This window comes from Sphingopyxis sp. CR5 (assembly GCF_059693785.1).
The window spans coordinates 1-55,834 of sequence record NZ_JCATIE010000008.1 but is presented as its reverse complement, the minus strand read 5'-3'; the positions used below and the strand labels follow the sequence as shown (position 1 = coordinate 55,834).

55 protein-coding genes, 2 tRNA genes and 1 pseudogene (1 of these 58 cut by a window edge) are annotated in these 55,834 nt (G+C 63.0%); 27 read left to right on the top strand and 31 right to left on the bottom strand.

Features of this window, described 5'->3' with window-relative positions:
* On the top strand, positions 1-199 hold the 3' end of the coding sequence (locus AC58D2_RS13390; protein WP_497391124.1) for a LysR substrate-binding domain-containing protein. 743 nt of this gene lie to the left of the window's left edge; the window shows 199 of its 942 coding nt (coding positions 744-942); its start codon lies beyond the left edge, outside the window; the stop codon is at positions 197-199.
* On the opposite strand, the gene AC58D2_RS13385 is transcribed toward AC58D2_RS13390, so the two are convergent.
* The 9 genes from AC58D2_RS13385 to AC58D2_RS13345 all read right to left on the bottom strand — a co-directional run bounded on the left by AC58D2_RS13385 (position 196) and on the right by AC58D2_RS13345 (position 12,397).
* Positions 196-663, bottom strand: a complete 468-nt coding sequence (locus AC58D2_RS13385; protein ID WP_497391122.1) for a RidA family protein — start codon at positions 661-663, stop codon at positions 196-198. The genes AC58D2_RS13390 and AC58D2_RS13385 overlap by 4 nt on opposite strands.
* Positions 664-738: 75 nt before the next feature.
* On the bottom strand, positions 739-3,237 hold the full coding sequence (locus AC58D2_RS13380; protein ID WP_497391120.1) for a TonB-dependent receptor plug domain-containing protein: 2,499 nt from the start codon (positions 3,235-3,237) through the stop codon (positions 739-741).
* A 442-nt stretch (positions 3,238-3,679) separates the two neighbouring features.
* Positions 3,680-4,138 carry a YqaA family protein gene (locus AC58D2_RS13375; RefSeq protein ID WP_286748780.1) on the bottom strand — a complete coding sequence of 153 codons (459 nt, stop codon included), beginning with the start codon at positions 4,136-4,138 and terminating at the stop codon, positions 3,680-3,682.
* A 55-nt stretch (positions 4,139-4,193) separates the two neighbouring features.
* Positions 4,194-4,718 (bottom strand): GNAT family N-acetyltransferase, encoded by a 525-nt coding sequence (locus tag AC58D2_RS13370; RefSeq protein WP_497391118.1) that lies wholly within the window; start codon positions 4,716-4,718, stop codon positions 4,194-4,196.
* Complete coding sequence (locus AC58D2_RS13365) at positions 4,715-5,584, bottom strand: class I SAM-dependent methyltransferase (RefSeq protein WP_497391116.1); 870 nt, start codon at positions 5,582-5,584, stop codon at positions 4,715-4,717. Before AC58D2_RS13365 ends, AC58D2_RS13370 begins: the two co-directional genes overlap by 4 nt.
* A gap of 169 nt (positions 5,585-5,753) precedes the next feature.
* Positions 5,754-8,996, bottom strand: coding sequence for an efflux RND transporter permease subunit (locus AC58D2_RS13360; RefSeq protein WP_497391114.1), 3,243 nt, complete (start codon positions 8,994-8,996; stop codon positions 5,754-5,756).
* On the bottom strand, positions 8,986-10,227 hold the full coding sequence (locus AC58D2_RS13355; RefSeq protein ID WP_497391112.1) for an efflux RND transporter periplasmic adaptor subunit: 1,242 nt from the start codon (positions 10,225-10,227) through the stop codon (positions 8,986-8,988). The genes AC58D2_RS13360 and AC58D2_RS13355 overlap by 11 nt, the downstream gene beginning before the upstream one ends.
* On the bottom strand, positions 10,224-11,306 hold the full coding sequence (locus AC58D2_RS13350) for a TolC family protein (protein ID WP_497391110.1): 1,083 nt from the start codon (positions 11,304-11,306) through the stop codon (positions 10,224-10,226). Before AC58D2_RS13350 ends, AC58D2_RS13355 begins: the two co-directional genes overlap by 4 nt.
* A gap of 263 nt (positions 11,307-11,569) precedes the next feature.
* Positions 11,570-12,397 carry a hypothetical protein gene (locus AC58D2_RS13345; protein ID WP_497391108.1) on the bottom strand — a complete coding sequence of 276 codons (828 nt, stop codon included), beginning with the start codon at positions 12,395-12,397 and terminating at the stop codon, positions 11,570-11,572.
* Between the two features lie 302 nt (positions 12,398-12,699).
* On the opposite strand from AC58D2_RS13345, the gene AC58D2_RS13340 reads away from it, so the two are divergent.
* From AC58D2_RS13340 to AC58D2_RS13330, 3 genes are read left to right on the top strand one after another with little or no spacing between them, the layout of a single operon-like run.
* Positions 12,700-13,554, top strand: a complete 855-nt coding sequence (locus tag AC58D2_RS13340) for a chromate resistance protein ChrB domain-containing protein (RefSeq protein ID WP_497391106.1) — start codon at positions 12,700-12,702, stop codon at positions 13,552-13,554.
* Positions 13,555-13,562: 8 nt separating this feature from the next.
* Complete coding sequence (chrA, locus tag AC58D2_RS13335; protein WP_497391104.1) at positions 13,563-14,954, top strand: chromate efflux transporter; 1,392 nt, start codon at positions 13,563-13,565, stop codon at positions 14,952-14,954.
* 15 nt (positions 14,955-14,969) lie between these two features.
* Positions 14,970-15,872: a DUF1259 domain-containing protein gene (locus AC58D2_RS13330; protein WP_497391102.1), complete on the top strand. Its 903-nt coding sequence runs from the start codon at positions 14,970-14,972 to the stop codon at positions 15,870-15,872.
* 141 nt (positions 15,873-16,013) lie between these two features.
* On the opposite strand, the gene AC58D2_RS13325 is transcribed toward AC58D2_RS13330, so the two are convergent.
* The 5 genes and pseudogenes from AC58D2_RS13325 to AC58D2_RS13305 all read right to left on the bottom strand — a co-directional run.
* A complete protein-coding gene (locus tag AC58D2_RS13325; protein ID WP_497391100.1) occupies positions 16,014-16,187 on the bottom strand; it encodes a DUF1289 domain-containing protein in 174 nt (57 codons plus the stop codon).
* 3 nt (positions 16,188-16,190) lie between these two features.
* A complete protein-coding gene (gene dmeF / locus AC58D2_RS13320) occupies positions 16,191-17,129 on the bottom strand; it encodes a CDF family Co(II)/Ni(II) efflux transporter DmeF (protein ID WP_497391098.1) in 939 nt (312 codons plus the stop codon).
* Between the two features lie 9 nt (positions 17,130-17,138).
* Positions 17,139-17,414 (bottom strand): metal/formaldehyde-sensitive transcriptional repressor, encoded by a 276-nt coding sequence (locus tag AC58D2_RS13315; protein ID WP_497391096.1) that lies wholly within the window; start codon positions 17,412-17,414, stop codon positions 17,139-17,141.
* A gap of 162 nt (positions 17,415-17,576) precedes the next feature.
* Positions 17,577-18,455 carry a c-type cytochrome gene (locus tag AC58D2_RS13310; RefSeq protein ID WP_497391404.1) on the bottom strand — a complete coding sequence of 293 codons (879 nt, stop codon included), beginning with the start codon at positions 18,453-18,455 and terminating at the stop codon, positions 17,577-17,579.
* Positions 18,456-18,822: 367 nt separating this feature from the next.
* Positions 18,823-19,307, bottom strand: a pseudogene (locus tag AC58D2_RS13305) (oxidoreductase C-terminal domain-containing protein); the annotation flags it as partial.
* A 246-nt stretch (positions 19,308-19,553) separates the two neighbouring features.
* Between AC58D2_RS13305 and AC58D2_RS13300 the strand changes: the two are divergent.
* Both AC58D2_RS13300 and AC58D2_RS13295 read left to right on the top strand, forming a co-directional pair.
* Positions 19,554-19,928 (top strand): antitoxin Xre/MbcA/ParS toxin-binding domain-containing protein, encoded by a 375-nt coding sequence (locus AC58D2_RS13300; RefSeq protein ID WP_497391094.1) that lies wholly within the window; start codon positions 19,554-19,556, stop codon positions 19,926-19,928.
* Positions 19,906-20,640, top strand: coding sequence for an RES family NAD+ phosphorylase (locus AC58D2_RS13295; RefSeq protein ID WP_497391092.1), 735 nt, complete (start codon positions 19,906-19,908; stop codon positions 20,638-20,640). Before AC58D2_RS13300 ends, AC58D2_RS13295 begins: the two co-directional genes overlap by 23 nt.
* Before the next feature lie 118 nt (positions 20,641-20,758).
* On the opposite strand, the gene AC58D2_RS13290 is transcribed toward AC58D2_RS13295, so the two are convergent.
* Together AC58D2_RS13290 and AC58D2_RS13285 are read right to left on the bottom strand one after the other, a co-directional pair.
* Positions 20,759-22,117, bottom strand: a complete 1,359-nt coding sequence (locus tag AC58D2_RS13290) for an amidohydrolase (RefSeq protein WP_497391090.1) — start codon at positions 22,115-22,117, stop codon at positions 20,759-20,761.
* 71 nt (positions 22,118-22,188) lie between these two features.
* Positions 22,189-22,773 (bottom strand): TetR/AcrR family transcriptional regulator, encoded by a 585-nt coding sequence (locus AC58D2_RS13285; protein ID WP_497391088.1) that lies wholly within the window; start codon positions 22,771-22,773, stop codon positions 22,189-22,191.
* A 296-nt stretch (positions 22,774-23,069) separates the two neighbouring features.
* Here AC58D2_RS13285 and AC58D2_RS13280 point away from each other — a divergent pair, with 296 nt between their 5' ends.
* From AC58D2_RS13280 to AC58D2_RS13270, 3 genes are all read left to right on the top strand, one after another.
* Positions 23,070-25,970: a TonB-dependent receptor domain-containing protein gene (locus AC58D2_RS13280; protein WP_497391086.1), complete on the top strand. Its 2,901-nt coding sequence runs from the start codon at positions 23,070-23,072 to the stop codon at positions 25,968-25,970.
* A 23-nt stretch (positions 25,971-25,993) separates the two neighbouring features.
* Complete coding sequence (locus AC58D2_RS13275; RefSeq protein ID WP_497391084.1) at positions 25,994-27,193, top strand: lipase family protein; 1,200 nt, start codon at positions 25,994-25,996, stop codon at positions 27,191-27,193.
* A gap of 71 nt (positions 27,194-27,264) precedes the next feature.
* Positions 27,265-27,537 (top strand): hypothetical protein, encoded by a 273-nt coding sequence (locus AC58D2_RS13270; RefSeq protein ID WP_497391082.1) that lies wholly within the window; start codon positions 27,265-27,267, stop codon positions 27,535-27,537.
* A 327-nt stretch (positions 27,538-27,864) separates the two neighbouring features.
* Here AC58D2_RS13270 and AC58D2_RS13265 read toward each other — a convergent pair whose 3' ends face one another.
* A complete protein-coding gene (locus tag AC58D2_RS13265) occupies positions 27,865-28,659 on the bottom strand; it encodes a helix-turn-helix domain-containing protein (protein WP_497391080.1) in 795 nt (264 codons plus the stop codon).
* 464 nt (positions 28,660-29,123) lie between these two features.
* Between AC58D2_RS13265 and AC58D2_RS13260 the strand changes: the two genes are divergently transcribed.
* The 6 genes from AC58D2_RS13260 (at position 29,124) to AC58D2_RS13235 (ending at position 35,571) form a co-directional block, all read left to right on the top strand.
* Entirely contained in the window at positions 29,124-29,648 is a 525-nt protein-coding gene (locus tag AC58D2_RS13260) for a hypothetical protein (RefSeq protein WP_497391078.1), read from the top strand.
* A gap of 138 nt (positions 29,649-29,786) precedes the next feature.
* On the top strand, positions 29,787-30,542 hold the full coding sequence (locus AC58D2_RS13255; protein ID WP_497391076.1) for a hypothetical protein: 756 nt from the start codon (positions 29,787-29,789) through the stop codon (positions 30,540-30,542).
* A gap of 101 nt (positions 30,543-30,643) precedes the next feature.
* Entirely contained in the window at positions 30,644-31,447 is an 804-nt protein-coding gene (locus tag AC58D2_RS13250; RefSeq protein WP_497391074.1) for a fimbrial biogenesis chaperone, read from the top strand.
* Between the two features lie 23 nt (positions 31,448-31,470).
* Positions 31,471-34,101, top strand: a complete 2,631-nt coding sequence (locus AC58D2_RS13245; RefSeq protein ID WP_497391072.1) for a fimbria/pilus outer membrane usher protein — start codon at positions 31,471-31,473, stop codon at positions 34,099-34,101.
* A 9-nt stretch (positions 34,102-34,110) separates the two neighbouring features.
* Entirely contained in the window at positions 34,111-35,022 is a 912-nt protein-coding gene (locus tag AC58D2_RS13240; RefSeq protein ID WP_497391071.1) for a hypothetical protein, read from the top strand.
* 135 nt (positions 35,023-35,157) lie between these two features.
* A complete protein-coding gene (locus tag AC58D2_RS13235) occupies positions 35,158-35,571 on the top strand; it encodes a hypothetical protein (RefSeq protein WP_497391069.1) in 414 nt (137 codons plus the stop codon).
* 195 nt (positions 35,572-35,766) lie between these two features.
* On the opposite strand, the gene AC58D2_RS13230 is transcribed toward AC58D2_RS13235, so the two are convergent.
* The 3 genes from AC58D2_RS13230 to AC58D2_RS13220 form a co-directional block, all read right to left on the bottom strand.
* Positions 35,767-36,189 carry a DUF4112 domain-containing protein gene (locus AC58D2_RS13230; protein ID WP_497391067.1) on the bottom strand — a complete coding sequence of 141 codons (423 nt, stop codon included), beginning with the start codon at positions 36,187-36,189 and terminating at the stop codon, positions 35,767-35,769.
* Positions 36,190-36,231: 42 nt separating this feature from the next.
* Positions 36,232-37,725 carry an ABC transporter substrate-binding protein gene (locus AC58D2_RS13225; protein WP_497391065.1) on the bottom strand — a complete coding sequence of 498 codons (1,494 nt, stop codon included), beginning with the start codon at positions 37,723-37,725 and terminating at the stop codon, positions 36,232-36,234.
* A gap of 20 nt (positions 37,726-37,745) precedes the next feature.
* Positions 37,746-37,832, bottom strand: a tRNA-Leu gene (locus AC58D2_RS13220).
* 91 nt (positions 37,833-37,923) lie between these two features.
* Between AC58D2_RS13220 and AC58D2_RS13215 the strand changes: the two genes are divergently transcribed.
* Both AC58D2_RS13215 and AC58D2_RS13210 read left to right on the top strand, forming a co-directional pair.
* Entirely contained in the window at positions 37,924-38,868 is a 945-nt protein-coding gene (locus AC58D2_RS13215) for an ABC transporter ATP-binding protein (RefSeq protein ID WP_497391063.1), read from the top strand.
* The gene (locus AC58D2_RS13210) at positions 38,865-39,632 is read left to right on the top strand and encodes an ABC transporter permease (RefSeq protein ID WP_497391061.1); all 768 of its coding nucleotides are present in this window, start codon (positions 38,865-38,867) and stop codon (positions 39,630-39,632) included. Before AC58D2_RS13215 ends, AC58D2_RS13210 begins: the two co-directional genes overlap by 4 nt.
* Positions 39,633-39,684: 52 nt before the next feature.
* Here AC58D2_RS13210 and AC58D2_RS13205 read toward each other — a convergent pair whose 3' ends face one another.
* The 5 genes from AC58D2_RS13205 to aroA form a co-directional block, all read right to left on the bottom strand.
* Complete coding sequence (locus AC58D2_RS13205; RefSeq protein ID WP_497391059.1) at positions 39,685-39,963, bottom strand: integration host factor subunit beta; 279 nt, start codon at positions 39,961-39,963, stop codon at positions 39,685-39,687.
* A gap of 198 nt (positions 39,964-40,161) precedes the next feature.
* The gene (rpsA, locus tag AC58D2_RS13200; protein ID WP_497391057.1) at positions 40,162-41,871 is read right to left on the bottom strand and encodes a 30S ribosomal protein S1; all 1,710 of its coding nucleotides are present in this window, start codon (positions 41,869-41,871) and stop codon (positions 40,162-40,164) included.
* A 175-nt stretch (positions 41,872-42,046) separates the two neighbouring features.
* On the bottom strand, positions 42,047-42,679 hold the full coding sequence (locus AC58D2_RS13195) for a (d)CMP kinase (protein WP_497391055.1): 633 nt from the start codon (positions 42,677-42,679) through the stop codon (positions 42,047-42,049).
* Positions 42,676-42,948 carry a CBU_0592 family membrane protein gene (locus AC58D2_RS13190; protein WP_497391053.1) on the bottom strand — a complete coding sequence of 91 codons (273 nt, stop codon included), beginning with the start codon at positions 42,946-42,948 and terminating at the stop codon, positions 42,676-42,678. Before AC58D2_RS13190 ends, AC58D2_RS13195 begins: the two co-directional genes overlap by 4 nt.
* Complete coding sequence (aroA, locus tag AC58D2_RS13185) at positions 42,945-44,273, bottom strand: 3-phosphoshikimate 1-carboxyvinyltransferase (RefSeq protein ID WP_497391051.1); 1,329 nt, start codon at positions 44,271-44,273, stop codon at positions 42,945-42,947. The genes AC58D2_RS13190 and aroA overlap by 4 nt, the downstream gene beginning before the upstream one ends.
* A 125-nt stretch (positions 44,274-44,398) precedes the next feature.
* Between aroA and AC58D2_RS13180 the strand changes: the two genes are divergently transcribed.
* Both AC58D2_RS13180 and AC58D2_RS13175 read left to right on the top strand, forming a co-directional pair.
* The gene (locus AC58D2_RS13180; RefSeq protein WP_497391049.1) at positions 44,399-44,719 is read left to right on the top strand and encodes a TIGR02300 family protein; all 321 of its coding nucleotides are present in this window, start codon (positions 44,399-44,401) and stop codon (positions 44,717-44,719) included.
* Positions 44,720-44,839: 120 nt separating this feature from the next.
* Positions 44,840-44,915, top strand: a tRNA-Ala gene (locus tag AC58D2_RS13175).
* Positions 44,916-45,087: 172 nt separating this feature from the next.
* Here the strand turns inward: AC58D2_RS13175 and AC58D2_RS13170 are convergent.
* Entirely contained in the window at positions 45,088-45,534 is a 447-nt protein-coding gene (locus AC58D2_RS13170; RefSeq protein WP_497391047.1) for an RrF2 family transcriptional regulator, read from the bottom strand.
* Between the two features lie 186 nt (positions 45,535-45,720).
* On the opposite strand from AC58D2_RS13170, the gene AC58D2_RS13165 reads away from it, so the two are divergent.
* From AC58D2_RS13165 to AC58D2_RS13155, 3 genes are all read left to right on the top strand, one after another.
* The gene (locus tag AC58D2_RS13165) at positions 45,721-46,236 is read left to right on the top strand and encodes a hypothetical protein (RefSeq protein ID WP_497391045.1); all 516 of its coding nucleotides are present in this window, start codon (positions 45,721-45,723) and stop codon (positions 46,234-46,236) included.
* Between the two features lie 62 nt (positions 46,237-46,298).
* Positions 46,299-46,949 (top strand): COG3904 family protein, encoded by a 651-nt coding sequence (locus AC58D2_RS13160; protein ID WP_497391043.1) that lies wholly within the window; start codon positions 46,299-46,301, stop codon positions 46,947-46,949.
* Between the two features lie 69 nt (positions 46,950-47,018).
* Positions 47,019-47,621 carry an HD domain-containing protein gene (locus AC58D2_RS13155; RefSeq protein WP_497391041.1) on the top strand — a complete coding sequence of 201 codons (603 nt, stop codon included), beginning with the start codon at positions 47,019-47,021 and terminating at the stop codon, positions 47,619-47,621.
* An 86-nt stretch (positions 47,622-47,707) separates the two neighbouring features.
* On the opposite strand, the gene AC58D2_RS13150 is transcribed toward AC58D2_RS13155, so the two are convergent.
* The gene (locus tag AC58D2_RS13150; protein ID WP_497391039.1) at positions 47,708-48,511 is read right to left on the bottom strand and encodes an enoyl-CoA hydratase-related protein; all 804 of its coding nucleotides are present in this window, start codon (positions 48,509-48,511) and stop codon (positions 47,708-47,710) included.
* Positions 48,512-48,770: 259 nt separating this feature from the next.
* Here AC58D2_RS13150 and AC58D2_RS13145 point away from each other — a divergent pair, with 259 nt between their 5' ends.
* Positions 48,771-49,775: a hypothetical protein gene (locus AC58D2_RS13145; RefSeq protein WP_497391037.1), complete on the top strand. Its 1,005-nt coding sequence runs from the start codon at positions 48,771-48,773 to the stop codon at positions 49,773-49,775.
* 60 nt (positions 49,776-49,835) lie between these two features.
* Here AC58D2_RS13145 and AC58D2_RS13140 read toward each other — a convergent pair whose 3' ends face one another.
* On the bottom strand, positions 49,836-50,486 hold the full coding sequence (locus AC58D2_RS13140) for a hypothetical protein (RefSeq protein ID WP_497391035.1): 651 nt from the start codon (positions 50,484-50,486) through the stop codon (positions 49,836-49,838).
* Positions 50,487-50,895: 409 nt separating this feature from the next.
* Here AC58D2_RS13140 and AC58D2_RS13135 point away from each other — a divergent pair, with 409 nt between their 5' ends.
* Positions 50,896-51,018, top strand: a complete 123-nt coding sequence (locus tag AC58D2_RS13135; protein WP_497391033.1) for a hypothetical protein — start codon at positions 50,896-50,898, stop codon at positions 51,016-51,018.
* A gap of 97 nt (positions 51,019-51,115) precedes the next feature.
* Here AC58D2_RS13135 and AC58D2_RS13130 read toward each other — a convergent pair whose 3' ends face one another.
* Together AC58D2_RS13130 and sciP are read right to left on the bottom strand one after the other, a co-directional pair.
* On the bottom strand, positions 51,116-51,466 hold the full coding sequence (locus AC58D2_RS13130) for a hypothetical protein (protein WP_497391031.1): 351 nt from the start codon (positions 51,464-51,466) through the stop codon (positions 51,116-51,118).
* A 346-nt stretch (positions 51,467-51,812) separates the two neighbouring features.
* Positions 51,813-52,115, bottom strand: coding sequence for a CtrA inhibitor SciP (gene sciP / locus AC58D2_RS13125; protein ID WP_497391029.1), 303 nt, complete (start codon positions 52,113-52,115; stop codon positions 51,813-51,815).
* Between the two features lie 659 nt (positions 52,116-52,774).
* Here sciP and AC58D2_RS13120 point away from each other — a divergent pair.
* From AC58D2_RS13120 to AC58D2_RS13110, 3 genes are all read left to right on the top strand, one after another.
* The gene (locus AC58D2_RS13120) at positions 52,775-53,209 is read left to right on the top strand and encodes a sensor histidine kinase (protein WP_497391027.1); all 435 of its coding nucleotides are present in this window, start codon (positions 52,775-52,777) and stop codon (positions 53,207-53,209) included.
* Positions 53,210-54,196: 987 nt separating this feature from the next.
* Complete coding sequence (locus tag AC58D2_RS13115) at positions 54,197-54,331, top strand: hypothetical protein (protein ID WP_497391025.1); 135 nt, start codon at positions 54,197-54,199, stop codon at positions 54,329-54,331.
* 206 nt (positions 54,332-54,537) lie between these two features.
* On the top strand, positions 54,538-55,008 hold the full coding sequence (locus AC58D2_RS13110) for a lasso peptide biosynthesis B2 protein (RefSeq protein WP_497391023.1): 471 nt from the start codon (positions 54,538-54,540) through the stop codon (positions 55,006-55,008).
* Here the strand turns inward: AC58D2_RS13110 and AC58D2_RS13105 are convergent.
* Positions 54,953-55,657 (bottom strand): FecR/PupR family sigma factor regulator, encoded by a 705-nt coding sequence (locus AC58D2_RS13105; RefSeq protein WP_497391021.1) that lies wholly within the window; start codon positions 55,655-55,657, stop codon positions 54,953-54,955. The two genes, AC58D2_RS13110 and AC58D2_RS13105, sit on opposite strands and share 56 nt — an antisense overlap.
* Positions 55,658-55,834 lie beyond the last annotated feature (177 nt).

The window sequence follows — 55,834 nt, the reverse complement described above, 5'->3', positions numbered from 1 at the left end:
CGAATTCGAAGCAAGCGGTCTGGTCGCGCGAAAATTCGAACCCGCTATTTGCTTCAGGACATTGCTTATTCTGCCGCCTCAGCGATCGCGTTCACGTCTTCTCGACGACTTGATCGTCATTTTGAAACGGGAGCGCGATGAAGTAGCGCGAATTTGCGAGGACCGCTTCGGCATCATCCAGGCCGTCGTACCCGGCTAGTTTTTGATCCGGAAATTGGCGGCGACCTCGACTGCCGCGCCTAAGGGGAGGCTTGCCACGCCCACGGCTACCCGCGCATGGCGTCCCCGGTCGCCGAATATTTCCACCATGAGATCGGATGCGCCGTTGATCACGGTGGAATGGTCTTGAAAATCGGGGCGGCAGGCTACGTAACCGTCGATCCGGATACAGGCTTCGACGCGATCGAGATTGCCTTCCAATGCGTCGCGCAACGCGGCGAGCAAGGCAAGACCGCATTGACGTGCCGCTCCAGCGGCCATGCTGACGTCGAGCGTCTCTCCGGCCAGACCGGCGATGATGCCACTATTTCCCCGAGCTAATTGCCCCGACAGATGGACGACGTTTCCGACAATAATATGGGGGAGGTAGTTGGCGACAGGAAGGGCGAGGACGGGAAGCTTGATGCCCAGCGCGTCGAGCCGGGAATCTACGAGGCCAGACATCATATTCTCCATTGATGAAGGACAGCCTTGCCCATCCGGTCGTGCCGGACGGGCAAGGCTTCAGGGAGACCGAACTCAGAACTTCATCGTGCCGCGGACGTACCAGAAGCCGCCACTGAAGCCGAAAGGCGAGAACTGCGGGTAAACAATGCCGTTGAGCGTCTGCCCCGGACGCAGGTCCTTGTCGGGATAGACGTCGAAGAGATTGTCGGCGCCGACCGCCAAGCGGAAATTTTCGGTGAGGTCGTAGCTCACTTCCAGATCGACGAGCCACTGGGCATCGAAGGTCTGATCGAAAGCATTGGGCGTAGGCACCGCGTTCGGGACGGCATCGGTCCATTTGCCATAATAGCTGGCGCGAAGCTGCGCGGAAAAGGGACCGCTTTCGGCGCTGGCCGTTATGTTGCCGCGCCATTTGGGGTTGAAGGCGCTGATCTCGATCCGGCGTTCGCGATCGACGGCCCGCGGATCGCGGACATTGGTTATCCGGTTCTTCGTGTAGTTCAGTGAGGCCGTCAGCCCGAGATTGAGGCCGCTGTCGAGCCGCCAGTTCTTGGAAAAAACAGCGTCCACACCTTCGGTCTTGGTATCGAAGAAATTGCCGAAAAAGCGAACGCTTTGTACATCGCCCGGATCGATCCCCTGCGACAGCATCGCAGCCCGATCCGCTGCAGTGATCGGAATGCGCGAGGTCAGGGCAATGCGATCTTCGACCTTGATATTGAAATAATCGACCGTGAACACCCATCCACCGGGCAGGTCGAACACAACGCCGGCCGCTATATTCTTCGATTTTTCCCGATCGAGTGGTCGAGCGCCATAGAATTGGGCGACCGGGTCGGTCGGAGGACGAGTAGCGGTCAGCAGAAGGCCGCCGGAATTGAGATCGACGTTCGTGGCGACATCGGAGATATTCGATTGGCCGGGCGTGGGAGCCCGGAATCCCGTGCTCACCGAGCCTCGCAATGCGAACCAGTCGGTAATCTCGTATCGCCCCGATGCTTTCCAGTTGAAGGTGCTCCCAAAGTCCGAGAAATCCTCGAACCGGCCGGCCAGGCCCAAGGTCAAGCCTCGCGCAACATCGCCTTCGAGGTCGACATAGGCGGCCCAATTGCTCCGTGAAAAGGTGCCGGCGGTCGATGGATCGTAACCGGGAAAGCCCGACGAACCGACGGCTAATCCGATGGGCTGGCCCGTGTCGGGATCGATAACGCGGGCATAGGGTCCGGCTACATAGGATGCGACGTCACCGGCGGTGATTTCGAAGGTTTCGCGGCGAAATTCGGCGCCGAAGGCAATGTTAAGCGGTTCGGCAAAAACTCCGGTTTCCCAGGGGTAGGAGAAATCCGCGTGAAATTGCGTTTCGCGCTGCGCCACCTTGCCCGGCCGGAAACTGGTCGGCGAATCGGGACCGAGCGACGGGTTTATCGTATTCGAGAGCTTATACTGGATTGAGTTCTGCGCAATGATGGCGCTGAAGTCATAGTTCAGTCCGCGCGTTTCGCCCTTCAGTCCGCCGGCGAGGCTGAGATCTTTGATCTCTGTTCCGAACACGGGCGTAAAGCCGCCCGGGAACTGCGTTGCGAAGGAGAAGCGTGGACCTCCCGGCACATTGGTAAGCGGAACACTTCCGAAGACGTCGGGTCGTGCCGCGGGATTGCGATAGAAAAATTCAGTATCGCCGGTGCTCCAGCTATAATTCCCGAACAAATAGGCCGTGGCATCATCGCCGGTTGCGACTTCGGCATTGATGAAAAGTCGCGCGGCTTCGCTGTTCACATTGCCCCACCGCTGCGCAGGAACCGGAACTGCTGTATTGCCGGCATCGATCAGCGCCTGGGCATCCGGCCGCTGGGCTCCCCGGGAGGTGGGTTTCGAGCGAACATATTCTCCGCTGATGTTGAAGAAGCCGTCGGCAGTCAGTGGCAGTCCCGCGTTGGCCTGTACGGTGTAATCCTCCCCGTCCCCCTCATAATATTGGCCGTAGCGAGCGACGAGTTCGAGACCTTCGCTCGCATCCTTGAGGCGGAAATTGATCACCCCGGCGATGGCATCCGATCCGTATTGCGCTGCGGCGCCGTCGCGCAACACCTCGATGCTCTTGATAGCGATCGATGGAATGACGGACAGATCTGCTCCCTGTGCGCCAGCAGCGAGCGGCTGGTTGGTGATCTGGACGAGAGCCGACCGGTGCCGTCGCTTGTTGTTGACGAGGACGAGTGTCTGGTCGGGCGGCAATCCGCGCAGGCTGAAGGGGCGAACAAAGGCTGACCCATCCTGCGCGACGAATTTTTGTACGTTGAGTGAAGGTACCGCGGTTTTCAACGCATCGTTGATGTTCGAAGACCCCTGCCTGGAAAGCGTGTCGGAGGAAACGATATCGACGGGTCTCGCTGATTCGACAGCTGTGATGCCTGCGCGGCGCGTACCGGTGACAATGATTTCAGCCTGATTGTCCCTGGCTCCGTCTTCACTCGCCTCTTGCGCGCTGGCCGTTCCACCGAGCAGCATGAACGTGAAGGCGCCCATCGACACGCCGCACAGGCATCTGCGTCCCAACTGGAATAAACCCATCGCCGTTCCCCTAGAAATATCTCGAGCCAACAAGCGCCGATACTTCGGCACTCCACCATGGAACGGCGATTTGCGGAGCCGACCCTTTTGGTGACACCTTGATGAAAGCGGTTCATTCTAACTTCAAATGCGAGTTTGGCCCGGTATCATGCACATTGGTAATAATAAGTCAGAAGATCAGGACATGCCGGGAGGCGGGAAATCATCAGGAATTCATGCAGTTGGTTGGATCATCTTTGCGCGCAGCGACTGGGGCTTGGCGACAAATCCATGGAGTGCGTTATTGGCGCGTGTCACCGAACCCCATGGCAACGGACTGCACTTTCATTTCGCGTCTCGACTCACGAGCAATCGGAGATGGTCCGGCCGTCGCTGCAGGCGACTCTGGGCCACGTCGAACCGGCATCCAGGGACAGGCGGCTCGAATCGTCGCCGCCTTGAGCTAGTTCGAGAAATGTCCGTAGAGGATCAGAAGGGCCAGATACCGACCGGCTTTGGCGATTGTCACCAGAAGGAGGAAACGCGCGAGCGAGGTGCGCAGAACCCCGGCGACAAAAGTCAGAGGATCCCCGACAACAGGCAGCCACGACAATAGAAGCGAGGCGACCCCAAAGCGCTGATACCAGGTCTCGGCGCGGGCCATCGCGGGCTCGGACACCGGGAACCATCGGGCGCCGCGATGGTGCGCAAGATGGCGTCCTATCGCCCAGTTGATCGTCGATCCCGTGATGTTGCCGGCAGAGGCGACGATGAGAAGCAGGGCCGGATCGAAGCGGCCCGTCCCGAGCATGGCGACGAAGACGAGTTCGGACTGCGCCGGAAGCAGCGTCGCGGCAACCAGCGCGATGAGGAACATCCCGGGATAACCCGCCGCCGCGAGCGATGCGTCGATTGCGTCCACCCTCTATTCTTTCACATTCCTTGTCCAGCTGTGGCGCGCCGCCGGCGCGGTATTGCTATCCCGGCTGCTTTGGATCGCGGCGGAGCGCCATCAGGACGATATCGATCCACTGGCCGTCGATGAATTGGGCCTCGCGCAAGATGCCTTCTTCCTGAAAACCCAGCGCTTCATACATGCGCCGCGCGGCATGATTATGTGCGAACACTTCGAGGCTGAGACGGCGCAGATTGAGCTGGCGCCAGCAATAATCGATCGCGAGCCTGAGGGAGTCGCGTCCATAGCCGCGCCCGCGGTCGCCGGCTTCGCCGAGCCAGATGCCGATCTTCGCCGATCGATGCACCGGGGCGATATCTCGAATTTGCACATAGCCCGCGATTTCCGGGCTTGGCTGGATACGGATCGCGAAGAAGATGCTGGCCGGATCCTCGGTTCGCAGCCAGAAATTCTCCTGGCTCTCCCAATTGGGTGGCCGATAGGTGCCGTTGAGGTGCGCATCTTCCGCGCTGTCGGTCCACTGGAACAGGCGACCAAGATCCGATGGGATGATCGGGCCGATCGTCACCCGCGTGCCGAAGATCATGGTCGTTTCTTTCGTTCGAACTGCGGGACGTTCGCGGGCGCGCGCAGCTGTGGTTCGGCATTCCCGCGGCTGAAGCGGGGCGGGTTCGTGGCGCCTCCACGCTTCGGTCCGGTTGCCCCCAATGGTTTGCCCCACGCGGCACTGAAGCTGGCTCCCGCCATGCCGATCGACAGCCCGAAGGGCCTGAGCAGGCGTCCGAGCATCTGCGCGACCCTGAGTTTCGCCGCCGATTGACCCATCGCCGCCCGCGCGGCGCACCAGCGCACGCCGCGATCGGCGAGATCGAGATTTGCATAGCCGCGAAATGCACGGAGAATTGGAAGCGGGTTGACGCCGCGCTGTAGCGGCTTCGCCAGCCCCAACAGCGACCGGTCGAGCGCGCGCGGCCAATAGTTGACGAGCCAGCGCCCGGAATGGACTTCGCGCGGCGCGAGGCGGCTTGCGGTCCCCGACACGATCACCAGCCCGCCAGGCTTCAGGACGCGATCGATTTCCGCGAGGACGGCGGGCAGATGGTCGGGCTCGACATATTCGAGAACGCTGATGCACAGGATGATGTCGAACGACGCATCCTCATAAGGGAGTGTGCGGGTATCGGTCACGAGCGCGAGCCTGATCCGGTCCGCAATGCCGTGCCGTTCCGCATTGAGCTGGGCGAGCGCGATTGCAGCCGGATCGACGTCGACGCCAGTTACGCGCGCGCCGAGCGTGGCGGCGACGATCGAGCTTGCCGCATAGTTACAGCCGAATTCGAGCAATGCCTTGCCCTCAATGTTCCCGGCATAAGCCGAGAGAAGATAGCGCACGCCTTCCCATTCGACCGCCACATATCCGCCGACCCATTGATCGTCGGGGTCGAGTCCCATGGCCTCTGCAGCCGAACGGAACCTGCGATTCGTCTCCCAGTCGACGATCATGGGTTGGGCTGTGGGGGGATGAGCTGGCTTCGGATCGGTCATCACAAACACATGGTCTGATTTGGAGGCGGATAGGCTCCCACGCGCCGTGGCGGAGACGGCGCGTGGGAGTGGGGCGTCAGGCCGGTAAGGGGGAGGCCTGGGCGCCCGAAGGCGGGGTTTCGTCCTTGGCCTTCCTGCCATGAACCATGCGGTAGAGTGCCGGCAGCACGAGCAAGGTCAGGATCGTCGACGAGACGATCCCGCCGATGACCACTGTCGCCAGCGGACGCTGGACTTCGGCGCCGGCGCCGACGTTGAACGCCATCGGCACGAACCCGAGGCTCGCGACGAGCGCGGTCATCAGCACCGGACGAAGACGCGTGAGGGCGCCTTCACGGATCGCTTCTTCCAGATCGCTGCCGCTTTCGCGCAGCTGCTTGATGAAGCTCAGCATCACGACGCCGTTAAGCACCGCGACCCCGGAAAGGGCGATGAACCCCACCCCGGCCGAGATCGACAGCGGCATCCCGCGGATGAGGAGCGCTGCGACGCCCCCGGTGAGCGCCAGCGGCACGCCGGAGAAGACGACCGCCGCATCCTTGCCCGAGCGGAACAGCATATAGAGCAGCCCGAAGATCAGCAGCAGCGCCGCGGGCACCACGAGCTGGAGCCGCTTCGCCGCCGAGATCAGCTGCTCGAACGTGCCGCCATAGGTGATCCAGTAGCCATCGGGCACCTCGACTTCCGTCCCGACCTTGGCCTGCAACTCCTCGATGAAGGAGCCGAGGTCACGGCCGCGGACGTTAGCAGTCACCACGACGCGGCGCTTGCCATCCTCGCGGCTGATCTGGTTCGGACCGATTGCGACTTCGACCTTCGCCACGTCAGCGAGGGGAACGAACCCGCGCAGGCCCGTGTCCATCGCCATGCCCGTCGCCGGATCGACCGAGGGACCGCTTCCCGGAAGCGGGATGCGGAGGCGTCCGATCTCGTCGACCCGTTCGCGGATAGTCTCGGGCAGGCGGACGATGATCGGGAAGCGGCGATCGCCCTCGAACATCTGCCCCGCCTGCACGCCGCCGATCGAGACGGCGACAGCCTGCTGGACGTCGTTCACATTGAGACCGAAGCGTGCGAGCGCGCCGCGGTCGGGGGTGATCTGTAGCATCGGCAGGCCGGTGACCTGTTCGACGCTGACGTCCTGCGCCCCTTCGATCCCGGCGGCGATGCCCTCGATCGACTTGCCCACTTCGAGCAAGGTATCGAGATCGTCGCCGAATACTTTCACCGCCACATCGGCGCGAACCCCCGAGAGGAGCTCGTTGAACCGCATCTGGATCGGCTGGGTGAACTCGTAATTGTTCCCCGGAATCTGCGCGACCGCAGCCTGCATTTCCTTGACGAGCTCGGTCTTGGGTTTGCGTGGATCGGGCCAGTCCTTCCGATCCTTCAAGATGATGAAGGTATCGGCGACCGAAGGCGGCATCGGATCGGTCGCGACTTCGGCCGTACCGATCTTCGCGACCACCCGGTCGACCTCGGGGAACTGCTTGATCCGTGCTTCGAGCGCGGTCTGCATGCTCACCGCTTGGCTGAGACTCGTGCCGGGAATGCGCAGCGCATGGAGCGCAATGTCCCCTTCGTCGAGGTTGGGCACGAACTCCGAACCCATCCGCGTCGCGGCGAGCCCCGCGATCGCGACCAGCGCGACCGCGCCGGCCACGAACCCGACGCGCATCTTGAGCGCCGCCGCAAGCGCCGGGGCATAGGCGCGGCGCGCCCAGCCCATCAGCCGGCTTTCCTTCTCCTCGACCTTGCCCTTCACGAACAGCGCCATGGCGGCGGGGACGAAGGTCAGCGACAGGATGAGCGCCGCCGTCAGCGCCATCACCACGGTGATCGCCATCGGGTGGAACATCTTACCCTCGACGCCTGTGAGCGCGAAGATCGGCACATAGACGAGCGCGATGATCAAAACTCCGAACAGCGACGGACGGATGACCTCCGAACTTGCCGAAGCGGCGAGCGCGAAGCGTTCGTCGCGGGTGAGCAGGCGCCCGAGTTTGTGCTGCGCTTCGCCGAACCGGCGGAGACAGTTTTCGACGATGATGACAGCGCCATCGACGATCAGGCCGAAGTCGAGCGCGCCGAGGCTCATCAAATTCCCCGATACCCCGGCTCGCACCATGCCGGTGATTGTCATGAGCATCGAGATCGGGATGACCGCCGCGGTGATCAGCGCCGCCCTGATATTGCCGAGCAGCAGGAACAGCACCGCGATGACGAGAAGCGCGCCCTCGAGAAGGTTCTTCTCGACCGTCCAGATCGCGCGCTCGACCAGATTGGTGCGGTCGTAGATCGGGACCGCTTTCACCCCTGCCGGCAAAGCCTTCGCGGCGACCTCGAGCCGTTCGGCCGCCGCGCGTGCGACGATCCGGCTATTCTCGCCGGCGAGCATGAAGACGGTGCCGAGCACGACCTCCTTGCCATTTTCGGTCGCGGCACCCGTGCGCAGTTCCTCGCCGAGGCTGATATCGGCGACGTCGGCGACGCGGATCGGAATGCCGTTCCGGTTGCTAACGATGATGGCCTTGAGATCGTCGATGCCATTGGCCTGGCCGGGCGTGCGGACGAGATATTGCTCACCGTATCGCTCGACATAGCCCGCACCGACATTGTCGTTGTTGAGTTCGAGCGCTTGCACGACATCGCTGAGGGTCAGCCCATAGGCCGAGAGACGGGCAGGGATCGGGGTCACATGATATTGGCGCTCGTAACCGCCGATGCTGTTGACCTCGGTAACCCCCGGTGTGTTGCGTAGCTGCGGGCGGATGACCCAGTCCTGCAGCGTGCGCAAATCCTCGGGAGTGTAGGCGCTCCCATCGGGCTTCCTGGCACCCGGACTGGCTTCGAGCGTGTACATGAAGATTTCGCCGAGGCCCGTCGCGATCGGCCCCATTTCCGGGGCGACGCCTGCGGGGAGTTGCTCGCGGGCCGATTGCAGCCGTTCGTTGACGAGCTGACGCGCGAAGTAGATGTCGGTCCCGTCTTCGAACACGGCGGTGACCTGGCTCAGGCCATAGCGCGAGATCGAGCGCGTATATTGAAGGCCCGGCAGACCGGCGATGGCCGTCTCGACCGGAAAGGTCACCCGTTGTTCGGCTTCAAGCGGCGAGAAGCCCGGCGCTTCGCTGTTGATCTGGACCTGGACGTTGGTGATGTCCGGGGTGGCATCGATCGGCAGCTTCTGGAAGCTCCAGACGCCGATGGCGCACAGGAGCAGGACGACGCCGAGGACGGCCCAACGAAAGCGGATCGAGCCGGCGATCAGGCGTTCGAGAATTGGCCGATGTTTGTGAGTGGAAGCCTCAGTGGTCATGGCTCGCTCCCGACTTGTCGATGTCGGCCCGGATCAGGAACGCGCCATCGGTGACATATTGGGTGCCGGGTTCGAGCCCGCCGAGGACCTCGGTCCATTCGGGCGTGCGCCGGCCGATCTCGAGCATGCGGACCTCATAGGTGTTGCCGACCTTGGCGAAGACCACTTCGAAATCGCGGAAGCGCTGGATCGCCTTGGTTCGGACCGCCAGCGGCACATTGGCCTGCGCGACCGCGAAGCTCCCTTCGACCGCCATTCCGGGGCGGAAGTCGTTTGCGGCCGATGTCGGCAGATGGACATGCGCGAGAAGCGTCTGGCTGGCGACATCGGCGGTCGGGACGACGGCTTCGACGACGCTCTGGATCGTGCCTTCGCCCGACAAGCTCTTGAGCGTGACCGGCTGACCGACACGCACGCGTTCGGCGTCGCGCGGATAGACGAAGAACTCGGCGTGCAGGTTCGTCGGATCGGCGATAGCGAACAGTGCGCGATCGCCCGTCGTGTCGCCGACATTTACATTCTTCTCGACGATGGTGCCGCTGATCGGCGCGGTGATCGTGTAGGTCTGAAGCGAGTGGCTGGACTCGACGCGGGCCAACACCTGACCGCGGGTAACCCGCTGACCGATCTTGCCATTGAGCGACACGATCAATCCGGGCAGGCGAGCGCGGACTTCGGCACGGCCTTCGGGGGTGACCTCGACGCGGCCGCCCATGTCGATGAGGTCGCTGACCGTGGCCGCGCCTGCGGTCTCGACCTTCAGCCCGCCGGCCCTCGCAGCCTCGGGGGTGATCGTCGTGCGGCCTTCGTAGGACTGATAGGCCCATTTATGATTGCGGCCGCCTTCGGAGGCCTGGACGCGGACGTCGAAGCTATGCGGCTCGGTGACGACGCCATTGCCGCGCAGGAAATCTTCCTGCGGTGCGAAAGCGAACTTGTCGATCTTGTTGCCCAGCCGGACAAGTTCCATCGACAACTGAACTTCGCCGGGCTTGATCGGCTTGTCGTCGCGATAGACATAGACGCGGAACTCGGGCTCGACACCATCCTCGAAGATGGTGATTTCGAGTGCGAAATTGCCGTCGCGCAGCATCCGGCCGCGGTGCGGCCCGCGCTCATATTCGCCAGCGGCGGCCTTCGCGCCTTCCTTTTCAGGTGTAGCGGTGTCGCCGCAGGCGGCGAGCAGGGTGAGGGCAATGACCGATGCCGCCCCCAGCAGATATTTGGTCATCGGATCGTCTCCATCGTAGCAAGAAGGGGCGCGTGGCGGCCGGTCAACCGGTCAAGCCTGACGCCAAGCAAGTGGAAGCGCCGCAGCAGCTCGACGCGGCGCGTCTGCGCTTCGTTCACGGCGGTCTGCGCCTGCGCATATTCGAGGAAGGTGAAGGCGGTGCCGCCGCGGGCAAGCCCGTCGCGGATCAGGCGCGTCGCGCGGTTGGCGCTAGGCAGCACCTCGGCATCGATGCGCTTGACCTCGGCAGCGATCAGCCGGCGATCGGCGATGAGCTTGTCGATCTCGCGTTCGATCTCGATCCGGGCGATCGCCACATCGGCCTCGATGGCGCGCTGATCGGCCTCGGCGCGGATCACATTGCCGCGGTTCGCCGCCTTTGTTCCCAGCGGGATCGAGCCGCCGACCATGACCGCGAAGTCGTTGCCTTCGCCGAAATGACGAAGACCGACGCGCCCGCTCGGATCGGCGATATTGCCGCTCTCCGCGAGTTTCACCTTCGCACCGGCCGCCGCGAGCTCGGCATTGAGCACCGCGACATCGACCGACTCGCCTCCTGCAGGAACGGTGACCTCGACATTCTGAAAGAGCGTGGGATCGAGCTTGAATTCTCCCGTTCCACCCCACCAGGCCGCCAATGCGGAGCGGGCGATACGGGCATTTTCGCGTGCCTGCTCGACCGCGATCTCCGCCTGCGTGACGTTGGTCCGCGCGCGTTCGGCGGCGAACCACGGGTCGAGCGCCCCGGTGACGCGCTTCACGACGTCGAGCTCGACGCGCTTCAGGTCGGCGAGCCTGGCTTCCGCGACCGGGATAGCCGCCTCGGCGGCGAGCGCTTCGACCCACGCCGCCTGCACACGCGCGAGCCGGTCGAGCAGGCGCACCCGGTTCTGCGCGCCGACGACGGCGACATCGGCGCGCGCCGCGCCGATGCGCGCTTCGCGCTTGCCGCCGCGTTCCCATGTCCGCTCATACCAGCCGGTGGTTTGCGAGCGATTGAGCGGAGAATAGGGACCGGTGCCTGCAAAATCCTCGAAGTCGACCCCGACGACATCGCGTGGCCGGACGTCGGCCTGCAATATGGCGGCGTCCGCGGCCTCGAGGCGCGCGGCGTTTGCGGCAATGGCGGGATCGCTTGTCGCGACGCGCGATAACGCGTCGTCGAGATCTAGATTTTGCGCCCAAACAGGTTGCGCGCTTGCAGCCAGCAGGACGCCTCCGCAGAGCAGGGCCCTGCGGATAGCATGCGCGCCAAGGCGCGCTCGAGATAAGGAAAACATGAGATAACGGCCTCGCTGAAAGGCAGGGAAACATCCCGCGCGCGTTCAGGCGGCGCGGGAACTCAGGCGTTCAGCGAAAAGGGCCGGGGAGGGCGTTCCGGCCCGATAGACCGAAGACCCGCAATCTGACGGTCCGGCCCCATATTATGGGCGTCGGCCGGCAGGATGATCGCGGCTGCGGCCATTGTCTCAGGAACGAGAAGGTTGGAACTCGTATCGCCATGATGATGATGGCCGGGCTCGAGCGGGGTGTCAGGCTGGTCGCCGCCGCTCGGGATATTGTCATGATGCGTGACATGGTCACGGTCGTCATGATGAACGGCATCGAAGGAAAAACTGCCGTCGTTGCCATGTTCGTGGAAGGCGATGAGGGCAGGTGCGTGCTGAAGCTGGTCGGACGCTTTCACTGGCGTCGCAGCCGCATGAAACGCCATAAGCGCGACACATAATGTCGCGACAAGGCGTCTATAGTAGCGGGCGATCAGCATAGGCACGGTCATGCGTGTAAGTCTGACGTTCGCGATTGACAAGCATCGGCGCTGAAATTCAATTCGGGGATCCTGTCTTTGGGAACCCGCGGGCAGCGAGCGCGTATGATGCCCGAGCTTCAAAACAACAATGGATTGAACGCTTTCCACCGGGCCGCGCACGCGCGCGGCCCGGACTATTCGGGCATGATTGCCTGCTTGGCGAGCCGGATCAAAAGCTGATCGTCGCATTAAACTATTGTAGATCGTATCACCCCCTGCTGGCGCATTGGGCGCGTCGTGCAAGAAACGACCCTTGGCGAGCAGCAGTCCGTTCCATTCGAGCCGGAGACGCTTCGGGAACAGCCAATAGCGAACGCGGGCCTCGACCTGATGTCCGGCGAAGCGGAGCGGTTCGTGCAACGGCCAGTTTCGTGGTGGCTGCGCGCCATCTTCCGATGGTTTGGTATATGTCGGCGAGAATGGGCACAGGAAATGGGCTACTCTGTCCGGTAACGCTTCCGTTGCGACGACCGTTGAAGTCCATGGCAACGGAGCAATTTCAGCGGCGTGGCTCGGTAAATTATCGGCAACAAGGGCTGCGATGGCACGATCGGGAGTTGACCCGCGCCAACGCGAGGGGCATGATCGTGCAATGGGGAACGCGATCTCCCCACGAGGCGACAGGCTGAAGAATCGCGTCCTGCTTTTTGAATGGACGCATCATGCCTGTATTGAACACGATTTCATCAGATAAGCTCGTTCGTCTGGTCGGTATTCCGACCGGACCCGTTATCATCGACGTCCGGCCCGACGGAGAGTTCGCAACTGAGCCGCTCCTGATCCCCGGAACACTGCGGCGCCAGGCCGCGGCGATCGGCATTTGGGCCGCGGCGCTGCAGGGCCGGTCTGCCGTGGTCGCCTGCCGCGATGGCGGTTCGCTCAGTCAGGGCATCGCCGCCCGGCTGCGACATGAAGGCGTAGCCGCCGAAGCCCTTGAAGGCGGTGTCGCAGGTTGGGCAGCCGCCGGTCTGCCCATGGTGGCCGATACCGTGCTACCGCCTCGCGACGGCGAGGGGCGGACGATCTGGGTGACCCGCGGCCGTCCGAAGGTCGACCGGATCGCCTGTCCGTGGCTGATCCGCCGTTTCGTCGATCCGGACGCAATCTTCCTGTTCGTCGCGCCCTCGGAGGTGCAGGGGGTGGCCGCGCGCTTCGACGCCGCACCTTTCGACATCGAGGGCGAAGGGGTCATCTGGAGCCACAGGGGCGAGCTTTGTACCTTCGACGTGATGGTCGAGGCGTTCGGACTGGGCGAGCATGGCCCGCTGAAGCGTCTCGCGCCGATCGTGCGCGGCGCCGATACCGGGCGGCCCGGCCTCGTACCCGAAGCCGCCGGCCTGCTCGCCGCATCGCTCGGCCTGTCGCGCATGTATGCCGACGATCTCGAACAGCTAGAGGCGGGGATGCTGCTTTACGACGCCTTCTATCGCTGGTGCCGCGATGCCACGGACGAAACGCATAATTGGGTGTCGCATCAGCCCGCCGGTAGCCGGACCAAAGCCAAGGTGCGGACATGAGCGGGGCAATGACGGACGTGCCTGCGGGCCGCGAAGCGGCTTCGCCGAGGCATGGCATCGCGTTCGGCGATGCCGTTCGCGTCTGGGCGCGCATCGCGGCGCTAAGCTTCGGCGGTCCCGCCGGCCAGATTGCGGTGATGCATCGCATCCTTGTCGACGAGAAGCGCTGGATCGGGGAGGAACGATTTCTCCACGCGCTCAACTATTGCATGCTGCTGCCGGGGCCGGAGGCACAACAGCTTGCGGCCTATATCGGCTGGTTGCTCCACAAGACCAGGGGCGGGCTCGTAGCCGGTGCGCTGTTCGTGCTGCCCGGCTTCGTCGCCATCCTCTGCCTCAGCTACATCTATGTGCTGCTCGGCCATGCCCCGCTGATTGCGGGATTGTTTTTCGGGCTGAAGGCGGCGGTGCTTGCCGTCGTCATCGATGCGGTCGTACGGATCGGCAAGCGCGCGCTCAAGAATAATGTCATGCGCGGCATGGCGGCTGCTGCCTTCGTGGCGATCTTCTTTCTCGATGCGCCCTTTCCGCTGATCGTGCTGGTCGCGGCGCTCGCCGGATTCCTTGGCGGCCGCGCCGGCTTGCCCGCTTTCCAGGTCGGTGGCGGGCATGGATCGACGGCGACCGATATCGTCCACGACCGCGATACCGCGCTTGGGGAGGGGCTGCCGGACCATGCGCGGCCCAATCTTGGCTGGTCGCTCAAGATATCGGGCGCCTTTCTCATCCTCTGGCTGGCGCCGGTCGTATTGTTGTTCGCCTTTCTGGGGCCAGACGATGTGTTCACGCGCATCTCCACCTTCTTCAGCCAGATGGCGATGGTGACCTTTGGCGGTGCCTATTCGGTTCTCGCCTATGTCGCGCAGGAAGCCGTCGGCACCTATGGCTGGCTGAAGCCCGGCGAGATGCTAGACGGGCTCGGGCTTGCGGAAACCACGCCCGGCCCCCTGATCATGGTGACACAGTTCGTCGGCTTTCTTGCCGCCTTTCGCGAAGCGACCGGCCTGCCGCCGCTCGTCGCCGCGACATTGGGCGCGATCCTGACGACTTGGGTGACCTTCATGCCCTGCTTCCTCTGGATATTCGCCGGCGCCCCCTTCATCGAGCGGATGCGCGGCAACCGCGCGCTTTCGGCGACGCTTGGTGCGATCACCGCCGCGGTCGTAGGGGTCATTCTGAACCTCGCGCTCTGGTTTGCCATTCACACGCTTTTTGGCGAGGTCCGGAGGGTGACCATCGTCGGAAGCGGGTTCGATGTGCCGGTCCTGGCTTCGCTGAACCTGCCTGCGCTAGTGCTTGCCGTGGGAGCGGCGGTGGCGGTCTTCCGCTTCAAGATCGGCATGATCCCGGTACTCGCCAGCTCTGCCGCACTCGGTATCGCCTATACGCTGATCGCATAATTCGGGAGACACATCATGATAAAGGCTACCGTAGCATTTCTTTCGGGCGCTCTGGCGCTGACGTCGCCGACGCAGGCCGCACAGCCCTGGGAGCAGGCAATCGCCACCGCAATCGGCAAGGCAGGTACTGAAATGCCTGGTGGGGTCTATCGCATCGGCCTGCCGCGCAGCGACCTGCATGTGGCACTCGACGGCGTGCCGCTGAAACCGGCCTTCGCGCTCGGCTCCTGGCTTGCTTTCGTGCCGCACGGCGAAGGGCAGGTGATGGTCATGGGCGATCTCGTTCTGACCGACACCGAGGTCAACCCGGTGATGGCGAAGCTGGTCGCGAACGGGATCGAGGTCACCGCGCTTCACAATCATCTGCTGCGGAACAATCCGCACACCATGTATATGCATATTGCGGGACATGGCGATCCGGCGCGTCTCGCGAAAACCTTGCACGATGCGCTGGCGCTGAGCGGCACGCCGCTTTCGGCGCCGTCCGCTGCGAGTTCGGCAGCGCCCGAGAAGCTCGATCTCGATATCGGGCGGATCGAAGAATATCTGCCCTATACCGGTAAGGTCGCAGGCGGCGTTTACGCGCTCAGCATAGCGCGCGCCGAGACGCCGCGTGACGGCGGCATGGAACTGCCGCCGGCCATGGGTGCGGCAATTGCGATCAACTTTCAGCCGACCGGTGGCGGCAAGGCGGCGATAACCGGGGATTTCGTACTGACGGCGGCGGAGGTGAACCCGGTGCTGCGGGAGCTTCGCGCAAGCGGTATCGAAGTGACAGCGCTCCATAATCATATGCTCGACGACGAACCGCGTCTGTTCTTCATGCATTTCTGGGCGAACGACGATGCGGCCAAGCTTGCGCAGGGCCTCGCGCTGGCGCTCGGGCATGTCGCGATAAAGCCTGAAGGCGGACGGTAGGCCGGGCGCAGGTGCGGCTATCTGAGCTTCCAAAAGCTGTGTTCAGCGAACCGCGGACGAGCCCCCCACGATCCTATGAAGAAGGCGCTGACCTGGAACCCGCCAGCTGGCGGCGCGATCAGAACCCGCCTTCGGGGGCTCTCATTTCTGCTTGCCGAGTTTCGCCAAGCGACGCGGAAGCTCCGCGGCGAGCTTGCGCTGCTGGAACGGCGAAGCCTTTTTCCATGTCCGGCACTCAGGCTGAGTGCGCCCACAGCCCAGGCACCAGCCGGTTCTGCCATCGAACGCGCATAATTCGATACAGGGAGACCGCATGGCTCAACTGCACTCGACGGTGAGATGGCGCAGTTCGTGCACAGGCGCGAGGCGCTCCCTGATTGCCCCGCCGGTGAGCCCAGCGGGCGACACGACGCTTACGATCGCGGCATGTGCGTCCGGGCCGAGCCGCCAGACGTGCAGGTCAACGATGCGGGCGTCGCCGGGCGCTTCGACCAGTTCGCGAACCTCTTCGGCCACATGATCGTCGTTCCGGTCGAGCAGCACTGCAGCGGTGTCGCGCATCAGGCTCCATGACCAGCGCGCGATCACGATTGCGCCGACGATCCCCATAACGGGATCCATCCAAACCCACCCGAGGTAGCGCCCAGCGAGGAGGGCGGCAATCGCAAGCACCGAGGTCAGGGCGTCGGCGAGAACGTGGACATAGGCCGATCGAAGATTGTTGTCGCCGCTGTGCGCCATCGGGCCGTGGTTGTGATGATCGTCATGATGATGGTGATGGCCGTGACTGTGATGGTGGCCACCTGAAAGGAGCAGGGCGCTCGCGATATTCACCAGCAGCCCGATCGCGGCGACGACGGTCGCCTGCATGAAAGCGACATCGGTCGGGTTCAGAAGCCGCGATACGGCCTCGACGCCAATGCCCAGGGAGACGAGCCCGAGTGCCATGGCCGATGCGAAACCGGCGAGGTCTCCGACCTTTCCGGTCCCGAAACTGAAAGCGGCATTGTGCGCGTTGCGCTTGGCGTAGGCATAGGCGATGGCCGCGACGCCCAATGCTCCGGCGTGGGTCGCCATATGGAAGCCATCGGCCAGCAGTGCCATCGAACCCGTGATATAGCCGGCGATTATTTCGCCGACCATCATGAGGGCAGTCAGGACAACGACAAGCATGGTGCGCCGGGCGTTCTCGTCATGTGACGCGCCCAGAAACATATGATCATGGACGCGGGCGTCCGCGGCGGAGTTCGAGGCCATTGTCGGGTCCTATTTGCTGTAGCGGCGAATTACGGTGAGCAGTTCCTCGGCACCGGCTGCCCGCTCGGCGTCGGTCAGGCCTGCGCGCGAGACATGCGCTTCGAGATGCTCGCACATCACCTCCTCGATGAGCCCGGCAACCGCGCCGCGAACTGCCGCGACGAGGTGAAGGACTTCGGCGCACGGCGCGTCAGCCTGTAGTGCGCGCTCGATGGCACCAACTTGCCCGCCAATACGGCGGACGCGCGCGATAAGTTCGGAATTGTGGCCGGAGAGATGTGACATAGGGATACCCCCTATCCCTATAGGGTCGCGATGACAAGCGGAACCGCGTGATCGGACGGTTCGCAGATGGAAGGAGGAGCCATCGTGGGCCAGCAGAGGCGGGACTAGCCGTCCGCCGGGTTGGGAAGCGTGAACATCCATCGCGCAGCGGCATGGACGGGATCAATGTGCTCGCGACCGCGCGATCAGATATGCGTGGAGTGCGTCAATCTCGCCATCGGTGAACACCGTGAGGTCCTCTCGCGCAGTTTCCGCCATAAGCCCAAGGTCGCGCCCGCCTGGCGGAACGCCGGTACGCATAAGGCGCCGGAAGTCTTCGAGATCATAGGCCCCGGCGATTATCAGGTCGGTACCGCCCTCGACGGCATCGCCGCCCAGATTGCTGCCATGGCACTCGGAACACACGGTTGCCGCGATGTGCCGACCTTTTGCATGTGCCGGGCCGAGATCGAGAGGCGGCCTCACTTTGGCCGCTGCGATCAGAGCCGGTGCCGAACGTTGAATATTGTCGTCATCGTTGAACCATCCGCGCAGCAGGGCGATGCGCGCTCGGATTGTTGGGGACCCGCCTTTCATCGGTGAACCACCGACGGGCACCGATCGCAGATGGGCGAGCACAGCCGCCAATTCGGCGTCGGAGATCGTACTGAAGGTAGCCGACGGCATACCCCACAGGGCGCGCCCGTCTCGCGCACTCACACCTTGTCGGATTGCCTGGGCTAGTCCTGCGTCCGAAGTTTTGGCGGCGATGAGGGTGAGGTTCGGGGCGTAATTGCGCACCAAGTTAGGATCGTCATTGTATCGCAGACCGCGATAATCGCTTCCGTGACAACTCGTGCAACCATAAAGCTTGGCCAGCCGCCGACCCTCGGCGATATCCGAAGGGCCGCCTGCCCGTATAATCTCCGGCGTCGCGGGATGCGTCTGTCGAAGGATGAATTCTGATGTCGTGTATATCGCTAGCGTCCCGGCCGCCGCGATAGCTAGTAGAATGATCCCTGCTCGCACGGGCCAAGGTAAATTTATACGGGCAGCTGACATTGCCGACTGAGCGGAGCGGCCTGTAGTTGAATCACGATCACCGGGATCGATCATGCTTCCACGAGGCGCGGGCGAACGCATCGCTCCGGGAATCGATTCCGAGGCTCAGTCATCGTCAGCATCTCCCCATCTCGAGCAGCGGCCAGCAACCAGTTGAGCAATCCCTACATCAATGTCAGACCCAATTCGACACACAAGAGCCGCAGCCCGGATTCGCCGGTCGTATCCCGCGTGCGGCCGTCCGCTTTCTCTGTCTTGCGTTCCGAAAGCAGCAGGCCGGGAATCGGAGAAAGACGACAGTCGGCGACCGCCCAAATGGCTCGCCTAAAACTCGATTTCGGCGACCTCTCGGTTAATCGAACTATCGTTAGATCATCAAAAATGTGGGGATAAGTGTGGGGGGATAAAAATCATACTGACAAATAAACATAATTATATCAGTGGTTAATCGATTGGTTCGATACAAGCCCTGCCACCACCCTCTGGTCGGCTGTTCCGGCGTGGCGGTCACGCCCGCGGTAACGATCATGCGGCCCTGCACATAATCTTTGGTCGCATTGACGCAGTCGAGCGCGATGACCTTGCCGCCCTTGAGGTACACGACCGAGAAGCTGCGCGCCGCCGGGTCGTCGCGCAGCACCGTCCGGTCGTGCCCGGTCGACAGCCCGCCGTCTGGAGTTTCAGGTCATACTGGTTCGACCAGAACCACGGGATCGCGTGATAGGGCGCCTCGGCGCCGCAAATGCCCTTCGCCACGACATTGGCCTGGTCATTGGCGTTCTGCACCGACTCGAGGCGGATGCACCCGCCCTCGGCAAAGGCGTTCTCGTGCGCGGCGCAATCGCCGTCCGCAAGCCGGACGCCGGTGACATTGTCGCTGCCTTCGATCGCCGCCTTCGATCGCCGCGACCGCCACGCCGAGCCGGACGTCGACCCCATGCTTTGCGCTCGACTTCGACTTCGTCGCTGCGCTGCTTCATCTGCGCATTCGGCAGAGGCGCATATGCGAGGGCAGGTCGACGGTGAGGCATCCGCCCTTGCCAAAACCTTGTTCTGTTCTTATGAATGATGTAGGGATATTTTATTCAGGAGAATGAAGTGGCTACGCAATATGCCTCCGCCGCCGATCAGGGCCGGGTCCTTTCGGCGGCTGTCGCCCGCGTGGCCGCCTGCTGGAAGCTGACCAATGAACAGCTTGGTCTCGTACTCGGCATTTCGGCCGCTACGGCTTCGCGGCTTCGCTCGGGCAGCTACCAGCTTCAAAGGCCCGACAAGGCTTTCGAACTCGGTCAGTGTCTGGTCCGGCTGTTCCGCAGCCTCGACGCATTGATGGGCAGCGACGATGCGGCGGCCTTGTCCTGGCTGAAGGCGGAGAATCTCGATCTCGGCGGCCGGCCGATCGATCTCATCCGTACGATCCGCGGCCTCGGCGACGTCGCCGACTATGTCGATGACTACCGCGCCCGGGTCTGAGCGCACGCCCCGGGCCGAGGCGTTTCGTGAATATCGCGGCGAGCTCTGGCGGATCGTCGAGGCGCAGCACCGGATATCGACGAACCGTCTCGCGTCGGGCGCCGACGATCAGCTATTGCTCGAACAACTCGTCGAAGAGGTTAAGCCGACGCTGCCCGCAGCGGCACGGCGCCTCCACTATTTGCTCGCGACGCCGTTTCGCTATGGACACAAGAGCGGCTCGCGCTTTCGCAGGGCCGGGGAGAAGCCGGGGATCTTCTATGCGGCCGAAACGGTCGCGACCGCGCTCGCCGAGACCGCTTATTGGCGGCTGCGTTTTTATTCGCGCTCGCCGGGCTTTCGGCCTCCGGCGGCAATCGTCGAGCATACGGCGATCAGCGTGGGCGTTGCGGCGGACCGGGTGCTCGATCTTTGCGCGCCGCCCTATGATGCGGCGACGGCGCTGTGGATGGACCCCGACGATTATTCGGCCTGCCAGATCTTTGCGGCCGCGGCCCGGGCCATCGATACGCAGGCGATCCGTTACGCATCGGTGCGCGATCCTCGTCACCGCGCCAATGTCGCGCTCTTCGATCCATCGGTTTTTCAAGGCCCGGTGCCCAAAACTGCCCAGACGTGGCATTTCCGCTTCGAGCGCGGTGAAATGACGGCCTATGCGGCCTTTCCGTCGAGCGAACGCATTGCGTTCCGGAACGAGGACTTCGGGCTGTAGCGGAAAGCCGCAGCCATCCCGGCGTCGGGACCGACGCCAATCGCTTCGGTACAAGGTGTACCAGATTCTCTCCGACTATCGGGCGGCGGGCTTCCTCCGAAGCCCGCCGGCGGTCCGGCTATTGTTCTTGCTCCCCGCCTGCCATCGCCATCAGGACCGACAGCGCCAGCGTTTCGGCGCCGCGTTTGATCGTCGGTTCGGGCACTGGGGCGAAATAGGGCGAGTGATTGACCGGCAGCGGCTTTCCGTCCGCCTTGTAGCGGGCGATCATCGCCGGATCATAGCCGCCGATCGCGTAGAAGACCGACGGCACGCCCGCGTCGATGAATTCGGAGAAATCCTCGCTGGCGTTGCCGCCGGCTTCGCTCGCAGGCACGAACAGAACGTCCTTGCCGAACGCGGTCTTGAGGACCGCTGCCGACCGCGCCGAGAGCGCTGCGTCATTGTGGACCGCGTTGGTGCCGTTGGGATGCTCGATCGTCGGGGCAGGAGCGTGCGCCATCTCGGCGACCGCGCGCGCGGTGCGTTCGACGCCCTCGACGAGCAATTTTCGCGTCGCATCGTCGTGCGAGCGCAGCGTCAGCTTCAGGTCGGCATGATCGGGGATGATGTTGTTCACCGTCCCGGCGACGAAGCTGCCGACGGTTATCACGCCAAATGCCTTGGGGTCTTTTTCGCGGCTGATGATCGATTGAACGTCGGTGACGAAGCGGCCGCCCATCATCACGGGGTCGATGCTCTTGTCGGGCATCGATCCATGCGCACCGACGCCGTGAAAGGTGATGTGGATGGCGTCGGACGCCGAACTGACGACGCCGTCCTTCACCAGCACCGTGCCGACCGGCATCGGGGCGACATGCGCGGCAAAGCCGAAATCGGGCTTGGGCCAGCGCGTGAAGAGACCGTCGGCGATCATCGCCTCGGCGCCGCTCACTGTCTCTTCGGAGGGCTGGCCGATGAACATCAGCGTGCCGTGCCACTGATCCTTCATCGCGACGAGCGCGGCGGCGGTGCCGACCCACCAGGCCATATGGCTGTCATGGCCGCAACTGTGCGCGACATAGCTGAGTTCGCCGTTCACCTCCTGCTGCGCGCGGCTGGCATAGGGCAGGCCAGTCTTTTCCTCCATCGGCAGCGCGTCGAGTTCGGTGCGCACGAGCACGGTCGGGCCTTCGCCATTCTTGTAGATCGCCACGATGCCGGTCTTCCCGACCTTTTCGGTGACGGTGAAGCCGAGCTTGCGCATCTCGCCCGCCAGCAGTGCGGCGGTGCGCGTTTCCTGAAAGCCGACCTCGGGATGCGCGTGCAAGTCCTTGTAGAGCGCGTCGAGGTGCGGATATTGCCGGTCGAGCGTCGCGTCGATCCGGGCTTTCGCCGCGGCGACGTCGAAGGCGGCGGGCGGCGCGCCCACCGGCGCCTGGGCGAGCACCGGCAGCGTGATCAGGGTAGTGGTCAGCGTCATCAGCATCCTGTGCATCGTTCATGTCCTTGCTTGCTGGAAAAGGGGCGCCGGCTCGGAAGTCCGTCGGGCGCGGGTCGGTCGCCGGGTTAACGCAGCACTGCGGTGACGAGGCGGTCGAGGAAATCGTCGGCGAGCGGCCGCCCGGCTAGATAGCCCTGGTCGATCGCAGCGGTCAGCGTGAAGAGGATCTCGAACGGGCCGAGCACGGGCTCGATCCCCTGTTCCTGCAAAGCGCGCTCGAGCGTCGCGACGTTGGACCGGCGGCGGGCTCGCTGCGCTTCCATGATCGGTGCGATGAGCTCGGGTTCGTGACGCCGCGCTTCATAGATGGCGGGCAGGCAGACGCTCACGACGGGATCGTCGTACCGGTTGCGCACGCTCGTCGCGAACGCCAGCAAATCGGCTTTCGCATCGCCGGTGTCGACAAGCAACGCGTCGTGAAAGCGGTCGTTGAAGGCATCGACCAGCGCCGCGACGGCAGACGGCCAGCGGCGATAGAAGGTCGGGCGGGGCACTCCGGCGCGCCGGCAAATGCGATTGACCGACAGCCCGGCAAAGCCCTCCTCGCCCAGCAGCGCGACCGCGCTGTGCTTGATGCGTTCGTCGAGATCGGCCTGCCTCGGCCGCCCGACCGTCGGTTCCTTTTCATCGCCCAAGGTAATGACGTCCATTTTCCCCCGTTCCTCATGCCCCAACGGGTCGCCGTATGCGACAGCAAATAAATACGATACAAATATGTATCGAAATATGATGCGGGGTCAAGAACTTCTGCCTCGATCGGTTTACCCCGCGCCTCGCAGAGCCTCTCGGCGGCGATTGACAGACGAACCCGTTTTGCGCCAAGAGCCTATTTCGATGCATCATTGTATCGTAATTTGACAGGGCGGCGATAGATAATGAGGCGGCGCTTCGGACCGACCGCCGATATCGCCGCTGCGCCAGGGCAAAAAGGGGAAGGTTCTTGAGAATGTTGGACAACCGCAAGCTGACGCTCGCCATTTCGGCCTCGGTCATTTCGCTTTTGAGTGCGCCCGCATCGGCGCAGGACGAATCGGAAGGCGAAGCCGCCGCCGCAGCGCCCGCGCAGGAGATCGTCGTCACCGGATCGCGCATTTCGCGGCGCGACTTCGAGGCATCGAGCCCGATCGTCACGCTCGGCAGCGATGCGGTGTCGTCGACCGGCAGCGTTACGCTCGAAGGCGCGCTCAACCAGCTTCCGCAGTTCACGCCGGATTCGACCGCCTTTTCGAACGATCTCAATTCGACGGGACAGGCGACGCTCAACCTGCGCGGACTCGGCGCCCAGCGCAACCTCGTGCTGCTCGACGGGCGGCGCCTGCAGCCTTCCAATTCGAGTCAGGTCATCGACATCAACACGCTGCCGGCGATCCTGATCGGCGGCACCGAGATCATCAGTGGCGGCGCTTCGGCGGTATACGGGTCGGACGCGATTTCGGGCGTGGTCAATTTCAAATTGCGCCAGATCGACGGCGTCGAAATTTCGGGCCAGAACACAATCACCAGCCGCGGCGACGGCGGCATCCGCGAAATCTCGCTCGGCGCGGGCACGCGCTTCGCCGACGGTCGTGGGCGGGTGACGGTGGGCGCTTCCTACACCGATCGCGACGCGATCAACATCAATTCGCGCGCCTTTTTCCGGGAGAACCGCGGCGTATCGAGCACGATCCCGCTCGGCCTGTTCACGCCGGGCGCCAACGCCCCCGACCAAGCGGCGGTCGATGCAGCCTTTGCCGCCTATGGGGTCGCGCCGGGCTCGGTTCCGGCGAGTTCGTCGATCGGCATCAATCCCGACGGCACGCTCTTTTCGACCGGGCGCGGCGTCTATAATTATCGCGATGATGTCCCCTATGTACTGAACACCGGGACCGCGCTGCTCGCAACGCCGCAGCTCACCTATTCGCAAATCCCGCTCGAGCGCATTTCGACCTTCGGCCGCGTGACCTTCGAAGCGTCGGACAGCCTGAAACTGTTCGTGCAGGGCCTTTATACCGACTATACCTCGACGACGATCGCCGACGCGGCGCCCAATGCCGGACTGTGGACGATGCGCGTGCCCGTCACAAGCCCCTTCATCCCCGACGCGTTGCGCGCGCTGATCGACGCGCGCGCCAATCCCGCAGCGCCGGTCGTCGTGACCAAGCGCTACAGCGAAGTGGGGCCGCGCCACACCGACCATGAAGCGACGACCTGGCAGCTGCTCGGAGGCGCGTCGGGCAAGTTCGGCGACAGCGGCATCAGCTGGGAGCTTTACGGTTCGACCGGCAAGAGCGTCGTCGACGATATTGCGAACGGATCGGTCTTTACCGACCGCGTGCAAACGCTCGTGTCGGCGGCCGACGGCGGCGCGTCGATCTGCGAGGGTGGCTATGATCCGTTCAGCACGACCAATTCGCCCGAATGCGTCGCCTATATCAGCGGCGTGACGCGCAACCGCACCGAAACGAAGCAGGACGTCGTCGAGCTCAATATCCAGGGCGGGCTCGCGCAGCTTCCCGCAGGCGAAATGCGCTTCGCGGTGGGCGCGGGCTATCGCCGCAATGAGTTCAGCTTCGATCCCGACGCGCAGCAAGTGACGGGTAATGTCGTCGCGATCGCGCGCACGTCGCCGACCGCGGGTTCGACCCGCGCGATCGAGGGCTATGCCGAACTGCTCGTTCCGGTGCTGCACGACATCTTCGCAGTGCAGGACCTGACGCTCGACTTCGCCTATCGTTATTCGGACTATAAGCAGAGCGGCGGGGTCTCGACCTACAAGGTCGACGTCGACTGGACCGTGACAGACGGGGTGCGCTTGCGCGGCGGCTATCAGCGCGCGATCCGCGCGCCCAATGTCGGCGAGCTTTATACTGCGACCACCGGCCTCTATCCGACGATCGGTCTGATCGCGAACGGCGGCGGCGATCCGTGCGATATCCGCAGCAGCTTCCGTACGGGCAGCAACGGCGCTGCGGTGCGCGACATCTGCGTCGCGCAAGGAATGCCCGACGCGATCGCCGACGTCTACGTCAACAATGTCGCGCAGGTCGCCGCCTATCTGTCGGGCAACGAGAATCTGAAGCCCGAAAAAGCCGACACCTATACGATCGGCGCGGTACTCTCGCCGCGCGCCGCCTCGCCGTGGCTTTCGGGGTTCCGGGCATCGGTCGACTATTATAATATCGCAATCGACGACGCGATCGCGGTGATCCCGGTGTCGGTTTCGCTCAACAAATGCTTCAACGGCGACGGCAGCAATCCCGGCTATGACGCGGCGAATTTCTATTGCGCGCTGATCGGTCGCGATTCGGGGACCGGCGGCATCACCAATGCGCTCCAGCCCTATCTCAACCTCGGCGGTTATCGCACGGCGGGAGTCGATGTCCAGCTCGACTGGTCGGTGCGCCTTGCCGACGTCGGGCTCGGCGACGGCTCGGGACGCTTCGGCATTTCTTCGGTGATCAACTATCTCGACAAGTTCGAGATTCAGAACCTGCCGGGCTCGCCCTTTCAGGATTTCGCCGACACGATCGGATCAGGCACGACGCTGCCGCGCTGGCGTTCGACGACGTCCTTCACCTATGGCACCGACAGCTTCAACGCGTTGCTGCGCTGGCGTCATATCGGCGCGATGGATGATGCGTCGATGGTCACCAACGCCGCGAGCACGACGCCTGGCGTGAAAGCCTATGATTATTTCGACCTGTCGCTGCGCGTCGATCCCGCCGAGCGCTTCAGCGTGCGGTTCGGGGTCAACAATCTGTTCGACAAGACGCCCCCCGTCGTCAGCGGCGTTCCGGGCACGACCGATACCGGCACCTATGACGTGCTCGGCCGGACCTATTATCTGTCGGCGACGGCTCGTTTCTGACGCAAGGGAAAAAGGGGAAGAAGATGTCGGTCTGGATACGATCGTTCGGAACGCTCGCGCTGTTCGGCCTGTCGGCGTCACCGCTGGCGGTGTCGGCGCAGACGGCCCCGGCGGCCGACACCCGCGCCGGGGCGCCGGGCCGGCTCCTCGAAACGCAGCCGTTGGCGAGTGACTATGGCCTGGAGGAAGCCGGGCAGGCGCTGGCGATCCGCTATGGCTCGACCGACGGAGTGGCGGGCCGCGGCGCGATCGCCGTCACCGGCGCGCTCTTTCTGCCGAAAGGCACGCCGCCGAAGGGCGGCTGGCCGCTCGTCGCCTGGGCGCACGGCACCGTCGGGATCGGCGACGATTGCGCGCCGTCGCGCAATCCCCGCTCGCTGCGCGACCGCACCTATCTCAACCATTGGCTCGATGAAGGCTATGCGGTCGTCGCCACCGATTATCAGGGTCTCGGCACACCGGGGCCGCACCCCTATCTCAACAGCCGCGCCGCGGCCTATTCGACCCTCGACGCGGTCCGGGCGGTGCAGGGCGGCGGCTTCGGTCTGTCGGGCAAGGTGCTGATCGTCGGCCAGTCGCAGGGCGCGGGCGCGGCCTTCGCCACCGCGGGCTATGCCCCCGATTATGCACCCGACGTCGATGTGCGCGGGACGATCGCGACCGGCATTCCGAACCTGTCGCCGGCCGCCACGACCGCGAGCGATCCGGGCGATGCCGACAAGGTGGATCGCATCATCGCCTATCTGCTCTACATCGCTTCGGCGGCACAGCAGATCGACCCGACATATGATCCGGCGGCGGTTCTCACCAACCGCGCGATGCCCGCGTTCGCCAAGGCGGCCGATACCTGCGTCGTCGACATGTTCGGGACGGTGGTCGATGCAGGGCTGACGCGCGCCAATACGTTCAAGGGCGATTTCTGGCGCTATTATGCGCCGGTTCTCGCCCACGCCGGTTATCCGACGCTCAAGATCGCGACGCCGGTATTCATCGGCACGGGAACCGAGGATATCGATACCCCCGCGCCGATGCAAAAGGCGCTCGTCGCAAGCGCTTGCGCCGCCGGTTCGACGATCGAGGCGCATATCTATCCCGGGCTCGACCATTCGGCGACGCTCAACCGCTCCTTTGCTGACTCGCGGACATTCGCGCGCCAGGCGATCGCGGGCGAGCCCGTCGCCGCGACCTGTTCGCCGGCCGGGGCGGTTCGCGGCGATCACTGAACTTCGGGGCGGCCATCGCACTCGGCAGGAAGCTGTGCCGGCCGCTGCCTTAGCCGTATTATGCTGCGGTCTTGGTCTTCCAAAGGTCCGTCGATGCACAGTCCCTATCTGATGATGAATCTCTGCTGAGCGCCCTCTATTGGTTCGACGATGCGCTCCAGGCTGCACTCAGGGAAGCTGGCATTCCCAATGTGACGCGCACTCGCCTTGCTCTTCCTGTTTCACACAAGCAGGGTTCAAGCCGCAAAGCGGTCGAGAACCATATCGGATGGGTGGCGCAAGTGTCGATTGCCGAGGGCGCCGTGAACTTGTTCGACAAGCAGAATTCGGACAAGCGGCACTAACACCGCCCTCGAACAATCCACCGAAATGTCCTTTCGATTTCACGTCGAATTGGACCATCTTGTTAGTCGAACTACCGTCGTACCACTAAAAATATTGGGAGAAGTGTGGGGGTAAAGAATCGGAATATCAAACTAAATTCAATAAAATTGAATGACAGATGGCAGGTTCGATACAAGCCCTGCCACCTTCGGGTCCGAGGGCGGCCGCAGAGACTTTTGGGTGTTGCAGCAATGCAACGCGCCTGCCGCATTTGATCACGAACCGTTCCCGTTTCGAAGGGTGGTTTGATCCGATTGTCCGTCGCCGGCTTTTCGGCACGGCATCAGTCAGAGCTCGATGATGATCCTGACTTTGCCCGGAGAAACGCCAGCCGCCTTGGCGACGCGCTTTCTCGATACTTCGACCTCCGCATGAAGATTGGTCTCACCTGCCGCACCTGCGGCGAGGCCTTCGGTGCCGCCATTTTCTTGCGGGATCGAAGCGGGTTGGCTCAAGATCTCTTCGATCGGCACGTGCAGCGCATCGGCGACGGCCTGGAGGTTCTTGCTGCGCGGGGTCGATTTTCCGTTTTCCCAGGCCCAAAGGCTTGGTTTGCTGATGCCGGCGTGCCGGGCAAGGGCTGACAGGCTCATCCTGCGCGCCTCACGCAACGCCCGGATGCGGAGCCCAAGCGCGATTCCGGCCGGCAATTCCGTTCGCGCGGGGTCGAAATCCGCGGGAAGCGGATTGCGCAGGCGCGCGGCGCTCAGCGCAGACCGGCTTAGCGGGACGTCGAAGCGACATCCGAACAATCTCTCGCTGTTCCAGACAACGGTGGCGATCGTATCCCCGATTTCGGGAAGCGCGATCTGCAACTGCCGGCCGATATCCAGCGCGGCTTCGGTCTCGATCAAGAGGCCTGACGTCGAAAGATTGTGCACGAGCACCGGGCTCCCGGTTGCCCCATCCTCGGCGAGGACCGAAAGATTCAAGCTGAACCTCTCGGTTTCGCGCCGCGAACCGCGCTCGGCGTTCGTTTCAATTGTCCTGCGGATAGCCATAGGTGCCGCATCATCCGTACAACCCGTTTCCGCCCGGTTAATGCCCACGCGCTGAACCGGTGCAGCAATCGGACCATTCACTCGTTCCTTGGCGGGCGTAGCTCGGGCGTCGGGGACGGATTGTCATGCTCTTAGCGACCTGCGCTGACCATCGGTGCCAGCCCCAGGGTCGGCGATTCCTGTCGCCCTATCGGCACGGTCTGGCGTTTCGGTGTTGCGAGCGGCACCCGGTCGGGCAGGAAGGTTACAAAGTTAACCGTGTGCGTTTCAAAATGGGACGGGGCCGTTTCCCGGGCGCGGGTCTGGGCTTCACATTAACCTTCGAATCCTAGCTTTTTCCGGCAAAAGCTCTTTTTTTCGGTGGCTTGGCTTCAATGCCCTTCTTTTCGTCGACCTTTTTTAGGGTTCACATGGCACCGAACAGTTGTACAACTCTCACCTAACGAGAGGGGGGTGAGTCGGGTCGCATCGCTCCCCGCCCAATCAAGCTGCCGACGCAGCTTCTGGGTTTTTCGAAAACCGCAGCAGGTTTTTTGGGGGGGGGTATGCGACTGCCATTTTTACTGCTGATCGCGGCCGCTTTTGCCGCGCCCGCTCACGCTGGCGAAATCAACAACGTGCGCTCGCTCGATATCGCGGTGAGCGGTTCGATTCGCGAGTATTGCGCGCTCGGCGGCGTTCCCGACATGGATTTCGGCAATCTGGAGCGCCGCGGCCTTGGCATCGAGACCCGTGTGGCGTTCGATTGCAATGTCCCTTTCACCATGACGATCCAGGGCGCCTCGGGCGCGCTGACCAATACGCGGATGCCAAACGGGCAGGGGCCTTATGGCGGCAAGCTTCCGTATAGCCTGATGGTCCAGATGCCGGTGCGTTACCCGGCGTCGGGGACGATCAGCCGCACCTTCAACAGCAACCAGCTTCTGGCGGGTGGCGTCATTTCCAGCAACGGCGGCATCGCCACCGACGGCATGGTTCTGGGCGTCGAACTCGGGACGCCGACGGGCGAAGCCGGGCTGCTGGCGGGCGAATATTCGGAGACGATCACGATCACCGTGTCTCCGATCTGAGCTTCGTTCGCGAGGGGGGCCTCGCGAACGGAATTAGCCGAACAGGGCAGGCACCGTGCCCGTCCGGCTTAGCGACCACCCGGTGCAATATGCCGCCGCCCGATCGTGGGCGGGGGCGGGATAAAGAGGGAAGAAGTTATGAAGAAGATGCTTTGCGGCGCCGTTGCCGCTATCGCTCTCGTCGGCGTCGTTTCGCCGGCTGCTGCTCAGACCAACCAGCGTCACTATGCCGGTACGATTCTGGGTATTCCTTACACCTCGACCAACCCCGGTCCGTTTGCGACCCTCGGTCTCGAGATTGGCCTGGCTGGCGGTATCGGCACGCGTTACACCGCCGTCGCCGATGCGCCGAGCGACAGCGAAACCGCCACGCCGACCGTCACCACGACGTTCCAGCTCTCGGGTTCGGTCAACAAGGACTGCTCGTTCTATGCCGGCAACAATGCCAGCGCGACGAACATCGACTTTGGCGTGATCGGTGTTCGCACCGGCAACAACGAAAACGTCAACTCGGCGTTCGAAATGGTCGGCCCTGCGATTGCCAACATCGAGACGCTGACGGCGGGCTGCAACTTCAACAATGATGTGACCATCACCAAGAGCAGCACGCTGGGCCTCGTGAATAACGCGGCTGGCGGCTATGACACCGACGAATTCCAGGCGAACATCCCGTACACCGTGACCGCGAGCTGGACCGGTGTCGCGCAGAACTCGGTCGGGCCGGGCGGTGGCCGTTCGCTCGTCGTCGGCGATGGCGACCTGACGGGTGTTGCCAACGAAGGTGCATGGCGCTCGGCGATGGATATCAACTTCACCGCCTCGGCCATCACCAACAAGGGCCTGGTCGCCGGTAACTACACCGGTTCGACGACGCTGACGCTCAGCGCGATCTAAGGCTGGCCGAAGACAAGGAGAAAGGGGGAAGAGCAATCTTTCCCCTTTCTTTATTTACCTGTGCGATTAACAAGCGACGGTTGAGGGACGAGGGGGGTTTCATGGCAATCTTGACCATGGCGAAGCGCCACATGCGGGCGCTGATGGCGGTTTTGGCCGCATTGTTCATCCTCGTGGCTCCCGCGCTCGCAATGCGCGTATCGCCGATGGTGGTCGAAATGGAATCGCGCGGCAGCGATTCCGTCGCGCGCATCGAGGTTCAGAATATCAACGCGGGCAAGCTGGCCTTTCAGACGCGCGTCTTTCGCATGACGATCGGCGCCGATGGACAGATCACCGAAGCGCCCGCCGACGACAAATTCCTGATTTTTCCGCCGCAAGGCGCGCTGCCGCCGGGTGGGCGGCAAGTCATTCGCCTCCAATGGGTGGGCGATCCCGAGATTGCGACAGCCGAAGCCTATTATGTTTCGGTCGAACAATTGCCCGTGGCTTTCGAACCTGGAACCGAAGATGCCGCGTCGGCACAGGTACAGGTTCTCTACAAGATGCGTGCACTCGTCGTTGTTGCACCGCCCGGCGCCAAGCCCGACGTTAAAGCTACATCGGTTCATCAGGCCGATTACCAGCCGCGAACGCCGCCGGGATCGACCGAGGTGCCCCCGATGCAGGACGGTGTCGAGGTGACGCTTCGCAACGATGGGCGACGGCACGCGATGATGTCGAATTTCGCCTGGCATCTGGAGGGCACTGATCGCGACGGCAAATGGCTGCGTGTAGACATCTCGCCCGAGGAATTGACGCGTGTCTTGGGGACTGGCTACGTTCCCGCGCAGGGTGAGCGCACATTCAATCTGCCGGTGCCCGGCTTCGGGCCTGGCCCCATCAAGCTGACCTTTGCAAAATGATACGACGGGCGGCACTATGCTCGGTGGCGGTGTCGGCCCTCTGGGTGAGCGCCGCCGCTGCGCAAGTATCGATCCCGCTGCCGCAAAAGCCGGCCAGCCCGCCGCCTGCTATCCCGCAATCGGCGCCGCCCGAACCGCCGTCGACGAGCATCCCGTTGCCAGGCGTCCCAGCTCCGGCTCCGCCCGGTCCTGACGACCAGCCCGAACTTGGACTGCCGCAGGTGCCGATCGGTCCGCACGGCCGACCCGATATCAACCCGTATGAGCGCGACATCGACATGACGGTGCCGCTGACATTTCTGAGCAGCAGTCTCGGCGACATTCCAATGCGGCTTACTGCCGACGATCGCTTCCTGCTGGACACCGCGACATTCCTGAAGCTCGTCAAGCCGATCCTCACCGAGGAAGCGCACGCGAATCTCGCGTCGCATCTGGCCGGTGTGACCCAATTCGGTCCCGACGACCTGAAGGACACCGGCGTCGCATTGACGTACGATCCGAGCACGCTCGCGGTCGTGGTTGTCGAAGTATCGCCCGACCAACGCGCGACGGTTAATCTGTTCGCGCCGCCGCGTGACGATGTAAACGACATTTCGCTCGAGCCCGAGAACTTTTCGGCTTACCTAAATCTCAACGTCATCCAGACTTATATCTGGGAAGGCGACGACCATAGCGATCCGCCTACCGTCAATTTCGACGGTGCCATCCGGGTAGGACCGGTTGTCTTCGAAGGCGACGCGCAATTCGGCCAGCAGTTCACGCTGGATGGGGAAAGTTACAAGTTCCGCCGCAACTATGCGCGCCTTGTCTACGACCAGCCTGATGATTACCGCCGTTGGTTTCTAGGGGATCTCGATCCCGAAATTCGGGGGCAGCAGTCCTACGTCCAGATGGGCGGCATTGGCGTGGTTCGCCAACAGCGGCGCTTCAACACTTTTCGCTCGGCGATCCTGCAAGCTGATCGGCAACTCGTGCTTCAGCGCGAATCGACGGTGCGATTCATGCGCAATGGCTCGCTCTATCGCGAATTGCGACTGCAGGCTGGCCGCTATGATTTCAGCGATCTGCCGCTCGTCGCCGGCAGTAACGATATCGACATCCAGGTTATCGACAATAGCGGCGCAATCCAGAATCTGTCCTTCCAGCAGTATCTCGATCCGATCGACCTGGATCCGGGCGACTACGAATATGGCGCCTATTTCGGACCGATGAGCGACACCTTTGGCGGAGCGCCGGATTATAAAGGACCGCTCGCTTTCACCGGGTTCTTCCGTAAAGCGTTCTTCAACGCGCCGGCGATTGGCGTGGGCTTGCAGGCGAGCAAGGAAGTTCAAACGCTCAACGGACAGACCCAGTTCGTGCTGCCCAATGGCGGACGCCTGCTCCTCGACGCAGCCGGCAGTCATTCGAAATTTTCGGGCGAAGGCTATGCGCTCGGCGCAAGCTACGAACATTATTTCGACCGGGGCGGCCTGTCCGACAGCATGACACTGCGCGCTGATTACACGTCGAAGAACTTTGCCAATCTCGGCAACACTTTCGGCATCAATACCAATTCGTTGACCGCGACGGCGCAATACACGCACCAGTTTAACATGAAATTCCTGATGACTGCTTCCGGGTCCTACCTCAAGGGACGCGGGGTGATCGGCGATACCTATCGCGTCGGGGCGGTGGGCTATTATCGCATCGATCGCGAGTGGACGTTCCGTGCCGGCGTCGACTACGCCAAATATCCTTCGAGCATTTCGACCCGGAACGGGTTTAGCGTCATGGTCGGCCTCGTCTTCCAGCCGGACTATCGCCGCCGCGCCGAGGCCCGCTATGAGAGCCGCGACAATCTGGGCGAACTCTCCTACAATCAGAGCGGCCTCAACCAGCTCAATAGTGTCGGCTTCGGTGGTGTGCTCACTCGCGACGATAATAGCGCCCAGGCGCTGGGCTATGCATCCTATTCGGCCAACCGATTCGAAGCTGCGATCAGCCACGCGGCGTTTGGGCCCGATGTCTCCAATTTCGCCAACGTCAATGCGACGACGGTGCGGGTCGGTACCACGATCGCCTATGCCGGCGGCATGGTCGGACTTGGGCGGCGGATCAATGACAGCTTCATGCTCCTCGAACCGCACAAGAATCTCGGCAAGCGCAGCGTCGTCGCTGGGCAGTCGCTCGCGCAGAACGATTATATCGGCCGCAGCGGCGCGCTGGGGGCGGCGGTGAACAATTTCCTCGGCTCGTACACGACGCAGTCGGTGCAGTACGACGTCGAGGATCCGCCGGTCGGGTACGACACCGGCCCCGGGGTATTCCGCGTCCATCCGCCGTACAAGAGCGGCTATGCCGCCCGCATCGGTACGGAATCCTTTGCGAGCGCGATGGGTACGCTGATGCTGACCTCCGAAAAGCCCGTGTCCCTGATCGGCGGGCGCGTAACACTGCTCGACGTGACCGAGGGCGACACCCCTCAGCCGACGCCGTTTTTCACCAACAGCGCCGGTCGCTTCGCGATTTCGAATCTCTTGCCCGGCCGGCGCTATCTGGTCGAAACCTATGGTGCAAACGGCACGGTCAACCGCGCGTTCGAATTCACCGTCCCGGAAGATACCGACGGGCTCGTCAACCTGGGAACCGTCCGGTCGGGCCAGTTCAAATAAGGAGGCTCCATGCTTCGCTCATTGCTTCTCGCCGCCGCCGCGCTCAGCGCTCAGGCCGCCATTGCGCAGGGACCCGCCGCGACAGCCCGCCCGGCCGATTGCATGGTGCGGATGACTGCGGCGCCAACCGCCTGGATCATCGACGGCTACGATCCCTATGGTGGATCGCTTCCCGAAGGCACCTTCGGGGTCACATACACCAACGATGGCGGCGCCGAATGTCGCTTCGCGCCGATCTTCGAGCTGACTCAGCCGCCGTTCGGTTTGTCGAAGGGCACAGGCAAGCCGATCGGCTATGCGCTGCTCAACCTCACCGATACGCAGGACGTTACCCCGCGCGCCGGGCGTTCGCTCCGGACGCCTTCTTCGCGCGAACTGGTGCTGGCGCCGCAGGAATCGAAAACCATCCTCTACAAGCTCGTCGCCGATCCCGACGACGTGCGCGACGCGGGGACCTTTACGCAGGATGTGACGATCGAGGCGCAAGATCGCACCTTCCGATCCCTCGGAGGGACAAGGCTCGTGCTTGGGCTTCAGGTGCTGCCGTCGGCAAGGATCGGGTTAACCGGTGCCTATCGGATGAGTGACGGCCACGCCGTTGTCGATCTCGGCGACCTGCGCCCCGGAATTGCACCGGTTCCCTTGCAATTGCGCGTTAGCAGTACCGGTCGTTACGACCTTCAGGTTTCGTCGGCGAATTCGGGAAAGCTGCGGCTCGGATCGAGCGACTGGACAGTTCCTTATACGCTCGTCGTTGGAGGCACCTCGGTGAATTTGACCGGCGTAAGTACCGTCGCGGGGCCGAGCGACATGGGTTATCGGCGAGATTCCCTTCCGATCCATTTCGTTATTGGCGACATTTCCGACCGGCGGGCAGGTAAATATAGCGACGTCGTTTCGATTTCAGTGACAGCGCGATAGTTTTCTGGCCAATATTGGTTAACCTCATATTTATCTTAAATGGCATGATCCCGTTTACTACTGCTTAACTCAATATTATTTTTGAGGCGCTATTCGCTGACCCACGCTTTGGCCATTTGGCAGAAAGGGTGGCGAATGTTTCGGAACTTCACGATCGGCTTCATGGGACTGGTGCTGGCGACGGCACCGACGTCGGCATTTGCCGCCTCCTATGGTTTCAATCTGCGCGCCACCGTTGCGGTTCAATGCATGGTCAGTCATCGTGCGACGGGTTTCGGCGCGATCAGCGGAGATGCGGTTTCGCTGGGCATGTTCCGCGAATATTGCAACGCGCCCCAGGGATACGACTTGATCGTCAATTATACGCCGGGAACGATGCAGGGCGCCCGACTGATTGCGGGGAACGACGAGATCGTTCTGAACGGCTCGGGCTATGCCGTTCTCAGCCGCACGCAGGGCCCGCGCGTGCGCGAGCGCGCCATCGCTGCGGTCCCGGGCGACAATGGTTTCGATACCGATCATCTCGACCTGCAGATCGTTCCCACCTGAACCGAGGCTCTCGATCGTGGTGTTTTTCTTGGTTCAACCTGCGCCCTGTTCAGTGGGCGAGGAACAGGGCCACGTTTCTGTGCATAACTTGGTCGCAGCAAGATCGCCTTTGACATCCGGGCAAGCGCCGGTTCCCGTGCGCTGATTTGCAGGGGATGTCCCCGGTAAGCCTATCCACAACGAAGGGACGCGCAGCTATTGCTCGAGCGTGATCGTTCCGGGGTGATGCTTGTCGAGGTGGCGCTTGATGATCTTCAGGTTGCGCGTGTTCGAGCGGAACAAAAGGTCGAAGGCGTCGCCCACGAGCGGGATGGCGCCGAGCGCGGTGTCGACGCCCAGATTGCCCATCATCCGCCATAGCTTCCACTTCGGCATGCCGAGGTTTCGCGCCTCCCAGATGATATAGGCGCCCATGGCCGCGGTCACGACATCGCCGACGATGGGCACCAGGCCGACGATCGCGTCGAGCCCGACCGGTCGGTTGATGCCGGGAATGGTAAAACTGCGCTCCAGCAGGAACTCGAGCGTCTCGATGCGCTTGCGCAGCGCGGCGGGATCGTTGCGATTCTGGACCAGTGCCTCGAAAATCGCATCGGTGTCGGGCGTCGACGGGGCCATTGGCGTCCTTTGCATGAGCGCGCGAAAGGTGCGCGCCACTCTCTAGTTGGGAGCGTCGCGCAGGCGATTCAATGGGTGCTGCGCGCGAGCGTTGGCCCTCAGGCCCGAAAGCCGCTGGGCGGCCACCGACCAGCGTAGCGGCGTGGCCAGGGGGATGAAGGGCGTATATCGGCCAAGAATCGTTTCGGCCTCGCCGATCAGGCGGGCTCGCTCGACAGGGTCGGCGGCGGCCGTCGCCTCGTCGATCTTGCGCTGCGCTTCGCTGTTGCACAGCGTATCCTCGCGGCACGACAGGCGGCGCAGACCCCACAGCGGATCGTCATTGGGGGTGACCTGGTCGACAAGTTTCAGATCGGCGGCGGCACCGATATCGACGCGCTTGCTGGGTACGCCGATGCGGTCGAAGTCGGCGGCGACATAGGCATAGAGGATTCGGCCGCCAGGCGAATCGGGGACCGCGATGCGCAGCGGGTCGATGTCGCGCCCCGCCGCCTTCCACGCATCGACGACCCGCTTCGCCTGCGCCAAGCGCGACGCATCGTCGTAATCGGCCCAGGCGGGCAGCAGCGGCACCGGGCCGCCGTCGCGAGCATAGAGGGCAGGGCGCAGCGTGACCTGGGGCTGCCATTCGGTCAGCCCGAACGCTTCGACCAGTCGCTGCCGCCGGACTGCGCGCGACAGGGCTTCGCGGTTGGCGTCGGTGGCCAGGAAGCCCTCGGCGCGCACAAAGACCAGTCCGAACAGGCCGGGGACAGGATCCACCACCAGCCGCGATCGGCCGATGTTCGACGCGATGAAATAAGGAAGGGTGGAAAAGCGACCGCCGAGCACGCCATCGGCATAGCCGTTCTTGAATCGTGCCAAGGCCCGCGGTGCGCTTGTCCCGACGAGTTCGATCGACGCCGCCGGATCGGCGGCCGCCGCCTCGGCTTCTTCCGGATCTTCGGCCAGCGGGTCGGGAACCGGTGTGAGCAACAACCCGCGTCCGTCTTTTCCGGGCCGCATCGGTCCCCAGCCCATGCCGCGGTTGACGATCGCCATCGCGGGCTGGGCGAGCAGTTCGAGAAGGTCGGGCTGCGGTACCGAGAGGCGAATCTCGATCACCGTGTCGGTCATCGCCTTGATCGTTTCGACCTCGGGAAAATCGTCCTTCAATATATTTTGGCTGCGGCGCCCGAGATAGGAGCGCAGGATTGCCGCGACCTCCTCCGCCGCGACCTTCTTGCCGTTCGACCATTTGGCTTCGCGAACCCGGAATATATAGCTGCGACCATCGGCGGTCACCGTCCAGCGCTCGGCGAGGCCGACATCGATCTGGCCCTCGGCGTCATAGCTGACAAGGCCCTGCGACGTGGCTTCGAGCAGCGCGGCATTGGTCGCCGACAATTCGCCACGAATGGGATTGGCGGCGGGATTGAGCGGGCCGATCGCGGCGATGCGGACGGGCCCCTGTTCGCCGAACAGGCCGCAGCTCGTCAGGGTCAGCGCGAGCAGGCCGGCAGCGAAGAAGCGCGAGCCGATGCGCCGTGCCGTCATAATCTCGCTGCTCCCGTCACTGGTGCGGACGGCGGGACTCGAACCCGCACACCCATATGGATAGCAGATTTTAAGTCTGCTGCGTCTACCGGTTCCGCCACGTCCGCGCACCGGCAGACGGTCAAGCGGATGACCCCGAAGAGGTCAAGGCCTGTTTGCGACTTCACGGCCACGCGCGGACCGGGTAGGGAGGGCGGCATGCAACCAGTGCTCTCCATCGCTGGCCTGGCGAAAACCTATAAAAGCGGGCACCAGGCACTCAGCGGCATCGACCTGACGATCAACAAGGGCGAGATTTTCGCGCTGCTCGGCCCGAACGGCGCTGGCAAGACGACCTTGATCAGCATCGTTTGCGGCATAGTCACCCCTACGGCGGGGAGCGTGACCGTCGCGGGTCACGATCACAGCCGTGACTTTCGCGCCGCGCGGACGATGATCGGGCTCGTTCCCCAGGAACTGCATACCGACGCGTTCGAAAAGGTGATCACGACGGTCAGTTTTTCGCGCGGCCTGTTCGGAAAGCCGCGCGATCCGGGCTATATCGAGCGACTCCTGCGCGATCTGTCGCTGTGGGACAAGCGCAATGCCAAGATCATGGAATTGTCCGGCGGGATGAAGCGCCGCGTGATGATCGCCAAGGCGCTCAGCCACGAACCCGACATCCTGTTCCTCGACGAGCCGACGGCAGGGGTGGACGTCGAACTTCGCCGCGACATGTGGAACATGGTTCGCGGCCTGCGCGAGCGCGGCGTCACCATCATCCTGACCACCCATTATATCGAAGAGGCGGAGGAAATGGCCGATCGTGTCGGCGTGATCAGCAAGGGGCGATTGATCCTGGTCGAGGAAAAACATGCGCTGATCAAGAAACTCGGCCGCAAGACGCTGACCCTCAACCTTGCCGACCCGCTCACCGCGATTCCCGCCGAACTCGGCGAATGGACGCTCGAACTGGCGGGCGAGGGGCACGAACTCGTCTATGAATTCGACAGCCAGGCCGAGGCGACCGGGGTGCCATCGCTGCTGCGGCGGATGAGCGATCTTGGTATCGGCTTCAAGGACCTCAACACCACGCAAAGCTCGCTCGAGGATATCTTCGTCGGACTGGTGCATGAAACGCGGACGGAAGGGAACGCCGCATGATCAGCAATCCGCGCGGCATCCGTTCGATCTATGCCTTTGAAATGGCGCGGTTCGGACGGACGTTCTGGACCAGCCTGATGCTGCCCGTGATCACCACGACGCTCTATTTCGTCGTGTTCGGGTCGGCGATCGGAAGCCGGATGAGCTCGGTCAGCGATGTGCCCTATGGCGCCTTCATCGTGCCAGGGCTGATGATGTTGACGATGTTCACCGAAAGCGTCAGCAACGCGAGTTTCGGCATCTATATGCCGAAATGGACGGGCACCATCTACGAAATGCTGTCGGCGCCGCTGTCGCCGATCGAGATGGTCATCGCCTATGTCGGCGCTGCGGCGACGAAATCGGTGATCATCGGGGCGATCATCTTTGCGACCGCGCACCTGTTCGTCGACATCCAGATCGCGCATCCGCTCTTCATGGTCGGCTTCATGCTGCTGATGGCGGTGACCTTTTGCCTGTTCGGCTTCATCATCGGCATCTGGGCGCAGAGCTTCGAGCAGTTGCAGGTGATTCCGATGCTCGTCGTCTATCCGCTGACCTTCCTCGGCGGTGCCTTCTACTCGCTGTCGATGCTGCCGCCGGCCTGGCAGACGGTGACGCTGTTCAATCCGGTCGTCTATCTGATCAGCGGCTTTCGCTGGACCTTCTTCGGGCAGGGCGATGTCGGCATCGGCGTCAGCATGGGCGCGGTCGCGCTATTCCTGACGCTGTGTCTGGGCGTGATTTTCTGGATGTTCCGGACGGGCTACCGCCTGAAGAACTGAGCCGGAATGTCAGGCCGGTCGTCGCTGCGGCCGCGCTGGCGCGGTTCGACGCTCAATCGTTCAGCCGTTCGCGCATTTCCTTGCCCGGCTTGAAATAGGGCACGCTTTTCGCTTTCACCGCGACGGGCGCGCCGGTGCGCGGGTTGCGCCCGGTGCGCGACTCGCGGGCACGGGTGGAAAAGGCCCCGAAACCGCGCAATTCGACGCGGCCGCCGGCGGCAAGCTGGTCGACGATCGAGTCGAAGAAGGTGTCGACGATTTTCTCGACCTCCTCGACGCGCAAATCGCTGTTTTCGCTCGCAATCTTTTGAACCAGTTCCGACCGGATCATCTGCTTCCCCTCATTGTCACGCGCATCGCAGCGGATGCGGTCATCCGGTCGTTGCCGGCGCCAGTGCGTGAGACCCCTCCCAACGCGATGCGAGACTAACATGAATCAGGGTGCGGTCAAAACATATAGCGGATGCAAAAAGGCCCACCGAGGGACACTCGGCGGGCCTTTCCGTCATATCGTCGCTGGCAGGAAGGATCAGTCCTTCTTGCCGGCCTTCAGCGCTTCGCCGAGGATGTCGCCGAGCGACGCACCCGAATCCGACGAACCATATTGCGCGACCGCCTGCTTCTCTTCGGCGATCTGGAGCGCCTTGACCGAGAAGTTCGGCTTCTTCGAGCGGTCGAAGCCGATGACCATCGCGTCGAACTTCTGGCCGACCTGATACCGGTCGGGGCGCTGTTCGTCGCGGTCGCGGCCGAGGTCGGCGCGCTTGATGAAGCCCGTGGCGCCATCGTCGCCAGCCTGCACTTCGAGGCCGTTGTCGCGGACTTCGAGCACGGTGACCGTGACGGTCTCGTTCTTCTTCATCGAACCGGCAGACGCGCCGGCACCGACGGCGGGCGCTCCCTTTTCAAGCTGCTTGATGCCCAGGCTGATGCGTTCCTTCTCAACGTCGACATCGAGAACGACGACCTGCACCGTCTCGCCCTTGCGGTGGAGGTGCAGTGCTTCTTCGCCCGAGATGCCCCAGGCGATATCCGACATGTGGACCATGCCGTCGACATCGCCGGGCAGGCCGACGAACAGGCCGAACTCGGTGGCGTTCTTGACTTCGCCTTCGACGACCGAACCGACCGGATGCGCTTCGGCGAAGGCGCCCCAGGGGTTCGACTGGGCCTGCTTGAGGCCGAGCGAGATACGACGCTTTTCGCTGTCGACCTCAAGGACGATGACGTCGACTTCCTGGCTCGTCGAAACGATCTTGCCGGGGTGGACGTTCTTCTTGACCCACGACATTTCGCTGACGTGGACCAGGCCTTCGATGCCCGGTTCGAGCTCGACGAACGCGCCGTAGTCGGTGATGTTCGTGACCGTGCCGGCGAGCTTCGCGCCCACCGGATATTTGGCGGCGACGCCTTCCCACGGATCGGCTTCGAGCTGCTTCATGCCCAGGCTGATACGCTGCGTGTCGCGGTTGATGCGGATGATCTGCACCTTCACCGTGTCGCCGATATTGATGATCTCGCTCGGGTGGTTGACCCGCTTGTAGCTCATGTCGGTGACGTGGAGCAGGCCGTCGATGCCGCCGAGGTCGACGAACGCACCGTAATCGGTGATGTTCTTCACCGCGCCTTCGATGATCTGGCCCTCTTCGAGGTTCTGGATCAGGCCCGAACGCTGTTCGGCGCGCGTTTCCTCGAGGATCGCACGGCGCGAGACGACGATATTGCCGCGGCGGCGATCCATCTTCAGGATCTGGAACGGCTGCGGCAGGTCCATCAGCGGGCCGACGTCGCGCACGGGGCGGATGTCGACCTGACTGCCGGGCAGGAAGGCCACGGCACCGCCGAGGTCGACGGTGAAGCCACCCTTGACGCGGCCGAAGATGACGCCTTCGACGCGGGCTTCCTTGTTGAATTCTTCTTCCAGGCGGTCCCAGGCGGCTTCGCGGCGCGCACGGTCGCGGGACAGCATGGTTTCGCCATTGGCGTTTTCGACGCGGTCGACATAGACTTCGACTTCGTCGCCGACCTTCAGGTCGGCCTTCTGGCCCGGCGCGGCGAATTCGCGAAGCGGCACGCGGCCTTCGCTCTTCAAGCCGATGTCGATCACTGCCAGGTCGTTTTCGATGCCGGTTACGGTGCCCTTGACGACGCGGCCTTCAAAGCCGCCCTCGGCACCACCCAGCGATTCATCGAGCATCGCGGCGAAATCGTCGCGCGTCGGAAAAGCCGTAGTGGCCATAAATTGATCTTCCTTGCTTCATTCGTTTCCGGCCAAGCGGTTGGGTCCGCTGGTCTTGTGGCCGATCCGTCCCGTTCGCCGAATGCAAAGCGGAACACCCGCGGGAACGCGGCGGCGGAAGGGCAGCGGGCAATGCAAAAAAGGCGCGACGAGTGCACCCCGTCACGCCCGACGCTCAGGTGGAGCGGCGGCCTGTCCGTGCCTCAACCAGCGCAATCGCCCGTTGGACGGCGGCGTCTATAGTCATTTCGCCGGTGTCGAGCAAGTCTGCATCGTGCGCCTGCGCAAGCGGCGCGTTCGCGCGCCCGCTGTCGCGCGCGTCGCGCGCGCGAATGTCCGCAAGCACGGTGTCATAGCTGACCTCGACCCCGCGCGACCGCATTTCGGCATGGCGTCGCCGCGCCCGCTCTTCGGGGCTTGCGGTGATAAACAGCTTGGCATCGGCGTGCGGCGCGATGACGGTACCAATATCGCGGCCGTCGAGCACCGCGCCGCCGGGTTGATTGGCAAAGTCGACCTGCCGCTGGAACAGCGCCTGCCGCACGGCGGGATGCACGGACACGCGGCTCGCAAGTCCGCCCGTCGTTTCATAGCGCAGCGCCGGGTCGCCGAGCAGGCTATCGGGGAAATCGCAAGCGGCCAGCGCGTCGCCGGCCTTGTCGGCGTCGCCATGATCAAGCTGCGTCTGGTAGCCGACGGCGCGATAGAGCAGGCCGGTGTCGAGCACCGGCAGTCCGAAATGCGCGGCGAGCGCGCGGGCGATCGTTCCTTTCCCCGACGCCGTGGGGCCATCGACCGCGACGATCATGCCGCACCCCCTGCCGCGCGCCGCCGCAGCGCGCGCGCCAGCCCCCATAGCGCGATGCTCGCCCAGGCGATCTCGAGCAGGAAGGAGGCGAGGTTGAAGTGGACGAGAAGCGAAATCATCAACAGGAGCGCGCCGACAAGGTTCACCGCGTTGAACAGCACGCCGTTCGGTTTTACCGCCAGGTTGATATAGGCGAAGGCGGCGAGCACGCAGGCCGTGCCGACAAGGCCGATTGCATTCGCCGCGGTGCCGGACAGCCAGTCGATCATGCCGGCAATCCCGCCAGCAAGGGTTCGAAATTGGGAAAGCTCGTCGCGACCGGCGCGATGTCGTCGATCGTGACCGGTGCCCTGCTGACGAGGCCCGCGATCGCGAAGCTCATGCAGATGCGGTGGTCGAGATGGCCGGCAACCGTCGCGCCGCCGGGCAGCGGATCGCCGCCGCTGCCATCGATCACGAGCCCGTCGGGCCGTTCCTCGACCCGCACGCCGATGGCCTGCAGGCCCGTGGCCATCACCGCGAGGCGGTCGCTTTCCTTGACGCGCAGCTCGTCGAGCCCGCTCGTCGTCGTGCGCCCTTCGGCGAGCGCGGCGGCGACGAAAAGGATCGGGAATTCGTCGATCATGCTCGGCGCGACCGCCGGATCGACCTCGATCCCGGTCAGCACGCTATGGCGGACGCGCAGGTCGGCGACGGGCTCGCCGCCGACGTCGCGGCGATCGAGTTCCTCGATATCGCCGCCCATCGCGCGCAATACGTCGATCAGGCCGGCGCGCGTCGGGTTCAGTCCGACGTTGGCGATCGTCACGTCGGAGCCGGGGACGATAAGCGCGGCGACGATGAAGAAGGCGGCCGAAGACGGATCCCCCGGCACGGCGATCGTTCGGGGTTTCAGTTCGGCTTCGCCGTGGATGCGGATGTGGCGCGTGCCGTCGGCGGCGGTGTCGACGGTCAGATCGGCGCCGAACCCGCGAAGCATGCGCTCGCTGTGGTCGCGGGTGGGAATCGGTTCGATCACTTCGGTGACGCCGGGCGTGTTGAGGCCCGCCAGCAGGACCGCGCTTTTTACCTGCGCCGAGGCCATCGGCAGGCGATAGGAGAGGGGCACGGCGGGCGCGATACCGCGCACCATCAGCGGCAGGCGCCCCCCCGGCGAGGCCGAAATTTCGGCGCCCATCTGGCCGAGCGGATCGATGACGCGGCCCATCGGGCGGCCCGACAGGCTGGCGTCGCCGGTGAAAGTGGCAGTAATCGGATGGCTTGCGACAAGGCCCATCAGCAGCCGGGTCGACGTGCCGCTGTTGCCCATGTCGAGCACTTCGCGCGGCTGGAGGAGGCCGCCGACTCCGACGCCATCGATCACCCATTCGCCGTCGTCGCGCCGTTCGATGCGCGCGCCCATCGCCCGCATCGCGGCGGCGGTGGCCAGAACATCGTGGCCCTCCAGGAGGCCGGTGACGCGGCTGGTTCCCACCGCGAGCGCCGATAGCATCAGCGACCGGTGCGAAATGCTCTTGTCGCCGGGAATGGCGATCTTACCTTTGAGCGGAGCGGACGCGCAAAAGGCGCGCGGTGTGGCGATAGGGTCATTCATGGCGTGCGGCTTTTGACAGCGGCCCGACAATCTGGCAAGGCGCACGCCGATTTGACGGATCGGCCGCGAGGCGCCGTTTTCTTTCCGAAATTTCACAACCGTTTCCAAAGGTTTACGAGGCTTATATGGTAAAGGCTGAATGGGGCACGAAACGTAGCTGCCCGAAATGCGCCACGCGATTCTATGATTTGACCAACGATGATCCGGTGACCTGCATCAATTGCGGCTATGCCTGGATCCCGGAATCGGTGCTCAAGTCGAAGCAACCGATGCCCTTCGAAGAGGCCGAAAAGCCCAGCAAGACGAAGGAAGAGTCGAGCGACGACGATCTGGATCTCGACGTCGATGTCGACGAAGATAGCGATTCGCCCGACAACGACGTCGACCTTGGCGGCGACGACGACCTCGGCGTGTCGACGGGCGACGACGACGACGACGAAAGCTGATAATCCGGCACAGGGGCCAAAAAAGCATCGTTCGGTGCATTTGGCCCCTTGCATAGTGGGCGCGCGCTGGTAAAGGCGGCGTCCCGGTCGCACCACCCAGGGCGACCCGCAAAATGGCACGGGGCCTTAGCTCAGCTGGGAGAGCGCTACAATGGCATTGTAGAGGTCACCGGTTCGATCCCGGTAGGCTCCACCATTTTTCCTCGGCGGGCGCGGCAGAGCGCTTCTCATGGCGTATTAGCGGTCACCGGTTCGATCCCGGTAGGCTCCACCATTTTCCTCGTCGAGCGCGGCAGAGCGCTGCTCACGGCATATTAAAGGTCGCCGGTTCGATCTCGGAGGCCCCGCCCATCTCCCCCGGCAGCGCGTCAGACCGCCAGCTCTTCCTTCTCGATCAGCGGTTCCACACCGATTGGATCGGCGAGGCTGATCCGGTCGAGAATCGCGGCGGTATCGTCGCGAACCTTCAACATGAGGCTGCGCATTCGGCATTCGGCCTCGGGAAGGCAATTCTTGCAGGCTTCGTGCGCGTTGCGGCTTGCGCAGGGAACGAGCGCGAGCGACCCGCGGGTGAGGCGAACGAGATCGCCATAGCTGATGTCGATCGGCGGCAGGGCGAGCTGGTAGCCACCGTCGCGGCCGCGCTGCGAAATGAGCAGTCCTTCGCGCGCCATTTCGGACAGGATCACCGTCAGGAATTTGGGCGGAATGTTTTGAGCCTCCGCAATGTCCGCAAGCTGCACCTGCCCCTTGCCCCAATGGTCTGCAAGGTGCTGGAACGCGCGGATCGTATAGCGGGTCTTTTGCGAAAGCATGGCCGCTGTCTGGGCCACTTCGCGGCTAATTTCAACCTGTGGACAAGACAATCTTTGCGCCATTGATTGAAATCACAGCGAGGTCTAGTTTCGCCTGCAAAACAAGGGGTCGCCACTGGCAATAATCTGGAGCGGGCGATGCGACGATGGTTTTGGCTTCCGGCATGGGCGGCGTGTGCGGGTCTTATGGCGACGCCGGCGGAGGCGCAGTTTGGCGGTCTTTTGCGAAAAGTCACGACTCCGGCGCCGGCGCCGAGCGACGATGACAGCAATGGCGGTTGTCCCAAGGGCAAGAAAGGGAGCAGCGTCGGACGCGGCATATTGGGCGGCGTCCTGCGGGATGCGGTTGGCGACGCCGCCAGCAAGGCGGGCGTTTACAGCTATGTCCCGATCGCGGAGGTGAGCGAGACGCTGACCGACGCCATCGCCTGTCGCCTCGATCCCGCCGAGCAGGTTCAGGCCGCAAAAGCCACCGAGGATGCGGTGCGCGGCGAGGAGGTTGGGTCGACCGCCAACTGGACGAGCGAAACCCGCGACGGGGTCAGCGGGTCGTCGACGATCGTCGCACGGAACGACGAGGGCGGCGGCCGCCAGTGCATCAACGTGACCGATTTCATCATCGTGGACGGCGAAGAGACGCGGGCGACGAAGCACATGTGCCGCGACCCCGGCGAAGCGCGCTACAGGCTGGCGCAGGCGTGACGGGCGGGATCCGCCTAGCTCTCGGCATTGCCGCCCTTGCGACCGTTGCTGCGGGGCCCGCGATGGACCCCGACAATCCGACCTGTCCGCTCCACCCCGGCTGGTCGACGAATCCGACCATGACATTGACGCCGGTCGAGCGTGGCGGCGTCAAGATACTGCTCGCCGAAGGCCGCGTCGATGCGGGGCTTCCAGACCGTCTCGCGAAAACGCTGGCGGCGAACCCGGACGTGCGCGAAATATGGCTGCGCTCGCCCGGCGGCGACGCGCGGGCCGGCAACGCCGCGGGGCGCGTCATCCGTTCCAACCTGGGGATTACGACGCGTATTCCGTCGGGCTGGGCCTGTTTCAGCGCCTGCAATTTCGTCTTCATGGGCGGCATTCCGCGTTATGTCGATCCGGGCGGGCTCTTCATCGTACATATGTTCACGCGCACGGGAGACCGCGGCACGATCGACATGAGCGTCGCGATGGGGACCGATGCGACCACCGAACTGATCGGCGATGTCGAACAGGACGCGGCCTTGCTGGCGAGCGAGGATAATGACTTCCTCATCAAGATGGGGGTTTCGCGCAAGCTTTTGACCGACGTCATGTATCGCCAAAAGGCGGTGAAGGGCAGCGGCGACGATCGTTCGACGCGGCGCTGCCTGACCCAAGACGAGGCGTTGAAATATGGGGTCGACAGCACCGATACCACCGGCGGCGGTTAGGCCTTCGCGTCAACGTTGCAAATTGCAACGGACGGCGTAGACTGGCTCCAGGAACTGGGAGAGCCGGCGATGAACGACATGACGCATCCGCGCGCAAAATTTCGTGCAATGACCGAAGGCACGCAGGAAGACTGGGACATCATCGCCGCCGAGCAAAAGGAGTTCGCTCCCAATAACGGCGCCCGCATCCTTGAGCATCTGAAGCTGCTGGCGGGCGATTACGGCGGTTTTCCGGTCGACCGGCTGACGCATTGCCTGCAAACGGCGACCCGGGCGCACCGCGACGGACGCGACGAGGAATATGTCGTCATGGCGCTGCTCCACGATATCGGGGACACGCTCGGCGCGTTCAACCACCCCGATATTGCCGCCGCGATCCTCAAGCCCTTCCTGTCGGAGGAAAACCACTGGATCGTCCAGCATCACGGGATTTTCCAAGGCCATTATTTCTTCCATTACATCGGGCTCAACCGCGATATGCGGGACCGGTTTTCGGGCCATCCCTATGCCGCGGCCTGTGCGGAATTTTGCGAGAAATACGACCAGCCGGCGTTCGATCCCGATTATGACACGCTGCCGCTCGATGTCTTCGAGCCGATGGTGATGCGGCTGTGCGCGCGACCGAAGCAGAGCATCTACAAAAAGGTCATGACCGAAGAGGCCGCCGAATAAAAGCAGGCCCCGACCGTCATCGGTCGAGGCCCGGTTCCTCGGGAAATCGATGCGACCGCGAAGCGGGGCGCCCGTGCCTCTTTGCTTCAAGCGCCTTTGAAGGCAGCCTTGCGCTTTTGCTGGAACGCCAGGATGCCTTCCATCGCGTCGGCGCTGTTGCCGGCGACGAACTGCCCCATGGCCTCCGCGTCGAGCGTTTCGGAAAAGCTCTGCGTGAGGCCGCCGCGCAAAATCTTGCGCATCGTGCCGAGCGCCACGGTGGGGCCGCTCGCGAGCCGGCTCGCCAGCGCGCGGGCTTCGTCCATGAGCGCATCGTCGTCAACCGCCTTGTAGATAAGACCCCAGTCGGCGGCCTGTTCGGCGCCGATCTTTTCGCCCAGCATCATCATCTGCGCGGCGCGAGGCAGGCCGATCAGGCGCGGCAGCAACCAGGACGAGCCGCCATCGGGAACCAGCCCGATGTTGACGAAGGCTTGCAGGAAATAGGCGCTCTTGCCCGCAAGCGTGAAATCGCCCGACAGCGCGAAGCTGCATCCCACACCCGCCGCGGGGCCGTTGACCGCCGTGACCACCGGAATGTCGAGATTGGCGAGCGCCAGGAGCATCGGGTTATAGTGGTTGCGCAGCGCCTTGCGGCTGTTCGCGCCGCCCCCGACCGCCGAGGCGGTGCGATCGCCGGCCAGGTCGGCGCCCGAACAGAAACCGCGACCTTCCCCGGTGATCAGCAGCGCACGCGCGCCGAGCACGCCCATCCAGTCGAGGGCGGCGCGGACGTCGTCGGCCATCGCCGGCGGCATCGAATTGAGCCGTTCGGGGCGGTTGAGCGTGATCGTCGCGACATCGTCGGCGACGTCGAGCTTGATCGTGTCAAAGGTCGGGATGTCGGTCATGGGGAAGGATCCTCTCGCAGGCTGCTTTACCTTTACGTTCACGTAAAGATGTGGCGCATTTGGATCACAAGTGCAAGTGCAAGAGAGAGAAGGCCACTTGTCGGTCGGAGCGACCGCATCCGTCGTTCCGCTTGGCGTCCATAAGCAATTTTTGGCGGTTGTGAGGCGGCGCCATCTTACCCGCGAAGGACCAAACTAACTATTTATTTGCCCACGGTCGTCAGAGTGGGGCCGCGAGAATGATGGAGCGACCGAATTCATGCCACAAGATCCACGTAATAGGCAGGACGGATCGCAAAAACACCCAAACGGAAAATGTCCCTGGGACATCAAGCTGCTTGCGATCTTTGTCGGTGTTTTGTGGGGAGTCACCGTCGCTTGGCAAGTTTTCGGCCTTGATCATAGGCTGGACCCGCCCAATCACTCCGAGGCCGCGGTGTGGGTCCTTACGTTTACGGGCGTAATCTTCCTCTACTTTATCGTTCTGGAGATTGTTGCCGCTTGGGGGATCATCTTGGGGATACCCACCAGCCTTCTTGCGATTAATTTTGCTCTTCAGAAGGCCGCACCCAAGCGCCGATGGTTCATCTCGGGAGCCGGTTCCGCTGTGTTATTTGTCGGCGTGCCCCTGCTTCTCAATCATGGTGAGGAGCGGCGATTTGTCGGCCTCTATCAGCGCAATGATGTGGTTTCACCCCCTCAGATTGAAGGGCGTGCGGTCGAATTGCAAAATTCGGCACCGTCCAGCACGGAATCGAGGCTTTGGCACGAATGCAGTGATCGTTGTCTGGAACTACTCGTGAGGGGGCATGCCCAAACGGTAACCATGTCCTTTCCGGGCGCAGAGGATGCGCCAGCGAGCGGACCGTTTTATCAAACGTTTCGATTGGGCTCGATCGGGCCAGACTGTGCGGGAGAAATCCGTCGGTACCAATGCGCCCGTTTGGATTCCAGCGAGCTCCCTGCGGATCGGATCATCGTGTGGGTCGGCTCCGTCAATTTGCCAGCCGACTCTGTCAGATCGACGGCGCGGCGACTCTACGTCCGTGATACCCGGGACCGTGATGCCTCGCCCCGGCATATGACGAGTTTCACCTTCGCCCACTTCCCCGGTCTGCTGAACATCGCTTGGGGCCCCGGAAGATTTTATCTGCCGCGGAGAGGACTACCGATGTTCGGCAAGAACGGCCTGGACGACGAACTTTACGGGAAGCTCATGTCGAAAAAGGTTTTGCGGGGTTCATATTCGCGGTTTCACTCTTGATCCTGTGCGATCGCAGTCGATTTTGGGAGGGCCCTGGCACGGTGGGCAAGCTCTCGGTCCCTACTCCACGTCGAGCCGCACGAACCGCATGTCTCCTTCGGCACGGTGAAAGGTGATGCCGCGTTCGGTGCGTTCTGCACAACTGCCGTCGAATGCGACCACGCCCAGGTCGTTCGGCTCGATGACCACGCGCAGCCTGCCGCCATCGGCGTCTGCGAGGTCGTATCTTGGTGCGGTGATATTATAGATTGGCTCGCGCAACTCGACCCAGCGTGGGATGCGCTCGTCGTCGTCCGGCATCGTCCAGCCGTCCTCCTGGGTATATCCTTGGATCGGATTGCCGGTATCGAACCCGATCCTGAAATCGACGCCGGGAATACCGCGGCCGTTGGGCCAGGTAACAAGCAGGGTCGGGGTGGCGCCATCGACTTCGACCTGGGACCCCTTTTTCATCGCCGGCGCGACGGGGCGGGGTTCGGTCGTAAGGCAGATCGAGTTGCCGCGCCGTTCCCAGCGACCTTCCGCCCATTCGTCGAGTGCGCCGGCGGCCAGCCGATACTGGAACCGGCCATCCTCGCGGATCAACAACCCGCCGCCTACATCGGGCCCTTCGTCCACCCCATATTCTCCGACGAAGCTCGCAGGCTCGGCGGCAATGCAGGGGAGGGCGAGCAAGGCGGCGAGCATGAGAGGAAGAGCGAACATACGCATCGCCGGGTTATGGGTATTCCTGTGCCGATGCGCCAGTCTCTTCCCACTTGCGGCGGCGCCTGTTATGCAATGCGGCCGGATCTGCGGGCCAGCCGCAACGCTGGGAATGGCGCTCCGCCGTAGAATCTGAAGGGCGAGGCGACTGAAGAAAAAGGCGGGAGCCTGACCCCCCGCCCAATGACCCGCCGCGAGTCTGCAATCGCCGACGGAATAGTTCCAGTGGACGGCCAGCATACGCGCCTGCGCTGTCGGGTCAAGATGAACGATGCGTGCTGCATAGGTCGCGGTCGGCTGCGGCGAACAAATTCGTCTGCACGGCCATCCGGGACCGTGTTGCACGCTACGGGCATGCAGGGTCGGTCTGTGCGCGGCTCTTTCCTGCAGGCCGCATTCCTGCCATGCGAACGGGATGGAAGAGGGACCCCGATGGAAAGCCAAGGCGCTCGCGATCGAGTTCTGGTTCGTGGCCGCGATCGTCGGCGGGTCTTTCCTCGCTGGCCTCTACGGCTGGGTGAAGACCCTGCTCGATTGAAGTCGGCCGGAGGTGCGAACAGAATGCCGATGCCCGTCGCGGCCGCCCGCCGAGTGCAAAATGGCCAGGGGCGGATCGCCCGAGCCGCGCGGGGGTTTTAGCCCGTCCAACTGGTCACGGTCTTCGTCCGCCGACACGTCCCACAAGGCGCCTTGGTGCGGCTATAGAGCGGCGCACCAAGCTTGCGGGTTACCACATTCGCTTGACTGCGCACCGAAAGATTAAGCTGATCGGTAATACAGTCGTCGCAAATCCGCTGTCCGCCGAGGCTGACGAGAAGGCGTTCGATCTCGCTGGCTATCGTTACGCGCTGGCGCATTGCATCGGTATAGGCGGCAGCGCCGGATAGGACCAGAGGCGCGGAGAACCACGGGCCGCCGGGGAAATTGGTGCATCGGGCAGTCTTGCCAGATGCTTTTGCTCCTTCGCGCAAGCGTCCCATCGTCAAGGGATCGTTAACCTGATTATAGCATCTTGGTCCCGATCTACAGTCTGGTGCCGCCTCGCTCTTACCCCCACCTCGGCAGCACCACGAAGGGCGGCGCGCCGTGCATGGTCCATGCGCGTGCCACCCGTTTCGCTTCCTGCTGGATCCGGTTAAGTGAAGGGCCCCGTCCCCCTTCGGCGGGGCCCATCTGCCTCGCCCGCGGGGGGATGAGGCGGGGCATGTCCTTCCGGTCCGAGGCGACGCGCGTCTCGTCGACCGGCGGTGGCCTTATGCGAAGGAGAAGAGCGCGAGGGAGGTGTCGGACCGTAAACGCGGTCGAAATCGGAAAGGTTCCTCTGCCTGCCCGTCATCCGCGCGGCGAGGGAGTGGCCAATGTTTCGCGATATTGCTGAATACGGGTTGTCCGCAGACCGCGTACTCCGATCCGGTCGAACAATCGCTGCCAGGTGCTCAGTTCCTCGAACGACATTCGGTATCGCAGGCATGCTTCTTCCGGTGTCAGCAGGCCACCCTCGATCGCGGCGACAACCTGCGCCTTGCGGCGGCTCACCCAACGCGACGTGTTCGGCGGCGGCAGATTGTCGAGTGTTAATTCTTCGCCCATCGGTCCGATGACCGCCGCCCGGCGGATCTTTTGATTTTCTAGCACTTTGGCACTCCCTTGGCAGCTCGCGCTGCACAGTGCCTCCCCGGCCTTGCAACCCTTCTAACCTTCCCGTTGCGGGTTAACGAAAGGCGAGGCATCGTGGTTAATTGCGCCGGGCCGTGGCGCGCTACGGTCCGAAATAGAGTGGCCCGGCACCGGTTAGCGGGTAGTGACACCCGCCCGGAGGGATGTCGCCTTGCGTTTGCGGGCGGGGGAGGGAGCGCTCACAGTACCCGCGAGGCGCAACCATTACGGAAAATTCATTTGACGCTGGCTGGGCGGCTGCCGCATCGGTTCCGTTACGCAGACCGCGCGCCGGGTAATGGCGGGCAACCTCGCCGAACGCATTCCGCTCCGCGACACCGGTGACGATTTCGACGAGCTCGCCGGAACGCTCAACCAGATGTTGGGGCGGATTGAGGAGGCCGTTGAAGCGGTGCGCCGCGTGTCCGACAATGTCGCACATGAATTGCGCACGCCGCTCGCGCGGCGGCATGCCGATCTCGACGATTTGCGTGTCGCGTCTGACGAGCGCGAACGCCAGCGGATCGCCGAACAGGCGGTAGCTGAAGCGGAGCGGCTCCAGTCGATCTTCGATGCGCTGCCGGGTATCGCGCGCATCGAAAGCGGACGACATCTCGCCGGCTTCCGGACTGTCGACCTTGCTCGCCGACGCGATCGAATATCACCTGCCCGGTGCGGAAGTGCGGGGCCAACGCATTTTGAGCGAGATTGCGCCGGACCTGATGCTCGAGGCCGATCCCAACCTGCCGTTTCAGGCGGCGTCGAACTTACTGGACAATGCTGTAAGATATGGCGGCGAGGGCGGCACGGTTGCGGTCCGGTCAGACGAAAGAGGGCCGCAGATCGTGATAGAAATATCCGATATCGGTCCCGGTATTTCGCCCGCCTATCACGAAAAGGTGGTCGAACGCTTCTTCCGATTGTCCGACACCGCGACTCAGCCGGGAAGCGGTCTCGGCCTGTCGCTCGTCAAAGCGATCGCTTTGCTGCACCGGGGAAAGCTTCGCATTATAGACTCGGCATCGGACGCACGAATTTGTCTGATATTCGGTCGTCCGGTTCGCGAGAGGTAGTTGCTGCCCGCGCCGTTTTCTGACCGCAGAACGGCCGGTTCGAGAGGGACCAGACGCTGTCGCGTGGCCTCGATCGGATCCGCCGTCTCACCGGCCCGACCGTGGATGCCAGCGCGGCCGTCATTGCGATCGCGACGCCGTCAAATACCGGTAGCACCGGCGGGAGCGGGCTGCATATGCCTCCTCGCCACGGCGACGATGCTGTCGCGCTGAACGGCATGGAGACTGATCGGTCTGATAGTCGACTCCCTGTGCTTGCGGCCGACGCCGGTTTCGGCATGCGATTTTTCAGAGGGTGCGGGCCCGAAAGCACAGGCGAAACTGGATTGGCGCCGGCCTGACGATTGCCACTCGATCGGTGTTTTGCGCAATCCGAGCTGACGGTGCGTCGGATCAAGTCCGGGGGCCGGAGTGCTGAAGGCTTCGCGGCGTTTGCAGATTCTCTCATCTGCACGCGCTTGCACCCGGATTCGGGTCCAGTTCTCCTTGCCTCAGTCTTGGAGCTACGGGATAGCTGACTTGCGCTGATTGGTTCCAGCGTGTGACCGGGTTCCGGCACGGATGTCCAGGCGTTCTGCTAAAGGTGCCGGTCTGTGGATCCGACAACATAGAACCTCGCTCGGTCACTTTTTTTGAGTGCGGCTAGCGCAACACAGGTGTCGGCGTCGCCAGGTTCAAACTCTTCGGGGCAACCTGTCTCAGACTCACAGCGATTGTTGATCGTCGATTTCCGGACCGTCATCGCAAATACCTTTAAACACATCATAAAAAGGTATTATAATAAAGCGGATATTCAGAGATATATCGTAAAATGTAAGATAGATCCGGTCTTATATTCCTAAATACACCTTCCGGAAATTTAGCGTAATTATACGTAATTGGTACGTTTTTAGATAATATTTAAATTATAAAATGGATCGTCCTTTCTCAGTTCAATAATTTGTCACAGCGACTCGATAATGTCGCAGTTTATAGAAAGGAATCTCCATGAGAAACCATGAATCTTGCATCGCTGATCTCGGCGACGCGCGCGTCGAAACCCGGGGCGCTGCGATCGACGGGAAGCTGGATGTGCAGACGTTCCAGCGTTATCCCGAGGGCGGCATTGAAGCCGACGACTGACGCAAAGGGCGTGCGGAGCCAAAGGCACCGCACGCCATTGCGGTATCGACATGCCTTCGCTTCGACTTCGATCCGATCTCCGGCACTGCACGATTGGTCGGCATATCATCTGCCTCGATCTGCGGGAAAGCCGCTATTTTCTGCTAGAGGGCTATGGAGCAGAGGCATTTTGCGCAGCTGTTTCCGATGACGCCAGTGGCGCACAAATGAATTGGCTGACGTCTAAGGGGCTGACTGAACCTGGCAAGCCTGGCTCTGTTTGGGATGCCGCACTGCCGCCCGAAACTAGCGTTTATGACGAAAGTCTTCCGGTGGTTCGGATGCCCCTCGTCGCGGAAGCGATCGTGACGCAGTGGCGCGCCCGGCGAAGGCTGGCCCGTCGGCCGCTCAGCTCACTGTTGCTCGCCAGCGATCTCGCGGCAACGACCTCCGAATGCTATCTGGACATCGCAGCCGCCTTTATCCGAGCGTCGCGCTACCGCGATGCAACCGATCAGTGCCTTGCACGCGGTCTCGCCATCCGAGCGATGCTCGCGCGCCGCGGTCTTGGTTGCGACCTTGTTCTCGGAGTCACGCTCCCCTTTGCGGCTCATTGTTGGATTCAAACGGGAAGTCTGCTGCTTAGCGATCCGTTAGATCACATCCTAAACTATCGCCCGTTGATGACCGTTCGATGAGGCTTTCTTTCGGCCTCGAAATCCCGGTGCCGGGCATCGAACCTGTCCAGCCTACGTCCGGCAGACACATTCTCAACTCGGAATCAGTGTCTCTATGGAGCAAAGCGCCTCGCCTCGACCTTGGGGCGCTGGGATGTATCCTGGGGCCCTTGTTCCGGCGCGAACCGCCGTCGCCTCGCGTTGCCGAGTTAAACCGAGACGATGTCGACGATATCCTTCGATCACGAGGCGCGGCTCCGTCTGCCAGCTGGAAACGCCGAATCTCACCGCGATCAGTCGTGAATGTTTCAGCCGCGACGGCCTTGGCTGAACCTGCAGAAAAAGGTCCCGGTAACGTTGCTCCGAAGGCTCCATAGCCGATCAGCAGCAATCCAGCGATCGTGGCAAACGCTCCCCAGGATAACCAGCGTCCCGCCAGTAGCTGAGATCGTCGTCCGGCCCGATCTTCTCCGAACCGCGAGGAGATCTTGAGAATTGCCGCGCGATCGAGCTGACGCTCGACACGATCATAGGCAGCGCGATGTTCGGGTGCGCTCGCGAGCCATTCCTTGAACTCGGCGCGCAGAGCGTCAGAACTCACCCCTCGCATTTTGACCACCCATGCCCGGGCGATCTCGTCAACCGAATAGCGGGCATCGTTCGCGTTCATCGCTCACGTTCCACAAGGGCGGCGATTTTCGCAAGTGCCTTCATCATGTGATTGTCCGTCGTCAGAACATTTGGCACAACTCGCGGCGTAGGTTTGCGGAGTGCGGGCCTCGTCTGAGGTTTGATGTTAGGCGGCGAGCCTGCGGTGTTGCAAGCGCCGATGTTCGAGTGTCTTTCG

Excerpts from the sequence above, each read along its gene's own strand:
- AC58D2_RS13385 (WP_497391122.1), bottom strand. The coding sequence starts at position 663 with ATGTCTGGCCTCGTAGATTCCCGGCTCGACGCGCTGGGCATCAAGCTT.
- AC58D2_RS13380 (WP_497391120.1), bottom strand. The coding sequence starts at position 3,237 with ATGGGTTTATTCCAGTTGGGACGCAGATGCCTGTGCGGCGTGTCGATG.
- AC58D2_RS13370 (WP_497391118.1), bottom strand. The coding sequence starts at position 4,718 with ATGATCTTCGGCACGCGGGTGACGATCGGCCCGATCATCCCATCGGAT.
- AC58D2_RS13365 (WP_497391116.1), bottom strand. The coding sequence starts at position 5,584 with ATGGGACTCGACCCCGACGATCAATGGGTCGGCGGATATGTGGCGGTC.
- AC58D2_RS13360 (WP_497391114.1), bottom strand. The coding sequence starts at position 8,996 with ATGACCACTGAGGCTTCCACTCACAAACATCGGCCAATTCTCGAACGC.
- AC58D2_RS13355 (WP_497391112.1), bottom strand. The coding sequence starts at position 10,227 with ATGACCAAATATCTGCTGGGGGCGGCATCGGTCATTGCCCTCACCCTG.
- AC58D2_RS13340 (WP_497391106.1), top strand. The coding sequence starts at position 12,700 with ATGCCTGTATTGAACACGATTTCATCAGATAAGCTCGTTCGTCTGGTC.
- chrA (WP_497391104.1), top strand. The coding sequence starts at position 13,563 with ATGACGGACGTGCCTGCGGGCCGCGAAGCGGCTTCGCCGAGGCATGGC.
- AC58D2_RS13330 (WP_497391102.1), top strand. The coding sequence starts at position 14,970 with ATGATAAAGGCTACCGTAGCATTTCTTTCGGGCGCTCTGGCGCTGACG.
- AC58D2_RS13325 (WP_497391100.1), bottom strand. The coding sequence starts at position 16,187 with ATGCGGTCTCCCTGTATCGAATTATGCGCGTTCGATGGCAGAACCGGC.
- dmeF (WP_497391098.1), bottom strand. The coding sequence starts at position 17,129 with ATGGCCTCGAACTCCGCCGCGGACGCCCGCGTCCATGATCATATGTTT.
- AC58D2_RS13315 (WP_497391096.1), bottom strand. The coding sequence starts at position 17,414 with ATGTCACATCTCTCCGGCCACAATTCCGAACTTATCGCGCGCGTCCGC.
- AC58D2_RS13310 (WP_497391404.1), bottom strand. The coding sequence starts at position 18,455 with ATGTCAGCTGCCCGTATAAATTTACCTTGGCCCGTGCGAGCAGGGATC.
- AC58D2_RS13295 (WP_497391092.1), top strand. The coding sequence starts at position 19,906 with ATGACTACCGCGCCCGGGTCTGAGCGCACGCCCCGGGCCGAGGCGTTT.
- AC58D2_RS13290 (WP_497391090.1), bottom strand. The coding sequence starts at position 22,117 with ATGCACAGGATGCTGATGACGCTGACCACTACCCTGATCACGCTGCCG.
- AC58D2_RS13285 (WP_497391088.1), bottom strand. The coding sequence starts at position 22,773 with ATGGACGTCATTACCTTGGGCGATGAAAAGGAACCGACGGTCGGGCGG.
- AC58D2_RS13280 (WP_497391086.1), top strand. The coding sequence starts at position 23,070 with ATGTTGGACAACCGCAAGCTGACGCTCGCCATTTCGGCCTCGGTCATT.
- AC58D2_RS13275 (WP_497391084.1), top strand. The coding sequence starts at position 25,994 with ATGTCGGTCTGGATACGATCGTTCGGAACGCTCGCGCTGTTCGGCCTG.
- AC58D2_RS13260 (WP_497391078.1), top strand. The coding sequence starts at position 29,124 with ATGCGACTGCCATTTTTACTGCTGATCGCGGCCGCTTTTGCCGCGCCC.
- AC58D2_RS13255 (WP_497391076.1), top strand. The coding sequence starts at position 29,787 with ATGAAGAAGATGCTTTGCGGCGCCGTTGCCGCTATCGCTCTCGTCGGC.
- AC58D2_RS13250 (WP_497391074.1), top strand. The coding sequence starts at position 30,644 with ATGGCAATCTTGACCATGGCGAAGCGCCACATGCGGGCGCTGATGGCG.
- AC58D2_RS13240 (WP_497391071.1), top strand. The coding sequence starts at position 34,111 with ATGCTTCGCTCATTGCTTCTCGCCGCCGCCGCGCTCAGCGCTCAGGCC.
- AC58D2_RS13235 (WP_497391069.1), top strand. The coding sequence starts at position 35,158 with ATGTTTCGGAACTTCACGATCGGCTTCATGGGACTGGTGCTGGCGACG.
- AC58D2_RS13230 (WP_497391067.1), bottom strand. The coding sequence starts at position 36,189 with ATGGCCCCGTCGACGCCCGACACCGATGCGATTTTCGAGGCACTGGTC.
- AC58D2_RS13225 (WP_497391065.1), bottom strand. The coding sequence starts at position 37,725 with ATGACGGCACGGCGCATCGGCTCGCGCTTCTTCGCTGCCGGCCTGCTC.
- AC58D2_RS13215 (WP_497391063.1), top strand. The coding sequence starts at position 37,924 with ATGCAACCAGTGCTCTCCATCGCTGGCCTGGCGAAAACCTATAAAAGC.
- AC58D2_RS13210 (WP_497391061.1), top strand. The coding sequence starts at position 38,865 with ATGATCAGCAATCCGCGCGGCATCCGTTCGATCTATGCCTTTGAAATG.
- AC58D2_RS13205 (WP_497391059.1), bottom strand. The coding sequence starts at position 39,963 with ATGATCCGGTCGGAACTGGTTCAAAAGATTGCGAGCGAAAACAGCGAT.
- rpsA (WP_497391057.1), bottom strand. The coding sequence starts at position 41,871 with ATGGCCACTACGGCTTTTCCGACGCGCGACGATTTCGCCGCGATGCTC.
- AC58D2_RS13195 (WP_497391055.1), bottom strand. The coding sequence starts at position 42,679 with ATGATCGTCGCGGTCGATGGCCCCACGGCGTCGGGGAAAGGAACGATC.
- AC58D2_RS13190 (WP_497391053.1), bottom strand. The coding sequence starts at position 42,948 with ATGATCGACTGGCTGTCCGGCACCGCGGCGAATGCAATCGGCCTTGTC.
- aroA (WP_497391051.1), bottom strand. The coding sequence starts at position 44,273 with ATGAATGACCCTATCGCCACACCGCGCGCCTTTTGCGCGTCCGCTCCG.
- AC58D2_RS13180 (WP_497391049.1), top strand. The coding sequence starts at position 44,399 with ATGGTAAAGGCTGAATGGGGCACGAAACGTAGCTGCCCGAAATGCGCC.
- AC58D2_RS13170 (WP_497391047.1), bottom strand. The coding sequence starts at position 45,534 with ATGCTTTCGCAAAAGACCCGCTATACGATCCGCGCGTTCCAGCACCTT.
- AC58D2_RS13165 (WP_497391045.1), top strand. The coding sequence starts at position 45,721 with ATGGCGACGCCGGCGGAGGCGCAGTTTGGCGGTCTTTTGCGAAAAGTC.
- AC58D2_RS13160 (WP_497391043.1), top strand. The coding sequence starts at position 46,299 with ATGGACCCCGACAATCCGACCTGTCCGCTCCACCCCGGCTGGTCGACG.
- AC58D2_RS13155 (WP_497391041.1), top strand. The coding sequence starts at position 47,019 with ATGAACGACATGACGCATCCGCGCGCAAAATTTCGTGCAATGACCGAA.
- AC58D2_RS13150 (WP_497391039.1), bottom strand. The coding sequence starts at position 48,511 with ATGACCGACATCCCGACCTTTGACACGATCAAGCTCGACGTCGCCGAC.
- AC58D2_RS13145 (WP_497391037.1), top strand. The coding sequence starts at position 48,771 with ATGCCACAAGATCCACGTAATAGGCAGGACGGATCGCAAAAACACCCA.
- AC58D2_RS13140 (WP_497391035.1), bottom strand. The coding sequence starts at position 50,486 with ATGCGTATGTTCGCTCTTCCTCTCATGCTCGCCGCCTTGCTCGCCCTC.
- AC58D2_RS13135 (WP_497391033.1), top strand. The coding sequence starts at position 50,896 with ATGGAAGAGGGACCCCGATGGAAAGCCAAGGCGCTCGCGATCGAGTTC.
- AC58D2_RS13115 (WP_497391025.1), top strand. The coding sequence starts at position 54,197 with ATGAGAAACCATGAATCTTGCATCGCTGATCTCGGCGACGCGCGCGTC.
- AC58D2_RS13110 (WP_497391023.1), top strand. The coding sequence starts at position 54,538 with ATGAATTGGCTGACGTCTAAGGGGCTGACTGAACCTGGCAAGCCTGGC.
- AC58D2_RS13105 (WP_497391021.1), bottom strand. The coding sequence starts at position 55,657 with ATGAACGCGAACGATGCCCGCTATTCGGTTGACGAGATCGCCCGGGCA.